This window comes from Trueperella bernardiae (assembly GCF_001469025.1).
GTDB lineage: Bacteria > Actinomycetota > Actinomycetes > Actinomycetales > Actinomycetaceae > Trueperella > Trueperella bernardiae.
In genome coordinates this window covers 230,687-287,531 of sequence record NZ_LNIZ01000002.1, presented here as the reverse complement: position 1 = coordinate 287,531, position 56,845 = coordinate 230,687, and the positions used below count along the sequence as shown (strand labels likewise).

The 56,845-nt window shown below is 65.8% G+C and carries 54 protein-coding genes and 2 tRNA genes (2 of these 56 cut by a window edge); 21 read left to right on the top strand and 35 right to left on the bottom strand.

Annotated elements, in window-relative coordinates:
* On the bottom strand, positions 1-1,306 hold the 5' portion of the coding sequence (locus AQZ59_RS03260; RefSeq protein ID WP_062613093.1) for an ABC transporter ATP-binding protein. 443 nt of this gene lie to the left of the window's left edge; only the first 1,306 of its 1,749 coding nucleotides appear in the window; the start codon lies at positions 1,304-1,306; its stop codon lies beyond the left edge, outside the window.
* Positions 1,303-3,090, bottom strand: a complete 1,788-nt coding sequence (locus AQZ59_RS03255) for an ABC transporter ATP-binding protein (protein ID WP_062613091.1) — start codon at positions 3,088-3,090, stop codon at positions 1,303-1,305. The genes AQZ59_RS03260 and AQZ59_RS03255 overlap by 4 nt, the downstream gene beginning before the upstream one ends.
* Before the next feature lie 666 nt (positions 3,091-3,756).
* On the opposite strand from AQZ59_RS03255, the gene AQZ59_RS03250 reads away from it, so the two are divergent.
* A complete protein-coding gene (locus AQZ59_RS03250; protein WP_062613089.1) occupies positions 3,757-4,806 on the top strand; it encodes a virulence RhuM family protein in 1,050 nt (349 codons plus the stop codon).
* Positions 4,807-5,256: 450 nt separating this feature from the next.
* Here the strand turns inward: AQZ59_RS03250 and AQZ59_RS03245 are convergent, their stop codons facing one another.
* From AQZ59_RS03245 to cysS, 6 genes are all read right to left on the bottom strand, one after another.
* The gene (locus AQZ59_RS03245) at positions 5,257-6,801 is read right to left on the bottom strand and encodes an RNA-binding domain-containing protein (protein WP_070808042.1); all 1,545 of its coding nucleotides are present in this window, start codon (positions 6,799-6,801) and stop codon (positions 5,257-5,259) included.
* A 207-nt stretch (positions 6,802-7,008) separates the two neighbouring features.
* Positions 7,009-7,584 (bottom strand): LytR C-terminal domain-containing protein, encoded by a 576-nt coding sequence (locus tag AQZ59_RS03240; RefSeq protein ID WP_062613087.1) that lies wholly within the window; start codon positions 7,582-7,584, stop codon positions 7,009-7,011.
* Positions 7,585-7,881: 297 nt separating this feature from the next.
* Positions 7,882-9,243, bottom strand: coding sequence for a uracil-xanthine permease family protein (locus AQZ59_RS03235; RefSeq protein ID WP_062613177.1), 1,362 nt, complete (start codon positions 9,241-9,243; stop codon positions 7,882-7,884).
* 287 nt (positions 9,244-9,530) lie between these two features.
* On the bottom strand, positions 9,531-10,799 hold the full coding sequence (locus AQZ59_RS03230) for a hypothetical protein (RefSeq protein WP_062613085.1): 1,269 nt from the start codon (positions 10,797-10,799) through the stop codon (positions 9,531-9,533).
* A gap of 64 nt (positions 10,800-10,863) precedes the next feature.
* On the bottom strand, positions 10,864-11,850 hold the full coding sequence (rlmB, locus tag AQZ59_RS03225) for a 23S rRNA (guanosine(2251)-2'-O)-methyltransferase RlmB (RefSeq protein ID WP_236698648.1): 987 nt from the start codon (positions 11,848-11,850) through the stop codon (positions 10,864-10,866).
* Positions 11,834-13,258 (bottom strand): cysteine--tRNA ligase, encoded by a 1,425-nt coding sequence (gene cysS / locus AQZ59_RS03220; protein ID WP_062613084.1) that lies wholly within the window; start codon positions 13,256-13,258, stop codon positions 11,834-11,836. The genes rlmB and cysS overlap by 17 nt, the downstream gene beginning before the upstream one ends.
* 231 nt (positions 13,259-13,489) lie before the next feature.
* Between cysS and AQZ59_RS03215 the strand changes: the two genes are divergently transcribed.
* Entirely contained in the window at positions 13,490-14,845 is a 1,356-nt protein-coding gene (locus tag AQZ59_RS03215) for an MFS transporter (protein WP_062613082.1), read from the top strand.
* Between the two features lie 138 nt (positions 14,846-14,983).
* On the opposite strand, the gene ispF is transcribed toward AQZ59_RS03215, so the two are convergent.
* The 5 genes from ispF to AQZ59_RS03190 form a co-directional block, all read right to left on the bottom strand.
* Positions 14,984-15,451, bottom strand: coding sequence for a 2-C-methyl-D-erythritol 2,4-cyclodiphosphate synthase (gene ispF / locus AQZ59_RS03210; RefSeq protein WP_062613080.1), 468 nt, complete (start codon positions 15,449-15,451; stop codon positions 14,984-14,986).
* Between the two features lies 1 nt (position 15,452).
* A complete protein-coding gene (locus AQZ59_RS03205; RefSeq protein ID WP_070445775.1) occupies positions 15,453-16,214 on the bottom strand; it encodes an IspD/TarI family cytidylyltransferase in 762 nt (253 codons plus the stop codon).
* Entirely contained in the window at positions 16,214-16,750 is a 537-nt protein-coding gene (locus AQZ59_RS03200) for a CarD family transcriptional regulator (RefSeq protein ID WP_062613078.1), read from the bottom strand. The genes AQZ59_RS03205 and AQZ59_RS03200 overlap by 1 nt, the downstream gene beginning before the upstream one ends.
* A 90-nt stretch (positions 16,751-16,840) precedes the next feature.
* Positions 16,841-17,539, bottom strand: coding sequence for a response regulator transcription factor (locus AQZ59_RS03195; RefSeq protein ID WP_062613076.1), 699 nt, complete (start codon positions 17,537-17,539; stop codon positions 16,841-16,843).
* Positions 17,536-18,705, bottom strand: a complete 1,170-nt coding sequence (locus AQZ59_RS03190; RefSeq protein ID WP_062613075.1) for a sensor histidine kinase — start codon at positions 18,703-18,705, stop codon at positions 17,536-17,538. Before AQZ59_RS03190 ends, AQZ59_RS03195 begins: the two co-directional genes overlap by 4 nt.
* Positions 18,706-18,893: 188 nt before the next feature.
* Here AQZ59_RS03190 and phoU point away from each other — a divergent pair, with 188 nt between their 5' ends.
* Entirely contained in the window at positions 18,894-19,568 is a 675-nt protein-coding gene (phoU, locus tag AQZ59_RS03185; RefSeq protein ID WP_062613074.1) for a phosphate signaling complex protein PhoU, read from the top strand.
* 347 nt (positions 19,569-19,915) lie between these two features.
* The gene (locus AQZ59_RS03180; RefSeq protein WP_152994710.1) at positions 19,916-20,944 is read left to right on the top strand and encodes a hypothetical protein; all 1,029 of its coding nucleotides are present in this window, start codon (positions 19,916-19,918) and stop codon (positions 20,942-20,944) included.
* A gap of 137 nt (positions 20,945-21,081) precedes the next feature.
* Here the strand turns inward: AQZ59_RS03180 and AQZ59_RS03175 are convergent, their stop codons facing one another.
* Entirely contained in the window at positions 21,082-21,822 is a 741-nt protein-coding gene (locus AQZ59_RS03175; protein WP_062613072.1) for a phosphoglyceromutase, read from the bottom strand.
* 68 nt (positions 21,823-21,890) lie between these two features.
* On the bottom strand, positions 21,891-22,943 hold the full coding sequence (locus AQZ59_RS03170; RefSeq protein WP_062613071.1) for an FMN-binding negative transcriptional regulator: 1,053 nt from the start codon (positions 22,941-22,943) through the stop codon (positions 21,891-21,893).
* A gap of 90 nt (positions 22,944-23,033) precedes the next feature.
* Between AQZ59_RS03170 and AQZ59_RS09790 the strand changes: the two genes are divergently transcribed.
* Positions 23,034-23,156: a hypothetical protein gene (locus AQZ59_RS09790; protein WP_256359245.1), complete on the top strand. Its 123-nt coding sequence runs from the start codon at positions 23,034-23,036 to the stop codon at positions 23,154-23,156.
* Positions 23,157-23,206: 50 nt separating this feature from the next.
* On the opposite strand, the gene AQZ59_RS03165 is transcribed toward AQZ59_RS09790, so the two are convergent.
* The 7 genes from AQZ59_RS03165 to AQZ59_RS09545 all read right to left on the bottom strand — a co-directional run bounded on the left by AQZ59_RS03165 (position 23,207) and on the right by AQZ59_RS09545 (position 30,299).
* A tRNA-Thr gene (locus AQZ59_RS03165) sits at positions 23,207-23,279 on the bottom strand.
* Between the two features lie 63 nt (positions 23,280-23,342).
* Positions 23,343-24,896 carry an alpha/beta hydrolase gene (locus AQZ59_RS03160; protein WP_148132186.1) on the bottom strand — a complete coding sequence of 518 codons (1,554 nt, stop codon included), beginning with the start codon at positions 24,894-24,896 and terminating at the stop codon, positions 23,343-23,345.
* A gap of 134 nt (positions 24,897-25,030) precedes the next feature.
* Entirely contained in the window at positions 25,031-26,215 is a 1,185-nt protein-coding gene (locus AQZ59_RS03155; RefSeq protein WP_062613066.1) for a DNA polymerase III subunit delta', read from the bottom strand.
* A complete protein-coding gene (tmk, locus tag AQZ59_RS03150) occupies positions 26,212-26,967 on the bottom strand; it encodes a dTMP kinase (protein ID WP_070808041.1) in 756 nt (251 codons plus the stop codon). The genes AQZ59_RS03155 and tmk overlap by 4 nt, the downstream gene beginning before the upstream one ends.
* Positions 26,968-27,036: 69 nt before the next feature.
* Entirely contained in the window at positions 27,037-29,766 is a 2,730-nt protein-coding gene (topA, locus tag AQZ59_RS03145) for a type I DNA topoisomerase (RefSeq protein WP_062613063.1), read from the bottom strand.
* A gap of 49 nt (positions 29,767-29,815) precedes the next feature.
* Positions 29,816-30,076, bottom strand: a complete 261-nt coding sequence (locus tag AQZ59_RS03140) for a hypothetical protein (RefSeq protein WP_062613060.1) — start codon at positions 30,074-30,076, stop codon at positions 29,816-29,818.
* A 46-nt stretch (positions 30,077-30,122) separates the two neighbouring features.
* Positions 30,123-30,299: a hypothetical protein gene (locus AQZ59_RS09545; protein ID WP_160326862.1), complete on the bottom strand. Its 177-nt coding sequence runs from the start codon at positions 30,297-30,299 to the stop codon at positions 30,123-30,125.
* Positions 30,300-30,346: 47 nt separating this feature from the next.
* Between AQZ59_RS09545 and AQZ59_RS03135 the strand changes: the two genes are divergently transcribed.
* Positions 30,347-30,694, top strand: a complete 348-nt coding sequence (locus AQZ59_RS03135) for a hypothetical protein (protein ID WP_062613058.1) — start codon at positions 30,347-30,349, stop codon at positions 30,692-30,694.
* A gap of 15 nt (positions 30,695-30,709) precedes the next feature.
* Here AQZ59_RS03135 and AQZ59_RS03130 read toward each other — a convergent pair whose 3' ends face one another.
* From AQZ59_RS03130 to AQZ59_RS03120, 3 genes are read right to left on the bottom strand one after another with little or no spacing between them, the layout of a single operon-like run.
* The gene (locus AQZ59_RS03130; protein WP_062613056.1) at positions 30,710-31,351 is read right to left on the bottom strand and encodes an ABC transporter ATP-binding protein; all 642 of its coding nucleotides are present in this window, start codon (positions 31,349-31,351) and stop codon (positions 30,710-30,712) included.
* 8 nt (positions 31,352-31,359) lie between these two features.
* Complete coding sequence (locus AQZ59_RS03125) at positions 31,360-32,646, bottom strand: FtsX-like permease family protein (protein ID WP_201783142.1); 1,287 nt, start codon at positions 32,644-32,646, stop codon at positions 31,360-31,362.
* A 59-nt stretch (positions 32,647-32,705) separates the two neighbouring features.
* On the bottom strand, positions 32,706-33,992 hold the full coding sequence (locus AQZ59_RS03120) for an ABC transporter permease (protein WP_236698647.1): 1,287 nt from the start codon (positions 33,990-33,992) through the stop codon (positions 32,706-32,708).
* Positions 33,993-34,504: 512 nt separating this feature from the next.
* Between AQZ59_RS03120 and AQZ59_RS03115 the strand changes: the two genes are divergently transcribed.
* The 3 genes from AQZ59_RS03115 (at position 34,505) to AQZ59_RS03105 (ending at position 37,834) form a co-directional block, all read left to right on the top strand.
* Entirely contained in the window at positions 34,505-35,092 is a 588-nt protein-coding gene (locus AQZ59_RS03115) for a DUF2975 domain-containing protein (RefSeq protein WP_062613050.1), read from the top strand.
* A complete protein-coding gene (locus AQZ59_RS03110) occupies positions 35,082-35,300 on the top strand; it encodes a helix-turn-helix domain-containing protein (protein WP_062613048.1) in 219 nt (72 codons plus the stop codon). Before AQZ59_RS03115 ends, AQZ59_RS03110 begins: the two co-directional genes overlap by 11 nt.
* A gap of 161 nt (positions 35,301-35,461) precedes the next feature.
* Positions 35,462-37,834, top strand: a complete 2,373-nt coding sequence (locus tag AQZ59_RS03105) for a DEAD/DEAH box helicase (RefSeq protein WP_062613047.1) — start codon at positions 35,462-35,464, stop codon at positions 37,832-37,834.
* Here AQZ59_RS03105 and AQZ59_RS03100 read toward each other — a convergent pair.
* The 7 genes from AQZ59_RS03100 to AQZ59_RS03075 all read right to left on the bottom strand — a co-directional run bounded on the left by AQZ59_RS03100 (position 37,800) and on the right by AQZ59_RS03075 (position 42,486).
* Positions 37,800-38,153, bottom strand: a complete 354-nt coding sequence (locus tag AQZ59_RS03100; protein ID WP_062613045.1) for an Rv3654c family TadE-like protein — start codon at positions 38,151-38,153, stop codon at positions 37,800-37,802. The two genes, AQZ59_RS03105 and AQZ59_RS03100, sit on opposite strands and share 35 nt — an antisense overlap.
* A complete protein-coding gene (locus tag AQZ59_RS03095) occupies positions 38,146-38,496 on the bottom strand; it encodes a TadE family protein (protein ID WP_062613043.1) in 351 nt (116 codons plus the stop codon). The genes AQZ59_RS03100 and AQZ59_RS03095 overlap by 8 nt, the downstream gene beginning before the upstream one ends.
* A 153-nt stretch (positions 38,497-38,649) precedes the next feature.
* Complete coding sequence (locus AQZ59_RS08970; protein WP_068539055.1) at positions 38,650-38,826, bottom strand: DUF4244 domain-containing protein; 177 nt, start codon at positions 38,824-38,826, stop codon at positions 38,650-38,652.
* A 290-nt stretch (positions 38,827-39,116) separates the two neighbouring features.
* The gene (locus AQZ59_RS03090) at positions 39,117-39,710 is read right to left on the bottom strand and encodes a type II secretion system F family protein (RefSeq protein WP_062613041.1); all 594 of its coding nucleotides are present in this window, start codon (positions 39,708-39,710) and stop codon (positions 39,117-39,119) included.
* The gene (locus AQZ59_RS03085; protein ID WP_062613039.1) at positions 39,711-40,373 is read right to left on the bottom strand and encodes a type II secretion system F family protein; all 663 of its coding nucleotides are present in this window, start codon (positions 40,371-40,373) and stop codon (positions 39,711-39,713) included. It abuts the gene before it with no gap.
* Positions 40,370-41,524 (bottom strand): TadA family conjugal transfer-associated ATPase, encoded by a 1,155-nt coding sequence (locus tag AQZ59_RS03080; protein ID WP_062613037.1) that lies wholly within the window; start codon positions 41,522-41,524, stop codon positions 40,370-40,372. The genes AQZ59_RS03085 and AQZ59_RS03080 overlap by 4 nt, the downstream gene beginning before the upstream one ends.
* Positions 41,521-42,486 (bottom strand): cellulose synthase operon protein YhjQ/BcsQ, encoded by a 966-nt coding sequence (locus tag AQZ59_RS03075; RefSeq protein WP_062613035.1) that lies wholly within the window; start codon positions 42,484-42,486, stop codon positions 41,521-41,523. Before AQZ59_RS03075 ends, AQZ59_RS03080 begins: the two co-directional genes overlap by 4 nt.
* A gap of 150 nt (positions 42,487-42,636) precedes the next feature.
* On the opposite strand from AQZ59_RS03075, the gene AQZ59_RS03070 reads away from it, so the two are divergent.
* Both AQZ59_RS03070 and AQZ59_RS03065 read left to right on the top strand, forming a co-directional pair.
* Positions 42,637-43,899: a hypothetical protein gene (locus AQZ59_RS03070; protein WP_062613033.1), complete on the top strand. Its 1,263-nt coding sequence runs from the start codon at positions 42,637-42,639 to the stop codon at positions 43,897-43,899.
* Positions 43,899-44,810: an alpha/beta fold hydrolase gene (locus AQZ59_RS03065; protein ID WP_062613031.1), complete on the top strand. Its 912-nt coding sequence runs from the start codon at positions 43,899-43,901 to the stop codon at positions 44,808-44,810. Before AQZ59_RS03070 ends, AQZ59_RS03065 begins: the two co-directional genes overlap by 1 nt.
* Before the next feature lie 219 nt (positions 44,811-45,029).
* On the opposite strand, the gene nth is transcribed toward AQZ59_RS03065, so the two are convergent.
* Positions 45,030-45,665, bottom strand: coding sequence for an endonuclease III (gene nth, locus AQZ59_RS03060; protein WP_201783141.1), 636 nt, complete (start codon positions 45,663-45,665; stop codon positions 45,030-45,032).
* A gap of 191 nt (positions 45,666-45,856) precedes the next feature.
* Here nth and AQZ59_RS03055 point away from each other — a divergent pair, with 191 nt between their 5' ends.
* The 3 genes from AQZ59_RS03055 to AQZ59_RS03050 all read left to right on the top strand — a co-directional run bounded on the left by AQZ59_RS03055 (position 45,857) and on the right by AQZ59_RS03050 (position 47,302).
* Positions 45,857-46,534 (top strand): Crp/Fnr family transcriptional regulator, encoded by a 678-nt coding sequence (locus tag AQZ59_RS03055; RefSeq protein ID WP_062613030.1) that lies wholly within the window; start codon positions 45,857-45,859, stop codon positions 46,532-46,534.
* Between the two features lie 160 nt (positions 46,535-46,694).
* A complete protein-coding gene (locus AQZ59_RS09630) occupies positions 46,695-46,850 on the top strand; it encodes a hypothetical protein (RefSeq protein ID WP_162839027.1) in 156 nt (51 codons plus the stop codon).
* Positions 46,847-47,302, top strand: a complete 456-nt coding sequence (locus AQZ59_RS03050; protein WP_062613028.1) for a RidA family protein — start codon at positions 46,847-46,849, stop codon at positions 47,300-47,302. The genes AQZ59_RS09630 and AQZ59_RS03050 overlap by 4 nt, the downstream gene beginning before the upstream one ends.
* Positions 47,303-47,428: 126 nt before the next feature.
* Here the strand turns inward: AQZ59_RS03050 and AQZ59_RS03045 are convergent, their stop codons facing one another.
* Positions 47,429-47,767, bottom strand: coding sequence for a WhiB family transcriptional regulator (locus AQZ59_RS03045; RefSeq protein ID WP_062613026.1), 339 nt, complete (start codon positions 47,765-47,767; stop codon positions 47,429-47,431).
* 225 nt (positions 47,768-47,992) lie between these two features.
* Between AQZ59_RS03045 and AQZ59_RS03040 the strand changes: the two genes are divergently transcribed.
* The 5 genes from AQZ59_RS03040 (at position 47,993) to moaA (ending at position 54,577) form a co-directional block, all read left to right on the top strand.
* On the top strand, positions 47,993-50,449 hold the full coding sequence (locus AQZ59_RS03040; protein WP_062613023.1) for a penicillin-binding protein: 2,457 nt from the start codon (positions 47,993-47,995) through the stop codon (positions 50,447-50,449).
* A gap of 64 nt (positions 50,450-50,513) precedes the next feature.
* Complete coding sequence (locus AQZ59_RS03035; RefSeq protein ID WP_082661110.1) at positions 50,514-51,677, top strand: metallophosphoesterase; 1,164 nt, start codon at positions 50,514-50,516, stop codon at positions 51,675-51,677.
* Positions 51,678-51,730: 53 nt separating this feature from the next.
* Positions 51,731-51,807: transfer RNA gene (locus AQZ59_RS03030), tRNA-Pro, on the top strand.
* 291 nt (positions 51,808-52,098) lie between these two features.
* Complete coding sequence (locus AQZ59_RS03025; RefSeq protein WP_062613019.1) at positions 52,099-53,337, top strand: alpha-amylase family glycosyl hydrolase; 1,239 nt, start codon at positions 52,099-52,101, stop codon at positions 53,335-53,337.
* Between the two features lie 202 nt (positions 53,338-53,539).
* Positions 53,540-54,577, top strand: a complete 1,038-nt coding sequence (gene moaA / locus AQZ59_RS03020; protein ID WP_062613170.1) for a GTP 3',8-cyclase MoaA — start codon at positions 53,540-53,542, stop codon at positions 54,575-54,577.
* 107 nt (positions 54,578-54,684) lie between these two features.
* Here the strand turns inward: moaA and AQZ59_RS03015 are convergent, their stop codons facing one another.
* Positions 54,685-55,107 carry a molybdenum cofactor biosynthesis protein MoaE gene (locus tag AQZ59_RS03015; protein ID WP_062613017.1) on the bottom strand — a complete coding sequence of 141 codons (423 nt, stop codon included), beginning with the start codon at positions 55,105-55,107 and terminating at the stop codon, positions 54,685-54,687.
* Between the two features lie 87 nt (positions 55,108-55,194).
* On the opposite strand from AQZ59_RS03015, the gene moaC reads away from it, so the two are divergent.
* Together moaC and AQZ59_RS03005 are read left to right on the top strand one after the other, a co-directional pair.
* Positions 55,195-55,692 (top strand): cyclic pyranopterin monophosphate synthase MoaC, encoded by a 498-nt coding sequence (moaC, locus tag AQZ59_RS03010; RefSeq protein WP_062613015.1) that lies wholly within the window; start codon positions 55,195-55,197, stop codon positions 55,690-55,692.
* A protein-coding gene (locus tag AQZ59_RS03005; RefSeq protein ID WP_062613013.1) for a molybdopterin molybdotransferase MoeA crosses the window boundary here: on the top strand, positions 55,692-56,845 show its 5' portion. The gene runs 94 nt beyond the window's last position; only the first 1,154 of its 1,248 coding nucleotides appear in the window; the start codon lies at positions 55,692-55,694; the stop codon falls past the right edge of the window. The genes moaC and AQZ59_RS03005 overlap by 1 nt, the downstream gene beginning before the upstream one ends.

Sequence of the window (56,845 nt, the reverse complement as noted above, 5' to 3'; positions counted from 1 at the left end):
GGTTGCCAAGGCGAATGTTGGCTTCGAGCGTGTCATTGAATAAATAGACGTCTTGGAAAACGAGAGACACCTGGCGCATCAAATCTTCGGTGGTCTGCTCGCGCACATCAACCCCGCCAACGTATACGCTGCCGGACTGCACATCCCAGAAACGTGCAACCAACCTCGCGATTGTGGTTTTTCCGCAGCCGGAAGGGCCAACCAGGGCACACATGCCGCCTTGCGGGACATGGAAGGAAATATCACGGAGAACCGGGGTGTCCGGATCGTAGCCGAAGGCGACGTCCTCGAAACGAACATCACCAGGAGCGCTCACCGGTGTGGAGACATCGGGTTCGGACAGTTCGGGAGCGTCCATGATCTTGTCGACGTGATTCATTTGCTGGCGGCGTTCTTCCAGCCCGGTCATGCAGCCACCGATGTCTTGGAGCATGGTGGTGAACCGCAGGCACATGCCGATGGTGACCACAGCGTTCAACGCATTCATCTGCCCGCCGAGGGCGAGTTGGGCGGTCAGCCAAATCATTACCACGACAAGGGCTTGGACGAACATTCCGTTTATCAGGTTCGCTAATGTTTCGATCCACAATGCTTTGCGGCTTTTGCGGTCAGCCTGTTTGAATGCCCGATCAAGGGCCGGGTAGTCGTCGGCGACATGGCAGGAGCGCAGCGCGCCTTGGCAGGTGGAGAATTCGACCATGCGAGCCGCCAGCTCCGATTCTGCTGGTTCGGAAACCTGTTTGCCCTTATCGAGAAGCACACGGGAGATATGAAGGAAGGCGAGCATGATCGGGAAGGCGATCGTCAAGGTCAGTCCCAGTCGCCAATCCCAGAACCACGTGCCCACAGTGATCACCAGCACGGCTGAGAGTTTTTGGACGAGGGAGAAAATGAAATGTGCCGCCGACTCGCCCAAGTTCATCATTTCCTGGGTGACCATGCGCGACAGCCGTCCAGAACTACCCGAATCAAACACTCCCAACGGTAGGCGGGCTACCTTGTTGCCGACCGCTTGGTGTACGTCGTGAATGAACCCGAGCGCGCCGATATAGCCGGTGCGCATGCCATAAAACTCCGTGCCCACGCCCAGCATCGCGATTACCGCCAAGGCGATGAGCCAGCCCCAAAACGACAGCCCCCACACCGGCATTCCGGTCGCTAGGGCACTTGCTGCGGGAAGCAAAGTCAGCAGGGCAAAGCCGTGACACAGTCCTGAGACCGCACCCCACGCTTGACCGACCGAGAGGTCTCGCCACGAGGCGGGTTCCATCAAACGCTTAAAGCGTGGCAGCAATAGTTGATTCATCGTGTCATCTCCTCGCATGCACCTTGGGCAAGAAGTGCCTGATAGTGCGCATTACCCAACAGCTCGTCGTGTTTACCGACCACAGCAATGCGCCCGCGTTCCATGACGACGATTTGGTCTGCCCCTCTGATCGAGGCCAGTCGGTGGGCGATCACAATCACGGTTCTGCCTTTGGCAAGAGTCGAGAGAGCTTGTTGGATTTTCGATTCCGATTCCGGGTCCGCCATCGCCGTCGCTTCGTCCAACACCAACACTGGGGCATCAACCATGAGCGCCCGGGCGATCGCGATACGGGCTGCCTGCCCGCCCGAAACGTGGGTATCCTCACCCAACACAGTGTCGTAACCATCTGGCAGGCTCATGATGAACTCATCGATCTGCGCCGCCCGCGCCGCCTGCCGCACCTGATCCAAGGTTGCGTCTGGCGCGCCAAGAGCGATGTTGTTTCGAATGGTGTCGCGAATAAGCTGTGCATCTTGCAGGACAAATGCGACCGTCGAATACAACACATCCTGGGAAATGCTCTTTAGATCAACCCCGCCAATAGTGATCGTGCCAGCATCTGGATCATCGAAGCGGGCAATCAAACTCGCCAACGTCGACTTTCCCGCGCCCGAAGGCCCAACCAGCGCGGTCACCGTGCCTGCCGGAATGCTCAGGCTCACTTCGTCTAACGCTTGGGTCTCGTCATAGGCATACGACACACCCCGAATCTCGATATCATGACCCTTTGGCGTCTGCGGCATATCTGGCTGAGGCAATGCCGGTAGCTCCATGACGTTCACCAGCCGTACTGCCGCAGACCCTGCGAGCTGGTACGACCAGGCGATGGTTGCGACTGCCATCAACGCTCCCGGCAACACCAAGGCGATCAACGTGGTCGTTATCACCTCGTAGATGCTCACCCAACCGGCGTTCATCATCAACGCGCCACCGCCAAGGTTCACGATCAACAACACCGGGATCGACACCCACGAAAATGAGGCGACCGACATCGACACCAGCGGCATGCACCATGCCCGGTAGAACTTAGAAAACTCGTTAGCTGCATCTAAATAGGCTTTATGTGCTTGGCCGACCTTGCCGAACGCTTTCACCACTGAGATACCGGCAACGAACTCGGCCATCGTTGCCGAAACCTGAGCGAGCTTGGTATCCATTTGTGCGGTCTTCTCATTCATCCCACGCATCGACATGCCATACATGCCCACATAGATCGGAATCGTCGCGATCGACAGCAGAGCGAGCCGCCAATCCACCACGAACGCATAGGCTAACAAGGCGAGCGGGGATACGATCGCGTTCAGTTTCTCAATCGGCCCGTGCGCGATCACTGTGTGCACCGTGGCCGTATCATCCTGAATGGTCTTGCGGATCTTCCCCTCACCCTCGCGGGTAAACCACGACAGCGGAGCAGTCGACATGCGGGCGGCAATCTGGCGGCGCATTTGATTACGCAACGACAGGTCAATAAAATGCGTCACGCCCAATGCAACAAAATATAAGGTCAACCGAGTCATGTATGCGCTGACGAGGAGCATGACGATCCAGTTCACCCGCGCCGGGTCCACCTGGTCTTGCATAAGTTCTCTGCCAAGCTCCACCAGAGCCACATACGGGGCAATAGCCAACACGCCAGAGAGAAAAGCCAAAACCTGCGCGACGAACAGCTTGCCTTTCACTGGCTGCGATAGTTGACGGATCGCGTTCTGGCCAGCGACAGATTTTTCCTTCGCGGACCCATACTCGCCGTCAACAACCTGATCCATTGCACTATCGTCCATGCAAACACCATCCTTATTAGGCAAGGCTAACCTTATCTAAATTCTGGAAGATGTACCTAACCGTGCACGTCAACCGCTGCAATATCACCCTTGCAGGGTCATGCTCACCTGTTCACCGGTGCGGAATACGAATCGGATCGTATCCTCGTCTACGATGGCGTGATAGATTAGGGCGTTCCAATCTACATCTGTAAGAACGAAGGTTCTTGGGCTGGAAGTTTGCTGCGCCCGCGAAATGAGTCCATACCGATCAAGCACTTCAGGACTGTCCAACACGAACTTGAAGCAAGTCCGTCTACTGCTCAAGAGTACGAAACACTCACAGAGTTAATCCTCGAAACGCTCAATCAAGCCGGTATTGAAACGCTCCGTGTCCTCTGGGCTTGCCCGCTTTCATTAATTCTAACTGACTCGTTGTTTGGTAGCCACAGAACCGCAGTTACGCCACTCTTTTCTCCAGCCCTAATCAAATAGCTGAAATATCCAGCGCTCGGATAATTCCAATTGCACGTTGAAAAACTGATATAAACCACCTGATCTGTCGTCTCTCAAAACACCGTGGCTCGTAAACTACAATTGTTGGTAAATGCGCTGCGATTCGGTTGCTGACCAGCTACTGCAAATCGCCTAGTGGTCGGTCTCATCACTCGTGCGGAAGGGAGCGTCATGGCCACAGAAGACAATAGTCGAACTGACGAGCCCAATAGACAGATGCTGATCTACCAGAGCCCAGAGAACACTGTACGTATCGAGGTCCGACTTGAGGGTGAGACGGTTTGGCTTACGCAGCAGCAGATGGCGGAGCTTTTTCAAAGTTCAAGGTCTAACATTGTCGAGCACATTGGAAACATCTACGCAGAGGGTGAACTTGATGAAGAGGCAACCTGTCGGGATTTCCGACAGGTTCGCCGTGAGGGTAGCCGCAACGTGGCGAGGACGCTGCCTCACTACAACCTAGACATGATTATTTCCCTGGGATATCGGGTTAAATCCAAGACTGCTACGCAATTTAGACGTTGGGCAACCGAGAGACTGAAAGAGTACCTCATCAAGGGCTTCACCCTAGATGACGAGCGACTTAAGAACCTTGGTGGTGGATCGTATTGGTACGAGCTTCTCGAGCGGATCCGCGATATCCGTTCGTCGGAGAAAGTGATGTACCGACAAGTGCTGGATCTATACGCAACTAGTGTTGACTATGACCCGAAGAGCGCAGAATCGGTCGCTTTTTTCAAGATGGTTCAGAACAAGTTGCATTACGCTACCCACGGACACACAGCGGCGGAAATCATTTATAGCCGAGCCGATGCTTCCAAACCTTTCATGGGCTTAACGACTTTCAAGGGCAATCAGCCTATTCTTGCAGAGACCAAAGTGGCCAAGAACTATTTGACGGAAGACGAATTAAAGGTGCTAAATCGTCTAGTTTCTGGTTACTTCGATTTTGCTGAAGTGCAGGCTATGAATCACCATCCGATGTACATGAGCGACTACGTCGAGCATCTTGACAATATCCTGGCAGCAACTGGGCAACAGCAGCTTCAAGGGGCAGGAACAGTCAGCCACCAGAAAGCGATTTACAAGGCAACTGCTGAATACCGTAAATATCAGGTACAGACACCTTCACAGGTCGAGAAGGACTATCTGGAAACCATTAAAGGGCTTGAATCAAGAGCCAAAAAGGCCGATCATGACATTCCTGATTCCGACGGATAAGCCGAATTCAAGAAGACGTGAAGACAGCTAACTAGTTGACATCGTCCGCACCCCCTAGTGTCGAACTAGCTGGCGGAAGGCAAGAATCGCCCCCGCTAGCCAAAACGTGCTTCGGAATCCGAAAGAAGAGAATTACCCGTGATGGGGTAATGAGGCCCACAAAACTTGCCGAACTAATCTTGAAAACAAAAACCTCCTACTCGGCGGAAGGTTCTCGTTTGCACGTAACAGTTATCAAATCCGACGTCTTTTTCTCTCAGTTTCGTTCGCGGCACTTGTGCCCGCACCGCAGATCCCCATTCACGACATCGTTGCGCGGGCGCGAAACTTCGAACTCTGGAGCACCACTTTTCGCACTCTGGCACTTGCGCTGTCATACTCTGGATTTACACTGTAGAAACGGAGTTACACTGTGCCGCCCAATGCGGCGGCGCACTCGAATTCATCCTCTCACTCAGAGACAATGTGATACTTCGTATCACGGTTACCCCAACCGCCATACTGGCCCACGCTGCCGGCCTCCTTGAGCTTGTTGAGCGCGTATCGCAAACGCCCGGTATTCAACCCGGTGCGAGCGCGTAGCTCCTGGAACGAGAGCGGCCCACTGGCGGCGAGAGCTTCGAGCACGGCTTCCCCGTTTTTCGTCACGAAAGCGGTCAGCACGGGAACGGAAACGGGCCTTTCCGGACGATCCTGCTCCGCTTCCACATCCAAGATCGTCGGCGCGGGCATCGTCGTCGGCAGCTCGGCATATGCGACGGGGGTGCCGTAGAGAATGGCGGTGAAACGCACGCCGTTATCGGCGAAAGTGGCGGCCGGGAGGCCGGCCAAACCGAGCTGACGGTACACCTCGGACACGCCTCCACCCTCACCTTCGATCACGCTCGCACCGGAATCGGTTCGGAGGCGCTTTGCCATGTCGTACAGGCGGGGGTTCACGGCGTTCTTGGCGAGCGATGCGCTCGCGAGCTGCTCCTTCGAGATGCCTCGCAACCCGCCAGGATTGGTGACGATCAGGTGATCGCCCACGATGCGCACCTCCACCCACTGGCCTTCCGAGTTCGGGGAAAGATCGCGGTGGACCAGCGCGTTCGCGATGATCTCGCGAACTGCGACGAGCGGGAAGAGCGGCTCTTCGACCATGTTGCCGTCGTCGAGGTAACGGTTGTGGCGCGGCGCATTTTCCTCCACCCATCGCAGGGCAGAATTGAGGAGGTCGGGAAGTGGGCCGTCGAAGTCCTGCCGGCTGCGCGTGCGGACGCTGCCCGAGCGGTCGCGCGGCAGTTGCACCGCGGCTGTCACCCGAAGCTGCGGGGCCTTTGCCTGCGGGTAGCGTCCGAGCGAGTACAGGCCGGCGAGCGTAACTTCGCCGCCCGGAGCGAGCACGTTTGTCAGTTCCAGGAGTTCGGCGTCGTCCGTTACCTGGGCGAGGCGCCTGCTCGTCTTGCGAGCATTTGCGCAGAAATCAGCCGCCGCGTTCGGATCGAGATCGTCGATCGACGTGCTGGACACAGCGGCAGAATCGAAGCGGTAGAGCTCGGACTGCCCCAGCTTTTGGATCTCGATAAGTGCACGGTCGGCGTCGTTCATCACGTAGTCGCCGTCCGACTGGCGCAGGTAGGCGCGGCCGCGATGCAAGGCGGGGCGCTGCGACAGCGGCAACGGAGTCACCTCGACAACGAGGACCTCCCTCCCCTCCCAGGTCAGAACCGTCGGCAAAAGCTGCGGGGCCGGGGTGACGGACGAGCGGGTTTGATCCACGACTCGCGCCGCCAGCTCGTGTGCGTTATCCACGCCGACGACGGCGAAGTTGTCGCGCTCGTCAACACCGAGGATGACCGCGCCGCCACCCGGCATGTTCGCGAATGCGCACATGGTTTCAGGCAGGTTGCCCGGGAGCTTCGAGGCGCGCTTGACCTCGACATCAGTCGCATCGCGCTTGATCTGACGAAACTCTTCAAGAGTGCGAAGGAGCCGCTCTGTCGTCCATTTCATACTCTACAGTATGAATAGTTTCACTCTAGAGCGCAACTGTTGCGCAGGCGAATATCACTCTGGCGGCGCGGAGTCGCACTCTGGAAGCAGCGTTACACTCTGCCGCCGACACCCTACTCACAACACCTTTCCGACATCCGCGCTAGCAATTTGCCGTCGCCAAAGTCAGAAAAGCATCGCAGGTGCAGCGGACGCCGCGGAACCGCGCTACTCCTGGAAGGTCTCCACCGGAACACAGTCCTCCACCGGCTCCATCGCGGCGACCAGCTGTTCCTCGGTGGGGGCGGCCACCAGGTCGGTGTAACCCTCGCCGAGCACCACGTCCACGATCTGGCTGGTGATGTTCGGGTCGATGTGCACGAGGGCGTCGGGGAAGTAGGCGCGCAGCGTGTAGGCGCTGGTCACGCCGTCCGGGCTGGCGTAGAGCCGCACGGGTTCGGTGAATTCCTCGCCACCCCAGTTCGCGGTCTCGGACACGACCACCCCGGCCGCAGACAGCGACGTCGCCACCGTTCCCGCCAGACCCGTGCGGGTGGTGGCGTTGTAGACGCTGACGGTGATGGTGGTGGGATCGACGTGCTGCGCGCCGTCAATCGGGCACACCACGGAGTTCGTGTCCGGTGCCTTGGAAAACTCCCTGTCGAAGGGTATGGGCAGCAGTCCCGACCACGTGAGCGTCCCCAGCACGAGCAACACCGCCATGACGGCGATGATCGAACCGAAGATGACGGTCTGGCGTTGCTGCGTGCGCTTGCGGTACTCGGCGCGGGCGTTGAAACTCACCCGTCCAATCTAGCGGATTTACGCCGGGTTGCGCAGGAATCTTGCGGTACTGGGGGATGACGTTCACGACGCCGACGACGCCCCCTGCCCGCCGCACGCGGAGGTGGGCAGGGTGCTGGCAACTTGGCGGGCGCCGGCGGGCCGGCCGGCGCCCGCCCCGCATTCCCCGGTGTCCGATTAAAAAACTTGGACGATTTCGGGGTCATAGGCCCATATAGCGAAGATGACCCCGAAATCGTCCAGTAAATTGAAATCGGCCAGCGCCAACATTAACAGGAGCCAGCGCCGCGCCCGCTCCTAGTGCTCCCGCGTCAGGGCACCCGGCTCGAGCTCCGCACCGGCAGGCGCGGAGGCCGGGGTGGCGGGCTCGATCGTCGTGCCACGCCAACGCGACAGGGCCCGCATCGCGTGGTAGATGATGATCGCGGCGAACGAGCCGAGCGCGATACCCTCGAAGGTCATCTCACCCCAGTGCCAGGTGTAGTTCGCGATCGCGATCACCATGGCCACGGCGGCCGTGTTGAGGTTAACGGGGTCGGAGAAGTCCACGCGATTCTGCACCCAGATGCGCACGCCCAGCATGCCGATCATGCCGTACAACACGGTGGCCGCGCCGCCGAGCACCCCCGGCGGGATGGTGGCGATCAGCTGGCCGAACTTCGGCAGCATTGACAGCCCGAGCGCAATAAACGCCGCGATCACGTAGGCCACGGTTGAGTACACGCGGGTCGCGGCCATCACGCCGATGTTCTCCGCGTACGTCGTGGTACCGGAACCGCCGCCCGAGCCGGCGAGCATGGTTGAGACACCGTCGGCGAAAAGCGCGCGGCCGGTCACGTCGTCGAGGTCCTGGCCGGTCATCGCGGACACGGACTTCACGTGCCCCACGTTCTCCGCGATGAGCACAAGCACCACGGGCACGAACAGGCCAAGCAGCGTCACGTCGAAGTCGGGGGCGCGGAACTGCGGCACGCCCACCCAGCCGGCGGACGAGATCGCATCGAAGCTAACCTCGCCGCGCACCACCGCCGTGATGTAACCAACCACCACGCCGATCAGGATCGACAGGCGCCCGATAATCCCCTTAAACAGCACCGTGACCAGCAGGATCGTCACAATCGTCACCACCGCGGTGACCGGCGCCTGCTGCACATTCCCCCACGCCGCCGGCGCCAGGTTAAACCCGATAAGCGACACGATCGCGCCCGTCACGATCGGCGGCATGAGCTTGTCAATCCACCTCGCGCCCGCAAAGTGCACAACGACGCCGACCAGCGCCAGCGCCGCACCCGCCGCGATCACCCCGCCCTGGGCGAGCGACGCCTTCGCCGCGTCGACCGAACCGCCCCCGCCGGCAACGTAGCCGGTCACCGCACCGATCGGCGCAATCAGCGCGAACGACGACCCGAGGTAGGACGGCAACCTCCCCGCCGTCATCAGCAGGAACAAGATCGTGCCCACGCCCGTGAAGAACAGGGTGGTTGCCGGGTCGAACCCCGTGAGCAGGGGCACTAAAAAGGTGGCCCCAAACATGGCCACCACGTGTTGCGCGCCGATGCCGAACGTAATCGGCCACGACAGTCTTTCGTTCGGAAGAACAACCTCCCCCGGCGCGATAGAATGCCCATCGCCATGGAGCTTCCAAGTAAAACCAGCCATACGAGCCTCCAGTGAGTAGACGTCAAGGTGCACGCGAACCCCGTTCACGACCCTGCACGATCGTACTCACCACCACCCCGCACGCGAAATCGTCTCACCATCCGACAAGACGCCCGCCCAAACCTCGGACTCGCGGCCCGGCTTCGCCTGCGCTGGCGGTCGCGCCCGCTTCACGGCGACGCCGCCTGGCTCCCCCCCCATCCGCGATGGCACTCTGACAGGTGCGCTAGTGGTGTGCCGTCGCCGATGTCAGAAAAGCGTCGCAAACGCGGGTAAGGGCCACAAGCTCAGCCCTGGCCCTCCTGCCAGTTGTGCATCCGCTTCCAGGTGTCGATCTCGGTTTGCCGCTGGCGCACGAGCTCAGCCGCATACGCGCTGGTCAGAATGCGCGTGAGGCCCGACACCACGGTGCCGCCGCCCAGCAGCGCACGTATCCGCCACGACATTCCCCGCTCCGACCTGCCAAACGCCGAGGCCAGCATTGCCCCGCCGATAGCAGCCTGCGCGGCCGACATCAGCGCCACCGCCCACGGCCGCTCCAAGTACACCTTGCGGTAGGCGCCCGCCACAGTCGGCTCCACGAAGCCCTCGCCGGCGAGCTCAAACGCCAGCCGGTCCTCAAACGCCGCCCCCGCGCTACTGGGCTCGAAGAGTCGCGAGTTCGGGATGTCGGCCAGCTCGCCGTCGCCCTCCAGCACGTCGGCCACCTCGCTGGGCAGCCCGAGCGCATCCACCAGCGCCCGCGGGCCGTCCTCACTGCACAGCGCCTCGCGGATGTCGCCAAACCGGGCCGCAATCACGTCGGCCACCATCTTGCGCGCCACCGCGCCCGCCCCCGTCTCATCGACCACGAACTCGTATTCCTCGGACCCCTGCTCGATCCAGGGGAACACGGGCAGCTCCCCGCTCCAATCCCAGGTTAGATACGAGTTGTCCCGCCGCACGTACAGCGTGGGGCTCTCCTCCGCGTTCCCCGCCGACACCGTGATCTGGAACGACGGCCGCGGGAAAAGCCGCCGCACCGAATCCATGCTCGACTTGGCCACCAGCACCAGGGTCTCCCCCAGCTTGGACACAGCCACCGCCTCGTCCTCCACCTTGACGATGCTGGGCACCTCGGACAGCGGCAGGTCCACGATCACCAGCATGGCGCCCTCGCGGTCAAATGCCGCGTCGTGGATATCGGCGTCGCTAACCGGCTCCTCCTCGGAGTCGTCAAACAGCACCTCATGCGAGATGTCCACCGCGCCCAGGTCAATCGGGCCGTGGGCAACCGTGCCGTCGAGCTCCACCTCCACCTTGCGCAGCCGCTCCGACAGCTCCTCCACCAGGTCATTCACCGAGCGCCCGCGGAACACCGTGCCCGTGTCATCCAGCGTGGCAACCCGACGACGCCGGCCGCCCACCGCCACCTCAAACGTGTAGCCGCCCGAACCGTCCGGACGCCCGCGCCCAAGGATGCGTTCATCGGCGAAGAACGCCTCGATGTCGCCATCAGTCACCAGCGTCTGATCGAGCCGATGGATGTGCCCGTGAACTGTTCGCCAAGATGCCATGTCGCCTCCTTTGCCGTCCGGCCTGCCGTCACCTTCCAGCCTATCGCAGGCCTCCGACACATTTTTAGCCCTGCACGTCTTTTCTGTCGGAATCAATTTGGTAGAGCGCAATCCCGGTGGCCACCGCCGCGTTCAGCGACTCCGTGGCCGAATCAATCGGGATCGACACGACGACGTCGCACGTCTCACGCACGAGCCGCGACAGCCCCGCGCCCTCAGACCCCGTCACGAGCACAACCGGAACGTCCGCCATGTCCGCGCCCGCGACGTCGACCTCGCCGTCGCCCGCCAACCCCAGCACGAAGTAGCCCTGCTCCTTGAGCCAGGACAGCGCCCGCACCAGGTTCGTCTCCCGCGCCACCGGCAACCGCGCCGCCGCACCCGCCGACACCTTCCACACCGTGGCATTCACCGACGCCGAGCGCCGCTCGGGAATAAGCACGCCGTCGGCCCGGAACGCCGCCGCCGAACGCATGACCGCACCCAGGTTGTGCGGGTCCGTCACCGAGTCCAGCGCCACGATGAGTCCCGTCCGCCCCGAGCGTTGCCCGAGCTCCACCAGCCGCTCCACGTCCACGTACTCATACGGCGGCACCTCGATCGCCACGCCCTGGTGGACCGCGCCACCCGTCATCATGTCGAGCTCCGTGCGCGTGACCTCCACGATCGCCGTGCCGGCGTCCATCGCGGCGCGCGCGACCTCAGCCACCCGCTCGTCGTGAGACATCGCCCCCACGAGGAACACGCGCTCGTACGGGATGCCGGACTGCACGGCCTCGTAAACCGGGTTGCGGCCCGCTACCAGCTCATACCCCTCCGGCTGGCGCAGATGCCCGCGCAGCTTCGGGCCCTCGGCGCGCTTGGCCGCGGCCTCGCGCTCCTGCTTCTTCTTATACGCCGGGTGGTAGGTGCGGTCCTCCGCCTTCGGGGTGGGGCCCTTGCCCTCGAGCCGCTTGCGGGAGTGCCCGCCCGTGCCCTTGCTCGAGCCCTTCTTCGCGTTCTTGCGCACCGCCCCCGGGCGCCCGCGGTGAGCGTTAGCCAAGGTCACCACCGACCTTCCAGCGCACGCCCTCCGCCGAATCCTCCACCGTGATGCCGGCGACCGTCAGCGAATCGCGCAGCGCGTCCGCCCGCGCCCAATCCTTGTTTGCCCGCGCCTCCGCGCGCTCCTCGAGCACCCGGTTGACCAGCGCGTCCAGCGCGTCATGCATCGACGACGACGCATCCGCATGCCGCCACGGCTCCGCCATCGGATCCAGGCCCAGCACGTCGAGCATCGCCCGCACCAGCACCTGCTCCGCGCGCGCCTCCACGTGATCATTGTTCGCCAGGGCGCTGTTGCCGGCCGTCACGTGCTCGTGAATCTGGGCCAGGGCGGCCGAGACGTTGAGGTCGTCGTCCATCGCCTCCGCAAAATCCTCCGGGAAATCATCGTGGCCGAGCGCCGCGATCTCCTCCGCCGGCACCTCGCCCACCGTGTCCACCGACCGCTGCACGAACCCAGTCAGGCGCTCCCAAATCGCGCCCGCCTCGGTGAGTGTGGACTCCGAATACGCCACAGTGGAACGGTAGTGGACCGTGCCCAGCGCCAGGCGCACCACCACCGCCGGGTGCTCCTTCACGATGTTCTCCACCGTGAGCGAGTTCCCCAACGACTTACTCATCTTCTCGCCCTCGATCGTCACCCAGGCGTTGTGCATCCAGTACTGCGCAAAATCCCGACCCGCGCCATGCGACTGCGCCTGCTCGTTCTCATGATGCGGGAAACGCAGGTCAATGCCGCCGGCGTGAATGTCGAACTCCGCGCCCAGGTAGCGTCCCGCCATCGCCGAGCACTCCAGGTGCCAGCCCGGCCGGCCGCGCCCCCAGGGTGTCTCCCACGACGCCGTCTCCGGCTCGTTTACCTTCGCCGCCTTCCACAGCGCGAAATCGTGCGGGCCGCGCTTGTCGGTAGCCGCCTCCTCGTCGTCGTGAAGATCGTCCACCGACTGATTCGTCAACGAGCCGTAATCCGGCAAGGACGTCACATCAAAGTACACGTTGCCCGGGTTGCCCACGTATGCATGCCCGCGCTCGATCAGCGTGGCGATCAGGTCAATCATCTCGGGCACGTGGCCCGTGGCGCGCGGCTCATACGTGGGATCCAGCACGCCCAGGTCCCGATACGCCTTGGAAAACTCCTTCTCAAAACGGTAGGCCCACTCCCACCACGGCCGGCCCGCCTCCGCGGACTTCGCCAAAATCTTGTCATCGATATCGGTCACGTTGCGCACCATCGTCACGTCATACCCGCAACGCCGCAGCCACCGCACCAACACATCAAAGGCCAGAGCGGAGCGCATGTGGCCAATATGCGGCGACCCCTGCACGGTCGCCCCGCACAAATAGATGCCCACCTTGCCCGGCTCGATCGGGGTGAACTCGCGCAATGACTTCGTTTTCGAATCAAAAATCTTCACCCCTCCAGACTACCGTCTCCCACCGACACTCGCCCATTTCATCCCCAGCCCTTCGGGCCGCCGACCACACGACGGTGCCCGGGCAGCGTCACGCGATGGGTGCAGCTGGCCGGGTGGGCGGCCGTCGTCGGGAAAGCCGGGCGGCACGCGCTGGGCATCGGGCGTGAGAGGCGCGGACGGCGTCGTCGACCTATTTACCAGACAGTAACGAAAACGACGTATGTTAAGACTATGAACCACAACGCGGCGGGCGGCGCAGCCCCAACAACCAAAACACTGACCAAGGACGTCTGGGCCTGGGGGCTGTGGGACTGGGGGTCGGCCGCGTTCAACGCCGTGGTCACCACCTTCGTCTTCACCGTCTACCTCGCCAACGCCGACCTCTTCGGGCCCGACGCCAACCGCCTCCTCGGCTTCGCCCTCGCCATCGCCGGCATCCTCGTAGCGATCGTCGCCCCCGCACTCGGCCAAGCCGTGGACCGCAGCGGCAAACGCGCCACCGTCCTCCGCGTCACCACCACCGCCACCGCACTCATTATCGCCTGCCTCTACTTCGTTATCCCCGGCCAATCCGGGCTATGGCTCGGCCTATTCCTCGTGGCCGCCGGCAACATCCTGTTCGAAACCGGATCCGTCATCTACAACGCCATCATCTCCGACCTCGCAGAACCCCACAATGTCGGGCGCATCTCCGGCTTCGGGTGGGGCCTGGGGTACCTTGGCGGGATCGTCCTGCTACTGATCCTGTTCGTCGGCTTCATCAGCCCCGAGGTTGGCTGGTTCGGCGTCACCAGCAAAGACGGGCTCAACATCCGGGTGGCGATGCTCCTCTCCGCCGCCTGGCTCCTCCTCTTCTCCCTCCCCCTATTCTTCACCCTGTCCAACAAGCCCGCCCGCACAGGCGAACCTCGGCTCGGCGTCATCGACTCCTACCGGCAACTCTTCCACTCCATCGCCGAACTGTGGCGCTCCGACCGGCAGGTAGTGTGGTTCCTCCTGTCCTCCGCCATCTACCGCGACGGCCTCGCCGGCGTCTTCTCCTTCGGCGCCGTGCTCGCCAGCGCCGCGTTCGGCTTCAGCGCCGACGAAGTGATCGTGTTCGGCGTGGCCACCAACGTGGTAGCCGGCATCGCCACCATCGCCTTCGGCTGGCTTGACGACAAACTCGGCGCCCGCGCCGTCATCATCATCTCCCTGACCTCCATGGTCGCCATGGGACTGTGCGTGTTCTTCTTCCACGCCGGGGTGGGGCCGCTCTCACCGAAACAGGTCTACTGGATCTTCGGGCTCGTGCTGTGCATCTTCGTGGGGCCCATCCAGTCCGCCTCCCGCACCTACCTGGCCCGCATTGCCCCGGCCGGCGAGGAAGCAGAGATCTTCGGCCTGTACGCCACCACCGGCCGCGCCGTCTCCGCGCTGGCGCCCTTCATGTACTCCACCGCGATCACCGTGGGCGCCGGGTTGCTCGGCATCGGCGTGGACGAGGCCGCCTACTTCGGCATCCTCGGCATCACGATCGTGCTAGTCATGGGCCTGGTGGCGTTCCTGCCAGTCAAGGCACAGCCGAAGGTTAAGGCGGAGGCTTAGTTCCCGCCCCTGTAGCCAACTAGTGAATCTGAGAGCTCTCATCGCCAAAACCGGCCTTCCCGGCCTCAAACTCATCTGTTCGCTACGGCTTCACCACTGCCTACCCCGGCTCCCAGCTGCCCGCCACCAGTGGGCCGTCTAGACCCTGCTCACCAGCGCCGTGGCGATCGCCGCCAGCCCCTCGCCGCGCCCGGTGAAGCCCATCCGGTCGGACGTCGTGGCCGACACCGCCACCGGCACCCCCACCACCGCGCTCATCGCGGCCTCCGCCTCGGCCTTCCGCGGCGCGAACCTCGGCCGCTGCCCGATGATCTGCACCGAGATGTTCTCCACCTGCCAGCCCGCCTCGCGCACCAGCCGCACCGACTCCGCCAGCAGAGCCTCGCCCGACGCCCCCGCCCACTCCGGGCGGTCCGTCCCAAACACGGTCCCCAGCTCGCCAACTCCGCTCGCCATCAAGATCGCATCACAGGCTGCGTGCGCCGCGACGTCCGCGTCCGAGTGCCCCTCCAGCCCCCGCTCACCGTCCCAGCGCAGGCACGCCAAAAACAGCGGTCGCTCCTCCTCGGTAAACCGGTGGGCATCAAAGGCCGTGGCCACGCGCATGTTAGCGCCCCCTCTTCTCCAGCAACATCTCCGCCACCGCCAAATCCCAGGCCGTCGTCACCTTCATTGCCTCCGGCGAGCCCTCCACGAGCACCACCTCGTGCCCCATGGCCTCCACCAGCGCCGCGTCGTCCGGCGCCGCGCTCAGCTCGTCCGCCCCGCGCTCCCGCCCGGCCCGGTGCGCCTCCCGCACCAGCTCCGTGCGAAAACCCTGCGGCGTCTGCATCGCCCGCAACCGCGAGCGCTCAAGGGTCGCCACCACCGGCTCGACGACGACGCCGCTCCCAGCCGCGTCCCCACCTCCGGCCGCCTCCGGCCCGACCACGCCAGCCCGCCGGTCCCCGACCTCCTTGATCGTGTCAGTCACCGGCAGCGCCGGCACCACGGCGTCATACCCCGCCTCCAACGCGACGCGCACACGGTCAATGACAGCCACGGGCGTCAGCGCCCGTGCGGCGTCGTGAATAAGCACAAAATCGCTGGTCACGGCCGCGAGCCCGTTCGCCACGGACCCCTGCCGCGTCACCCCGCCGACCACCAGCCGCGCGCTCACCCCGCCCGCGGCGAGCGCCTTGTCAAACTCCTCGCGCACCGCATTGCCGGCCGGGATGGTGACAACGACGTCGTCCACGCCCGCCGCGTTCATCCCGCGGATCGCGTGCACCAACAACGGCACGCCGCCAAGCGGCACCAACGCCTTGGGCATGTTGGCGCCAAGCCGCGTGCCCGAGCCGGCGCCCGCGATGACGGCGGCGATCGACATTAGTCCGCTGACTCAGCCGACTCCGGCGTGGCAGCCGTGGCCGCCGACTCCGCGTCGATCCCCATCACTTCATCAAGCAAAACTTCGGCCTCTTCATCCGAGATGTCGCGGGCAAGCGCCACCTCAGACCCCAGGATCGCGCGGGCCTGCGCCAGCATGCGTTTCTCCCCCGCCGACAGGCCACGGTCCACATTCCGACGCGACAAATCGCGCACGACCTCAGCCACCTTGTTCACGTCACCCGACGTCAGCTTCTCACCATTGGCCTTGTACCGGCGCGACCAGTTCGCAGGCTCCTCCACGTCCGTCTCACGCAACACATCAAACACGCGTTCCAGCTGCGCCTCATTCGACACATCGCGCACGCCCACCTGCTCCAGCGCCTCCTGCGGAACCTGAATGATCAGATCGCCCTGAAGGATCCGCAGCGTCAGATACGTGCGGGTCTCACCACGCATCGTCTTCTCTGAGATTTCCTCAATGTAAGCCGCACCGTGGTGCGGGTAAACGACGGTTTCGCCAACTTTGAAGCTCACTGGGGGATCACTCTTCTCTCAATCGATGTCCCCCTATTCTACCATTGCACTTTGCCCGCTCGAGCCCCCAAAGTTTCGCCGAAAAGAAAACTACTGCGCCTCCGGGTTCGACACCAGCTTGTAGCCCAAACCCCGCACCGTCACCAGCGCCTGCGGCCTGGCCGGCTCCACCTCAATCTTCGAGCGGATGCGCTTAACGTGAACGTCCAACGTCTTCGAATCGCCAATGTAGGCCATGCCCCAGACCCGGTCGAGGATCTGCCCGCGGGTCAGCACCCGATCCGGGTTCTCCATGAACAGCTCCAGCAACTCGAACTCGCGCAGCGGCATCGGGATCGGCTCCCCCGCCACACGGACCACATGCGCATCCAGGTCCATCTCGATCCGGCCCACCGTCAGCAACTCCGACGACTCCTCGCGCGCCGGCGCATCCGCCATGCGACGCAGGATCGCGTGCATGCGCGCCACCAACTCCCGGTACGAATAGGGCTTGGTCACGTAATCGTCCGCGCCGATCTCCAGGCCCACCACCTTGTCGATCTCCGCGTCCTTCGCCGTGACCATAATGATCGGCACCTGGGACTGGGCCCGGATCCGCCGGCACACCTCATTCCCCGACAGGCCCGGCAACATGAGGTCAAGCAGCACCAGGTCGATCTCCTCGGAGAACTTCTCTACCGCGGCCAGCCCGTCCGCCGCCGTCTCCACCTCAAAGCCGTCGCGTAACAGGTTAAATTCGAGCATGTCCCGATAGGTGGGCTCATCCTCCACCACAAGAATCCGCGTCATCTCGCGCCCTTCATGTCCACCACCACCTGGCCCTGCGCGCCTTCCGGCACGTAGGCCTCGGGCAGAATCATGGTGAACGTCGAACCCTGCCCCTTCTGACTCCACACCTTGACACGCCCGCCATGCTCGGCCACCACGTGCTTCACTATGGACAACCCTAGTCCGGTTCCACCCGTTTCGCGCGAGCGCGCCCGATCCCCCCGGTAAAAGCGCTCAAAAATCCGTTCACGGCTGCCCTCCGGGATGCCCTCGCCCTGGTCAATCACAGAAATGTGGACCTCCCCGGACTCCGCGCTCACCGCCACCGACACCTGCCCAAAATGGCGCGAGTACCGCACGGCGTTATCGAGAAGGTTCCGCACCGCCGTCGTGAGCAACGCCCGATCGCCATACACCTGCAGGTCCGGCGTGCCACCCGACACGAGCCGCACGTCCCGCGACTCCGCCTCCACCCGCACCCGGTCCAGGGCCTCGGCGACGACGCTGTCAACCTCCACGAACTCCGAATCCGCCAGCGCATTCGCATCCTGGAGGCGCGACAGCTGGATGATCTCCTGCACCAACTGGGACAGGCGCTCAGCCTCCTTCGTCAGCTGCGCCGAAAACCGCCGCACGTGCTCCGGTTCATCCGCCACCTTAGTCAACGTCTCCGACAGCAGCCCAATCGCCCCCACCGGGGTCTTCAACTCATGCGACACATTCGCCACGAAATCCCGCCGCGTCTCCTCCAAACGACGCTTTTCCGTGTTGTCCTCAAACAAAATCAGCACCTTGTCACCCGAAATCGGAGTGGCCAGCACCGACAGGCGCAACTCCGGCGCATCCTCATCCAAGCGCGGCAGCCGCAAATCCAACGCCGACACCTCCCCTGCCGCACGCGCCTCCGCCGCCAAATTCCGCAACTCCTTGCGCAACTGTCCATTCCCGACCAGCCCGTATGCGTAAGTGATCGACGAAGCCCGCACCACGGCGTCGTCAACATCAATGATGATATGCGACTGCGGCAACGCCGCCAGCACCGCCATTACATCCGAATCATCCACGACAGGCGACGGAACCTCCGCATTCCCGAGGAGCCGCTGCGAAATCTCATAGGCCGCAACCGCCACCACAACCACAAGGATGCCAAGGAAAAACCCCAGCCCGAAACCGAAACCGTCTGCCATGACTCCAAGCGTAAACCATCCCACCGACACTCTTGCCCCAACACCCAAGCTTCCTCTCACCCGTCAATTCCCGTTAACCTTCGCGGTAAACTGTGTTCACCTGAACATGGTGGAATCTCCAAAGGGAGCGAAGCCGCGCCCCTCCACCCGCTCGGGTCACTCAACCGCGGCACACAAAAGGAGTACCGTTGCGCGAACAATTCCGTCAGCAGATGCAAGAACTGTCTGACACCCTCGTCTTGCAAGCAAAGGCCGCCGCGAAAGCCATGAATGGTGCCGCCGCTTCCCTCACGGACGCCAACCTCGCCCTCGCCGAGCGAGTCATCGACGCCGACCACTCCATCGACATGCTCGAGCGCAACATCGACGACATGGGCATCTCCCTGCTCGCCCGTCAGGCCCCGGTCGCCGGCGACCTGCGCACCGTCGTCTCCGCCCTGCGCCTGTCCGCCACCCTCGAGCGCATGGGCGACCTCGCCCGCCACGTCGCCTACGTCGCACGCGGCCGCTTCCCGCAGGCCGTGGTCAAGGGCGAAGTGCAACAGCTCTTCGAGAAGATGGCCACCAAGGCCGCCGAGGTGGGCAACCTCGTGGCGAAACTCGTCGAGACCCAGGACCTCTCCATCGCCGCCCAGATCATCGCCGACGACGACGTCCTCGATGACTTCCACTCCCGCACCTTCGACTACGTCCTCGACGATTCGCTCGACCTCACCCGCCAGGAGATCGTGGACATCATCCTGCTCGGCCGCTACCTTGAGCGGTTCGGCGACCACGGCGTGTCCGTGGCGCACCGCATGCGCTTCCTCGTGACCGGCATGGCGCTGGACGACGAGGAGATGGCCCAGATCGAGGAGTTCTAGGCCCGGCTGGCCAGCTGCCCGGGCTCGAGGGCCGGTTCAGCGCCGGTTCGCCCGCGTGCAGGCCCGGCTCAGCGCCCCGCCGCTGGGTCACCTCGCAAATGCTGTACTAAACCGCAAGATGCGGCACTAAATAACGGTAAAGTAGTGCCGCATCTTGCGGTTTAGTGCCGCATCTGTGGATCGGACCGCGCTCGACAGCCTCGGACACCCACCCCATCCACACGAACCCGTCGCAAAACCTGTCCACAGGCGCGCGATGTGCCGACCCTATCCACATATGGGGGTTGGGCAGCATTCGTCGTCGTCGGAAAACAATATGCTCATGGGCAAACAGGGAAAGGACACCCATGAGCACGCGCCCCCGCCTCGTCTCGCAGCCCACGCCGAACACAGACATTGGGTTGCCCTCGTGGCTCAAGAATGCAGAGGTGCGCTTCTTGCGGATCCGCCAGCAGGGCGTACGGCTCGGCGACCTTCACACCGATGATCACCGCGAGCTTGGCCGGCATGCCACCGCTCACCGTTGGCATCGGCCTTTCCCCGGCTATGTTTGCCCCAGCCCAGATCCGGAAGCCCAGGCGTACGAGCGCGAGCGGACGGCAGCCCTCCACCTCATCGACTACGTCGACCGCCGGCGCACAGACCGAGCGCGCTCCAAACACGTGGCACTGGCCGGGCAGTCCGCCGCGATGTTGCTCGGGTTACCGCTGGTCCACGGGCATCCCAGCTACGTTGTTCGGCAAGTGGGGCCCGCGAGCTCTTCAGGACGCACGGCCAACACCCGCACCTTTCGCTCTCCCGCCGAGCCGGAGACGGTGGAGGTGGCGGGAATTGTGGTGTCGGCGCCGGCGCAGGTGGTGGTTGACCTGGCACGTTTCGCCACGGTGGAGGATGCACTGGCCTGCGCAAACTTCGTCCTCCACCGCGAGCTCGCAACCCGCGAGCAAATCGAAACGATCGCAGGGCAGCTACAACGGGTCAAAGGGGTGGGGAACATTCGGCGGGTGCTACGGCTGATGGATGGAAGGATTGAGTCGGTGGGCGAATCGCTGACGCTGTTGCGCCTGGACGATTTCTCCCTCCTTCCGGTCAAGCCGCAAGTGTGGGTGCAGTTGCGGGATCGGACGTACCGGCTCGACTTCCTCGACCTCGCCCGCAAGATCGCCTACGAATTCGACGGCAGGGCGAAGATGTTCACACCTTCCATGCTCAAGGACGGCGACGTCCGCGCCGCCATCAGCCACGAAACCGACCGCGACCGCCATCTACGCGCGATCGGCATCGATCCGCTTCACTTGGTGTGGAGCGATGTGAAAACCCGGGAGGGGTTCGAGAACTGGCTCGCGGATGCCCGCGCGCGTGGCGTGAGGATCTAGCGTCGTCGCTACACCCGACCGGACACACTGCGCCTAGATGCAGGGGGGGAGAACAGAGGGCGCGGGCAAAAGGGCGGGTGGCCTGGGCCGGCTTCTGCCGTGCTCAGGCCACCCGTGCACACCAGGTTGTGGACCTGCTACTTGCCCTGGTTGGCCACGGCCTCGATGGCGGCCTTGGCGGCCTCCGGGTCGAGGTAGGTGCCGCCCTTCTTGACGGGCTTGAGAGTCTCCTCGTCGAGCTCGTAGTAGAGCGGGATGCCGGTGGGGATGTTGAGGCCGGAGATATCCTCGTCGGAGATCTCATCGAGCATCTTGACGATGGCGCGTAGCGAGTTGCCGTGGGCGGCAATCATCACGGTCTTGCCCGTCTTCAGATCGGGGACGATGGCTTCCTCCCAGTAGGGGAGCAGGCGGGCGATGACGTCCTTGAGGCACTCGGACAGCGGGATCGGTTCGCCGGCGTAGCGCGGGTCCGAATCCTGGGAGTACTCGGAACCGACCTCGATCTCCGGCGGGGCGACATCGAACGAGCGCCGCCACTCCATGAACTTCTCATCCCCGTACTCGTCGCGAATTTCCTTCTTGTTCTTGCCCTGCAGGGCGCCGTAGTGGCGCTCGTTGAGGCGCCAGTTGCGGTGGACAGGAATCCAGTGGCGGTCGGCCGCGTCGAGTGCGAGGTTCGCGGTCATGATCGCGCGGCGCAGCAGCGACGTGTGGAGGATGTCGGGCAGCACACCCGCATCGGTGAGGAGCGTGCCGGCGTGGCTCGCCTCCTTCACGCCCTTCTCCGACAGCGGCACGTCAACCCAGCCGGTGAAGAGGTTCTTTGCGTTCCATTCGCTCTCGCCGTGGCGAACGAGCACCAACTTGTACACCATATTGTTCCTTCTCTTGGAGAGGTTACGCGTTTTCGCGCATCCCTTTCATTCTATCGTTTTGCGGGCCCCTATTTGTGGGACTCCTCGCGTGGGAGCTGTTCCCATCGCACGCCCAGGTCGGTACTGGCGATGAGATTCGCGAACGCGTCCTCGGCTGCGGCCGAGATCCCGTCCGCCACGTCTTCCCCGGCGGAGACCAGATCCAGCCCGACGGCTCCCGCGTGCTCGCATTCGACGACGCCGCCCTTCACGGCCCATCCTCCACGGCCCGGCATCCCGCCATCCTGGGGAAGCCCGGCGAGCCACTCCTCGGCAGCAGCCCTCGCGTTCGTCTCCGCCCCGTCGGTCAACACCAGTCGCAGCACGGCCGGCGTGCCGTCATTATGCGGGGGTTCTTCCCACAGCCAGCCGTAGTCAACCACGTACCGCCGCGGATCCTCCTTCTTATCCCACGCGATCGGCAGCTTGCGCGCGCCTTCCACCCGGCCTTCCCGCTCCTTCGCCCAGGGGATGGCGATTTCCTCCATGAGGTCCGCCACCGGGCACGCCGACTCGTCGCGCTCCCGTAGGTGCCGCGCCGTTTCCGCGATCCCCTCCGCCGACAGGTTCTGGCTCAACTTCGCCTTCCCGATCACCTCGGCGACCTCCAGCTCCACGCCCACCATCGCCGCGAACGCCGCGTGCACGAGTTCATAGGACGTGTGCTGCCCCACCCGCCATTCACGCTCGAAGTGCTCCACCAGCGCGGTGAGATGAGCTTGCTTCCACGCCGTGTCGTCGTGAATCGAGAGCGAGCCCCTGAGGTGGACCGTGACGTAGTTGAGCGTGGGCACGGTGGGCAGCTTAGCGCCGGGGCGCTCGGCCGGGAGGTCCAGGCCCGACACGTGTGCGCTCGGCCCCTGGACGATCAGCATCGCCTCCCCCGCGTCCCGCCACTGCGGGTTGACCCGGTTCAGGTGGAACTGGGCCACCACCTTGCCCCCGCACTCCACAATATTGAACGGCAGATACGTGGCGTTGAGGCCCCCGGCCCCAACGGACACGAGCTGCCCCACGCCGATGCTCCCGGCAAACCCGAGGGCGGCGGCGCGATCCATGGCATGTTGCTGTGCGACGTACATGCCACCACTCTACAATCTCCCTCCGACAAATTTTCCCGACGCCGTCCGGCCCGGGCACAACGCCAGGCAGGGCGCCCCGGCTGCACCCTCATGAACCTGGAACTGATCCGCCACGGCTACCCGGCCATCACGATCGCCCTCGTCGCCGACCTCATCGGCCAGGAGGGAGTCCTCATCGCTGAGCTCCTCACCCGATCTTGCCCCGGTACGTAGAGCCGGACAAACAAAAGCCCGGCAACCACGAATGGTTGCCGGGCTAGCCGAGCCGCCTGAGAGAATCGAACTCTCGACCTTCTCATTACGAGTGAGACGCTCTGCCGACTGAGCTAAGGCGGCCTGCAGTTCAATTTATCGAACTGCTCCCCCGTTTACCAAATAGCCGGACGTGATCTATGCCGCCTATTCGGCCGGGCAGGTCAGCCCGTCCTCGGGGGCCTCGCCCGTGAGCAGATACTGATCGAGCGGCTGGGAGATGCACTCGCCCGCACGGCTGTAAGCCGTGTGCCCCTCGCCTTCCCAGGTCACGAACCGTGAATTTTCCAGGTTGTCGGCGAACGCCTTGCCCCACTCGTACGGGGTGGCCGGGTCGCCCGTCGTTCCAACTACCACGATCGGGTCCGACCCCGCCGCCACGAACGGCCCCAGCGACCCGTCCTCGCCGCCCGGCATGATCTGGCAGGCGTACTCGGAATAGCCCATCGCGGCGCCGAACACCGGGGAGATCTCCTTCAGCTCATCCGACATCCTGTCCCAGTCGGCCTCCGTGCCCTCCACGTGCGTGTCAGCGCAACTGATCGCGAAGTTCGCCTCGAACATGTTGTTGACGAACTTATCGCCCTCGCGGCCCATGTACTGGTCGAACAGGAGGGCGAAGATCGAGCCGTCGTCGTCGTGAATGAGGCTGTCAAAACCCGCGTCGAGCGCGAACCACAGCGAGTCGTCGTAGAGCGGGGTGATGATGCCGTAGAAAAAGCCCGTCTCGCCTAGCACCCGGCCCGAGCCGGCGGACACGGGCTTTTCCTTGATCTGGTCGGTCAGCTCGGCCAGCTTCGCCCAGCCCTCATCCACCGTGGCACCTAGCGCACACTTGCCGCCCTCCACACAGTGCTGCAGGTAGGCGTCAAACGCCTCGGTGAAGCCCACCACCTGGGCCTTCGCCTGGTCGAAGCTGGAGATCGAATCGTCCACCGCGCCGTCGAGGATCATGCGCCCCACGTTGCCCGGGAACAGCTCCGCATACATGCCGCCCAGGCTGGTGCCATACGAGAAACCCACGTAGTACAGCTTCGGATCGCCCACCACCTGGCGCAACACGTCCAAGTCTTTCGCGGCAGAGCGCGTGCCCACGAACTCCAACAAGTCCCCCGACTTATCCTTACACCCGGCCACGAGCTTCTCCGTGTCCACCTTGGCCTGCGCCTTGCCCTCGGGGGTGTCCGGGTAGGAGGTGTCGAGGTAGGCGGCCAGGTCGGCGTCGTCGAGGCAGTCAACCGGCGTCGACTCCCCCACCCCACGCGGGTCCGCACCCACGATGTCGAAGTTGGCCAGGATTTGGTCCGAGAAATAGAGATTCGCCTGGTCGACCATGTCCAGAGCCGACCCGCCCGGCCCACCCGGGTTGACGAACAGCGTGCCGATCGGATCACCCGTGGCCAGCATCTTCTTCATCGAGATCGTGATGGTCTTCCCGCCCGGGTTGTCGTAGTCGAGCGGCACGGTCGCCTCGGCGCACTCAAACCCGCTACCGCAGGCGCTCCACTCCACTTCCTGGTCGTAGAACTCCTCCAGGCCGGCCGGCGCCGCCGGCATCTCCGCCTGGATCGCCACCGCACCCGCAACGTTCGTGGGCTCCGGCGCAGGCGACGTTGACGGGCCAGCATTCTGACCACCGGACGAGCACGCCACGAGCAGGCTCGCCGCGGCACACAAGGACATCATCTGAAGCTTCTTCACACAGCCAATCTATCGCATGGCTCGCACCGCAGTCTTCGCCAACGGGCGCATTCGGGGGTTGCGGCCCCGCAAGCCCCGTTGTGGAAAACTTCTCGACGACGACGCCCGGCCCGCCCCACGCCGCTCGCCCGCGCCTACTGCCGCATCGCCGACAGCGCCGCCTCCATGAGCAGCTGCGGGGCCACGTTGGAGCGCAGGCGCTCGCGGGCCTCGCTCAGCGTGTCTATGCGGTACAGCGCCTCGGACGGGCCGATCCCCGCCGAGACCTTCTGGATCGCCTGCGCATAGTCGCCGTTAATGAGCGACACCTGGGCGCCCAGCTGCACGGCCACCACGTCACGGTAGAAGGAGATCATGTAGGTCAGCTCGCGGTCAATCATGTCGTGGAGCGTGCGCGTGGCGCGGCGCTTAGAATCGACGCTGGTCGCCTTCACCTGGCTCCGCACCGCCGCCGGCACCCGCGCTCCGGCCTCCAGGCCCAGTGCGGCGAGACGCTCAGCCTCCTCACGCTCCTCGGACTCCTTGTCCCGCTTCGTGTTGCTGACACCCATGAGTTCCGGGTCCACCAGCATCCACGCGGCCACGGCCGCATCCCCCACCCCGTGGATCGACGCCAGCGCGTCTAGGGTCTTCTTTCGCAGCCCCGCGGCCTCCGGGTCCGTGGCCAGCGCCTTCGCAACCCCAATGTGCGACTGCGCGGCCTGCGCCGCCACGAGCGCCGCCTCCGGCTCAACGCCCTCGCGCTCCACGAGCAGGCGCGCCACCTCGTCCACCGCCGGCGTCACCAGGTTGACGTTCCGACACCGGGAGCGGATCGTGGGCAGAACGTCGGCCACCGCCGCCGTACACAACAGCCAGACCGTGCGCGGGCCGGGCTCCTCAATCGCCTTGAGCAGGACGTTCGTGGTGCGCTCGACCATCCGGTCCGCGTCCTCAATGATGAACACCTTCCATGATCCACTCCCCGGCGCCTGATAAGAGCTAGCCACGTAGGCGCGCACCTCGTCGGCCTTGATTGTCACCAGGTCAGTCGACAACGAGCTCACATCCGGGTGCTGGCCCGCCATCACGGCCTTGCACTGGGAGCACTCCCCGCACCCCGGGGTAGGGCCCGTGCACTGGAGGGCGGCCGCGAACGCGCGAGCCGCGAGTGAGCGGCCCGACCCCGGCGGGCCCGTCATCAGCCAGGCGTGGCTCATCGCCGAGTTCCCCCGCGCCGAGCCAAATCCCGCACCCGCGATCTTCCGCGCCGCCTTAACGGCGCGCGTCAGGTCCGCCACCGCCTCCTGCTGTCCGACCAGCTCATCAAAGACGCTCACGCGCGCTCGCCTCCCGGCCCGCCAACGACGCCGTCCGCGCCCTCGTCGCCGCGCATGCCCCCAGCGCCGTCCGCCGTGGCTCCCGGCCTCTGCCGGCGTTCCTCGAACATCCCCACCACGACCTCGCGAATCTCCTCCGCCAAATCTTCCACCGGCCGACGGGCGTCTAACGTGTAAAACCTCTGCGGCTCGCGGGCGGCGAGCAGGCGGTACTGGGCGCGGACGGCGTCGTGAAACTCCTGGCCCGCGCGCTCGAGCCGGTCCAGTCCGGGGGACTCGCCGGCACCCGAGCCCTCACCCGCCGTTCCTCCAGCGCGCGCCGCGGCGCGCCGCGCGGCGTCCTCAGCGGGCAGGTCGAGCAGGAACGTCACATCGGGCAGCAACCCGCCCACAGCCCACAGCGACAGCTCACGCACCTCCTCAGTGCCCAGCTCCCGCGCCGCGCCCTGGTAGGCCACCGACGAATCCAAGTAGCGGTCGGTCACCACCACCGCCCCGCGCTCCAGCGCCGGGCGCACCTTCGACTGCACGTGATGCGAGCGGTCCGCCGCATACAGCAGCGCCTCCGCTCGCGGGCCCATGTCCTCCCCGTGCAACAGCAACTCACGGATCGCGTTGCCCATCTTCGTGCCGCCGGGCTCGCGCGTGACGACGACGTCGCGCCCCGTCTCCTCCAGCCAGGCTGCGAGCACGCGTACCTGCGTGGACTTACCGCTGCCGTCCCCGCCCTCGAAGGAAATGAACAGGCCCATCGCTTCCTACTTCCCGTCGACTACTTCCCGCCGCCATCATGAGCCGCGCCCAGCGCGGCCGCCAGCCGCCTACTTCTTCTTCGCTGCCGTCTTCTTCGCCGGTGCCTTCTTAGCCCCTGACTTGCTCACCGTCCGCCGCGTCTTATTGCGCGCCTTCGGCCCGCCCTGCTCGGCAATCTTCAGCCGGCGCTGAACCAGCAGCTCCTGGGCGCGCTCCGGGGTGATCTGGTTGATATCCTCCGAACGCGGCAGGGAGGCGTTGGTCTCCCCGTCGGTCACATACGGGCCGAAGCGCCCGTCCCTGAGCAGGATCTTTCCGCCCGACACCGGGTCAGTCCCCAGCTCTGCCAGCGGCGGGCGCGCCTGGCGCTGCCCGCGCACCTTCGGCTTGGAGAAGATCTCCTCCGCCTCCTCCAGCGTGATGGAGAAGATCTGGTCCTCGCTCTCCAACGACCGCGAGTCCGACCCGCGCTTCATGTACGGGCCGTACCGCCCGTTCGTGGCCACGATCATCTCCCCGTTCGACTCGCCCACCTCACGCGGCAAGGACAGCAGACGCAGCGCGTCGTCAATCGTCACCGTGTCCGGGCTCATCGAGGCGAACAGCGAGGCTGTCTTCGGCTTGGGCTTGACCTTCGATACCTTGCCCGTGGGCGTGTAGGCCACCGCGTCCTCCGGCAACACCTCCGACACGTAGGGCCCAAAGCGCCCGTCCTTGACCACGATCGAGTAGCCGGTGTCCGGATCCTTGCCCAGCTCCCGGTCCTCCTGCATCGCGGAGTCCAGCAGCTCCTTGGCCTTCTCGATCGTCAGCTCATCCGGCGTGACCTCCGGCGGGATGTTGGCCCGCCGCGTCACCGCGCCGTCCACGGTCTCCTCCAGGTAGGGCCCGTAGCGCCCCACGCGCACCGCCACCTGCTCCGACAAGTCGATCGTGTTGACCGCCCGGGCGTCAATATCGCCTAGCCCGTCCACCTGCCCGTGCAGACCGCCGCCAGCGCCACCACCAGCCGCGCCCTCGCCCGCGCCGCCCGTACCAAAGTAGAAGCCGCCTAGGTAGTCCACGCGGCTCTTGTGGCCTGCGGCGATGTCGTCCAGGTCGGATTCCATCTCCGCCGTGAAGTCGTAATCAATGAGCTCAGGCAGGTTGTCCTCCAGCAGGCGCACCACCGAGAACGCCGTCCACGTGGGCACCAACGCGCTGCCCTTCTTGTCCACGTACCCGCGGTCGATCACTGTGGAGATCGTGGAAGCGTACGTGGACGGGCGCCCGATTCCGCGTTCCTCCAGCGTTCGCACCAGCGAGGCCTCCGTGTAGCGCGGGGGTGGGGTGGTCTCATGGCCCTCGGCCGTGGCCTGCAGATTCGCCACCTCTTCGCCCTCGGCCAGGTCCGGCAGCCGCGCCTCCGACTCCTTGTCCTCATAGCGCTTCTTGTCCCGGCCCTCCTCGTACGCCGCGAGGAATCCGCGGAAGGTGATGATCGTTCCCGACGCCGCCAGCGTGGCTTCCTGCACGCCCCCGGCCTGCACGTCCACCACCAACCGCACCGACGCGGTGGAGCCCGTGGCATCCGCCATCTGGGAGGCGACCGTGCGCTTCCAGATCAGCTCGTACAGCTGAAACTCCCGCCCGCGCAGCTCGTTCGCCACCTGCTGGGGCGTGCGGAACGAATCGCCCGCCGGTCGGATCGCCTCATGCGCCTCCTGGGCGCCTTTCGCCTTCGACGTATAAAGCCGCGGCTTTTCCGGCAGGTAGTCCGCGCCGTACAGTTCCTGCACCTGGCGCCGCGCCGCCGAGATCGCCTCGGTGGACAGGTTGGTCGAATCCGTTCGCATGTAGGTGATAAAGCCGTTTTCGTACAGCGCCTGGGCCACCCGCATCGTGTCACGCGCCGAAAGGTGCAACTTGCGCGAGGCCTCCTGTTGCAGAGTGGAAGTGGTAAATGGCGCCGCCGGCCGCCTGCGGTACGGCTTCGTCTCCACCGAGGCCACGTACGCCGACGCCGCCTCGATCGCCTTCGCCACCTGCTCCGCCTGCTCGGCCGACAGCGTGGCCACGCCCGCCTTTTCCGACTTGGCGGTCAGCCAACCGTCGTCGCCAAAATCCTTGCCCGACGCGATCCGCACGCCGTCCACCGCATACAGCTTCGACTCGAACGGCTGGCCTCCTTTGTCATGGCTGACCGTCACGTCCCAGTACGAGGCCGGCACGAACTTCATACGCTCCCGCTCGCGCTCCACCACCAGGCGGGTGGTCACCGACTGCACGCGCCCCGCTGACAACCCCGGCGCCACCTTGCGCCACAGCAACGGCGAGACCTCATACCCCACCAGCCGGTCAAGGATGCGGCGCGTTTCCTGGGCATCCACCAGCTGTGTGTCGATATCACGGGTGTTATCCAGCGCGCGGGTGATCGCTTCCTTCGTGATCTCGTGGAAGACCATGCGCTTGACCGGCACCTTCGGCTTCAGCACCTCGAGCAGGTGCCACGCGATCGCCTCACCCTCGCGGTCCTCATCGGTTGCGAGGTAGAGCGTGTCGGCATCCTTGAGCGCTTTCTTCAGCTCGGCGACCTTCTTTTTCTTGTCCGCATTCACCACGTAATAGGGCTCAAAATCGTGCTCCACGTCCACGGCAAACTTGCCGAAACTGCCTTTCTTCATCTCGGCTGGCAGCTCCGATGGGCGCGGGAGGTCACGAATATGCCCAATGGACGCCTCGACCACGAAATCGGAACCCACATAGTTCCCGATCGTGCGCGCCTTGGCAGGAGACTCGACGATGACAAGCTTCGTCATTGATTCCTCTTTCTATTCGCCCCGCGGCGAGATTGAACGTAAACGCCGGCTAAAGCGCCACCGGCTCGACGAAAGTCAGCATACCCAACTGTTTGAGCTGAACAACTTTCGATATCAACTTTTCCACCAGCGTATCCGGCGCCTCCGACAATATTTCCGCCAGCGCGGACACGATCTGCGCCGTGGTCAGCTCCCCGTGCGCCACTGGCGCCAACCTCGCCAAGTCCTCCTGCCGCAGCCCGGCCCAGATCCGCTCCATGTACTTGTGCAGGTTCGGCAGGGCCATTCCGTGTAGCTCTTGCGCGATCACGACGCCGTCGCCCAGCCCACGGCCAGATATCCCATGCCGATGTGGGTCACCTTGCGCGCGCCGAAGTCCGCCAGCCACGCGCGGTACGAGAGGGCAGAGTCAGGGTGGCGTGGGTGAGCGCGCCGTCAAGCAGCCACATCTCGATGTAGGACGTGACGGGCAACAGCTCGCGCATGACGAGGTCAACGCCCAGCCCAGCGTCCCGATAGTCAAGCTTGCCCACGCCCTCCCGCGCGGCGGCCGGCGTGATAACGAACGGCGGGTTACCGGGTGTTTGTTGATGGCACCTTGGTTCGACACCTGATGTCCGGCGATGCGGAATTGGACGGGGGCGAACCTATTGTTGACAAGTCTCGTTTTGCGTTCGTGGAGGATGGTCAGGACGAATCATTGGCCGAGGTGGGTGGGGACCTGGTCATTCAAGAACTTCAGCGTCCCGTTGGGGCCGTAGGCCGGGACGACGATGCGTTCACCGTGCGCGCACGGCACTTTGCCTACACCCACCCCGCCCCTGACGGTGTCAGAACTGGGCCGACCAGCGCCCAGGCAGCAAACGCCTGGACCGACGATCTGCCGAAGAAGACTTCGTTCTTCGGCAGATCATTCGGAAAGAAGTAACCCCACCTCGCCCGTCTAGGCCTTTTTGTGCTCGACGAGTTTACGCTGTTCGAGGCGGAGGGTGATGTCGGCTGCTCGTGCCAGCTGCTTCGAGTGCGTGACCACGATGACGCATTTGCCCTGCTGGTGGGCTGCGTCCCGCAGAATCTCGATGACGCCTTCGGCGGTTTCCTCATCGAGGTTGCCGGTGGGCTCATCAGCCAGGATGACAGGAGCTGAGGAAACCAGGGCCCGTCCGATCGCCACTCGCTGCTGCTGACCACCGGACAGGGCCAGCACGTTGCGCTTTGCAGCGGCCGCGTCGATGCCCAACCGCGTGAGGTCGTCAATGCTGGCTTTGCGGTTGACCAGGCGCAGGTTCTCCAAGGGTGTCAGATAGTCGATGAGGTTGTAGTTCTGGAACACCAGCGCAATCTGGTCCTTGCGGTGACGGGTGTACCCGGTTTCGGCAATGTCGTCGCCGCCAAACCGGACAGTCCCCTGAGTGGGTGTATCCAGCCCAGCCAGCAGGTTCAACATGGTTGTTTTGCCCGCACCGGACGAGCCCACGATTGCGTAGAACGTTCCTTCTTCGAAGTCGTAGCTGACGTTGCTGAGCACCCGCTTGGCGCGGCTGGCATAGCTGAAGTTGACGTGATCAAGCTGCATGATGGCCATGATGTTTCCTAACTGAGTTTTGCAAGAATTCGTTTGGGGCGCTGCATGACGAGCGGCAGGACTCCCACGGACACTCCGAAGAGCACGATGACGGCGCCCAGCACCAACGCTAGGACAACATCACCGGCTCCGGTGCTTAGCTGAATCGACGACAGCGCCTCCCCGCCTACCTGCGCGAAGACGGCCTGTCCCAGCCGGGTGGAAAGAGCTGTGCCGACCACCGCGGCGATGACTGCGGCCGCACCGGCGAAAATGCCGGCTTCGATCGCAAACTGCGACAGCACATTGGCTTTGCTTTTGCCCAAGGACAGAAGGACGCCGATTTCGTAAGTACGGCCGCGCGCCCAGAAGGTGCTCACCAGTGCCAGCACACACGCACCGGCCACCCCCAGACCCAACAGCAGGATTCCCAGCAGTCGGTCCACCCCGGAAATCGCCTGGAGTACGGGTGCGAACTGTGCGGAATTGTCCTCCAGTGTCAGCTCGGGCGCTATGCGCCCAGCAGCCGCGAGCGTCTCCGGCAGCTGCTGTGCGTTCTGCGTGAAATAGCGGCCCGTGGTCAGGGGCGCGCCCAGCTTCTGCGCAGATGAAAGATCCACGAAAATGTGGTTCTCAGATGCCCCGGATGGCAGGCCCGTGGGGTTGTCGGTTTTGCCTTCGAGGATGCCGGCAACCGTGACCGTGACCTTCGCACCATCGCGGGTAAGCGTGAGCTTGTCGCCCACACCGAGTTTGTTCTGATCAGCGAACGCGCGGTGGATAATGGCCCGCGGCTCTCCAGCGCTGGACTTCGAATCTTCCTGCGAGCCCACGTGCTCCCCTTCGACAAGCCGGTACAGCTTGCCCTGAAAAGCCGGGCTGAGCGAAGAATCACTGGTTCCGGTCACGCTGACATCACCGGCGAATTTCGGGTCCAGCTGAATTCCACTGGTACCCAGTACCGGCTGCGCGCCTTCGGGCCGAGCCAAGGTTTCAGCTTCGAGACTGTGCCGCGCCACCTGGGGCAGGGCTGCCAGGCGCTCGGCCAGGTCACGATCAAGACCCGTGAAATCTCCCGAGGTGGAGCCCACCACAGGTGCCTCACCTGGGGTGGTCTCCACCTGGTCACCTTCCCGAGGTGCCGGGTCACCTTCCGAACCGGACTCCACCTCGCCAACGGTCTCCCCTGCCGACACGGTTGCCGTAAATCCGGCACCGACGTTGGTGTTGATGGCGTTTTTGACCTCGGCCATGGTGGAGCGCACACCGGATTGGGCGACGAGCGCGGTGCACACCACGGCCATGATGAGGATCATGGTCAGGGTGCGGCCGGGTTTGCGAGTAACGCAACGGATTGCGCGTGACCAGGGGCTGGTCATTTGGTGTCCGCCAGGATCGCACGGGGGCTCTTACGTAGCATGGGCACAGCTGTGATGGCAACGACCACGGCGATGACGACCGCGCAGATGATAACGGCTTGAACAACCGAAGCAGAGGTCAGTCCCACTGTCAGGTTTTCCAGTGTTTGGGCTGACGCGGAAGATTCCATGTCAGCACCGAACTGTCCGGCCTGCGCCATGTCCTGTGCTGCCGACTTGTTCACACTGGCCAGGGTGGTGTCGCCCATCCATTGGGCGAATCGGCCGGCGGCGAAGTAAGCGGCAATGAACGCCGGTACGGCGATCATGATCATTTCGGTGAAGTATTGTGCGGCGATGCTGGTTTTGGTCACGCCGATGGACAGCAGCGTGCCGGTTTCCCTGTTGCGTTCGCGCAGCCATAGGAACAGGACGAGAGCCACGATTGCAGCAGCAAAAATGGTGGCGGCAACGGTGGTGCTGCGCATGATGCTCTTGATGCCGTCAACAGCGCCGGTGATGCCCGAAAGGTACTGGGCTGCTGGGGAGATCTGATAGTTCTGCCAGTCGACGTCCTGCTGCTTGGCAGCTTGCGCGACCTTGTCGAGGTCGGCGTCTTTACTGATGAAGAAGTTCGCGTCCTGATAGATCTCAGTTTCTGGCGTGAACTCGTACAGCGCGCGCGTGGTATCAAGGTCAGTGAAGACGGTGTTGGCGAAAAGCTCATTGCGCGTTGCCGGCGGGCGGGGGTTGTCGCCGGATACGAGGCCCACGATTTCGGTTGTGACTTCTTCTGTGGACTGGCGTTCGTTGTCGACGTCGTACTTGTTGCCCTTCAGCGTAAGTTTGCTGCCCACGCTGAGGTTGTTGGCTTTGGCGAGATCCTCGTGGATGATGGCCTTGTTCTTGTCGTCGGGTGTCAGGTGGCGGCCCTGGGTGAGTTTCAGCGTGCCGCTGCGGAAGTTGTTGGCGATTTCGCTGTTGTTGACACCCCACACGTTGACGGCATTGCCGAACTGTTCTTCACGCTTTTTGTCATAGTCGGCGTGGTCGAGTTTCTGCACTTCCGCCCCCACGAGGTCAGCGGTCACGTTCTGGCGGGCCACGTACGATTCCACACCGTCCAGCCCCGCGAGTTTGTCGATGTCAGCAGCTTTGACGGTGCCGGCGCCTCGTGGTGTTCCGGGGTTATGTTGGGGGTTGTTCTCCAGGACGAAACCGCGGCCAGTCTTTGCTTCGATTTCATTGGACACGTGGTCTGCTGAGCGGGTGACCGCACTGGCGGACATAACCACGGTGGCCATGATGGCCAGAACAGCAAAGATGATGAGTGTTTTTACTGGCTTGCGTACACAGTAGCGCCAAGCTCTCCCTACGAACTTCAAAACGTCCCTTCCAAAATGACAGTGGCAAGCGCCCACGACCGGGTTGTGGTGCGTTGCCGAAAATATTCTGGACGGATACATTACCAGAGCCTCTAGGCTTGCCCGCTGGTTGCTGACGGTTCAGTTGTGCAGTTCACACTGTGATGCCCATCTCAGCGCGCAGTTCGTATTCGAGCGGGCTTTAACTAAAGAGGACATCGTCTTCCGCGGCCGGTGGCGGATTAGGAGCTGCGGGCGCGGCTCGCAGGGCGCGAGCCGGGCCTCGGGCGTCGTGAAGCGGATCCCCCCACGGGCGGAGGCGCGACCACGGTGCGTGCTGAGTTTGTTGAGGAGAAGGGCGGACCCCCCACGGGCGGAGGCGCGACCCTTGTCCGATGCCACACGCGAGTTTATTGTTAATCAATAACATCGATTAACGATAAGGAGTTGTCATGACCCGTTGGGAGAAGATCCTCCTCTGGGGCGCCGTGGCCATCATCTGGCTCGGCACGTGCCTGCTCGGTGCCGGCCTGCTCGACACCCTCGTCGCCCTGACCGTGGGCTCGCACCTGGGCGGCGCGCCCGCCAGCGCGTGCGACCTGCCCTACTTCTGCATGAACGGCGAATCAAGCGTGCCCACGAGCTGGGTTTCCTCCGCCACGATTGGGTGGACCGCGGCCTACGACGCCGTCGTCCTCCTCACGCTCGCCACCGCGCTTGTGCTCGGCACGGGGGTCATCCGCCGGATCAGCAAGGCCCAGGCCTTCGCGCGCGCCACGCTAGGCCGGATGGGCCTGGTGGCGGGGCTGCTCGTAGCCGGGGGCGTGATCGCCTACGTCCTGGGCGAGGCCTCCTCGACCCGCATATCCGAGGACTCCAGCGCCTTCCAACTCGCCACGAGCGGGGACGGCGCGACCATCGCCGCGGGGCCCGACACGCTCGGCCTCGCGCTCGTGTTCGCCGGCATCCTCGCCCTCGCGTTCTGGGCAGCATTCCGCCAGGGCGCAAGGATGCAGGAGGAGCTCGACTATGTCGTCTGAAAAGGATCACCGGATCGTCTGCACGCTCGATGCCGTGCTCGCCGCCCGCGGCATGACCCTCACCGAGCTCTCCGAACGCACCGGCCTGACCATGGCCAACCTCTCCATCCTTAAAACCGGCAAGGCGCGCGCCGTCCGCTTCACCACCCTCACCGCGATCTGCGAGGCGCTCGGCTGCCAGCCCGGCGACCTCTTCGCCATCGACTAAGGTGCCCTCTTCGGAGGAGCCCGCGGCGCGGCTGAGACCGGGCGGCGGGGCAGGCGTGCGCAAGGTGCGCACCGCGCGAGCCGCGCCCTTTCGGGAAACCGCGCTTCGGCCGTCGTGCGGGCGGGTCTGAATTTGTCGGAGCGGGGTGGCACACTGGCACCATGCTCCTCGATGTTGCCCGATCCTACGGCGCCGACCAGCTCACCGGCCACGTCGTCGTCCCGCCCCGCGCGCCCCGCTACGGCACGTGGGGTGAATGGGTTGCGCCGCAGGTGCGCGCCGCGCTTGCCCAGATCGGGGTGGAGCGGCCGTGGATCCACCAGGCCCAGGCTGCCGACTCCGCTCACAGCGGCCGCCACGTCGTGGTGGCAACGGGCACGGGGTCAGGCAAGTCGCTGGCCGCGTGGGTGCCCGTGCTGTCGGCGATCGCGGAAGGGCGCGCCACAACGTCGCTGGCTTCGGCGCGTTCCCGCCCCACCGCGCTCTACCTCGCGCCCACGAAGGCGCTCGGTGCCGACCAGGAGCAGGCGCTTTCGCGGCTCGCCGCCCTCGTGGACCGGCGGATCGGCGTGGCGAGCGTGGACGGCGACGCCGACGGCCCCACCCGCGCCTGGGCCCGTACCAGCGCCGACGTGGTCATCACCAACCCCGACTTCGCCCACTTCGGCCTGCTCGGCCGGCAGGAGATGTGGCAGCGGCTCTGGCGCGGCCTGGCCTACGTCGTGATTGACGAATTCCATTCCTATCGCGGCTCCTTCGCCTCCAACGTGGCGCTGGTGGTACGCCGGCTGCTGCGCGTGGCACGGCATTACGGCGCCGATCCCACGGTCGTGTTCCTCTCCGCCACCGCCTATGAGCCGGCCGTGTCCGCCCAGCGCTTCCTCGGGGAGGCCTTCGGGCAGGTCGTCGCTGTGGTCGACGACGGCTCACCCGCTGGCCAGCGCGACATCCTCACCCTCGCCTGCCGCGAGGTCGAGGACGCCCAGCCCGCCGCGATTGACGACGAGGGCAACATCGACGTCCGCCGCCGCTCCGCCAACACCGAGGCCGGCGAGCTCACCGCCACCCTCGTGGCCGCCGGCGCCCGGGTGCTCACCTTCGTGCGCTCCCGGCCGGGAACGGAGCGGGTGGCCGAGGTGTCGCGGGAGGTCCTCCACGAGCGGGCCTCCCACCTCGAGGGCACCGTGGCGGCCTACCGCGGCGGCTATCTACCCGAGGAACGCCGCGAACTGGAACGCCAGCTCCGCACGGGCGACCTGCGCGGGCTCGCCACCACCTCCGCGCTCGAGCTCGGGATTGACATCGCGGGCCTGGACGCCGTCGTCGTGACGGGGTGGCCCGGAACGCAGGCCTCCTTCCAGCAGCAGATCGGCCGGGCGGGCCGTGCCGGTGAGAACGGGCTGGCGGTCCTCATCGGGCGGGACAACCCGCTCGACCAGTACATCCTCAGCCACCCCGCGATCCTCGAGGCGAGCCCGGAGATGAGCGTCTTCGATCCCACCAACCCGTGGATCCTGCCCGGGCACCTGTGTGCGGCGGCCACCGAGGTCCCGCTCACGGAGGCGGACATGATGATCTTCTCCCTGCCCTCCACCGGGGTCTTCGAAGACCTCGAGCGCGCCGACCTACTTCGGCGCCGCCCGCGCGGCTGGTTCTGGAACCCGGCCTTGCACGTAAGCCCGCACGACATGGTTGACATCCGCGGCGGTGGCACCACCGTGTCGATCATCGACGCCGAATCGGGCGCCCTGCTTGGCACCGTGGACCAGGCGCGCGCCGACATCACCGTCCACCCCGGCGCAATCTATCTCCACCAGGGCGTGGCGTACATGGTGGAGAGCCTGGCCGACGACGTCGCGCTCGTCCACCGCCACCGCGAGGAGGAGATCCGCACCTTCGCCCGTGAGGAGACCTCCGTGGAGATCCTCTCCACCGACGCCGAGGTGCGCCTCCCCCACGGCACGTGGTGCCGCGGGCGGGTGGTGGTGCAGTCGCGGGTGGTGGGCTACGACGTGCGGCGGGTGGCCGACGGCCTGTACCTTGGCACCCACCCGCTGACCATGCCCATGCGGTCGTTGGAGACCACCGGAGTGTGGCTGACGATCGACGTCGAGGCGCTCACGTCGGCCAGGATCCGCACGGCCGACGTGCCCGGCACCTTGCACGCCGCCGAGCACACGATGATCGCATTGCTCCCACTGTTCGCCACGTGCAGCCGTTGGGACATCGGCGGCCTGTCCACCGCCGCCCACCCACAGACCGGCAAGCCCACCATCATCGTCCACGACGCAATGGCCGGCGGGGCCGGCTGCTCCGACCGCGGGTTCGACGCCGAGGCGGATTGGCTGCGCGCCACGCTCGACACCCTCGAATCCTGCGACTGCGCCCACGGCTGTCCGCGGTGCGTGCAGTCACCCAAGTGCGGGAACAACAACGAACCGCTCGATAAGCACGGGGCCACCGCCCTGCTGCGCTACCTGCTCGCCTCCTGGCCCAGCCCTACGGGCCGCGAGCCGGGCCCGCCACAGCGCTAGCCTCGTGGGCGCGGGTGATCCAGGCGAAGCGGGACTCGCGGCGGACCGTGACCCGCACGTTCCTCCCTTCTACCTCGCAGGTGATTGAGTAGCCGAGCACCAGCTCGCGGGCCCGCGCGCACGCGCCCTCCTGCGAGCTCGTATCCCGGTAGGTGATCGCGGCCGCGATGGCCGACAGGTCGGCGACGTTCTGTGCCTCCATGCGCTCGCCCGCCGCCGCGACCAACTGGAATAGGAGGGTGGCCAACGCCGCGAGCGCCACGATGATGCCCGCCGCGAGAGTCGTTGCGGAGCCCCGCTCCGCCCGGGCCCTAGCCATGGCTCCTCGGTTCGATGACGGCCCGGTGAGTGCCGCTGAAGTCGAGGTCAAACCAGGAGTAGAGGCCGCCGCCACGGCGGGTGACCGTCACCGTCACGACCTCCCCTTCCACGCCGAGCCGCACGTCCGCTCCCGTTGCCTTGGCCTGCTCAGCCAGGGTGGTGTTCCCGTGAAGGGAATACTCCCGGGCAATCTCCTTAGCCTCGTTGCCCACCTCCACCTGCTTCCAGCCCATCACCAGCATGGAGATGAGGGCCAGCGCCACGAGGATCATGGCCGGCGTGACGATGGCGAATTCCGCGGTGACCATCCCGCCCTCGGCCCGCACCCAGCCGACTGGCATGTCGCCCGCCGCACGCGTTGCCTCAGCCTGCCCAGCTGGCCCACCTCCCGGAGCACGCCCTGACCCAGCCCGCCGCTCGCTTCCGTTCACCTCGTTCCCTCCTTTCCCTATGACCGGGTTCGGCGGGTGGGGTTCGCCCCACCCGCCGAACGGCTAGGCGTACTTGAAAATGAGCCTGAAGATCGCCGCGATGCCCTCGCGGAACCAGTCCTGCTGGACCAGCCAGATCAAGATCCCCGCGATGGACGTGGTCGCTACCGTACCGACCGCGTACTCCGCCGACACCATGCCCGACTCAGCCTGCGGAGTCAGAAACTTCTTTGCCTTCATTGTTTTTCCTCTCTCGTGTTGGATGCCCCCGTGTGGGGCCGTCACGGTGTGTGACATCTCCAGTCTCATCAATCGCAAAATCTGGAAACGCCGATAATCCCCAAAAGTGAATAGCCCTCCCGGGAGCTTCGCTGTGGATAGTTCGCCCCCGCCCCGTCGCCGGGCGCCGTCAAAGCCAGCTACCCGGCACACCCGACACCACTCGTGAAAATAAGACTCACCAACGCCCCATACACACCGCCAGCCGGCATACTCACGACTTCTGACGGGTCAGCCGGGTATACGGCCGGCTAAAGCCCGAACAGGCGCCCCGCCGCGCCCGCCACCACCGGCACGATGCCCAGCAGGATGAACGCGGGCAGGAAGCACAACCCAAGCGGCATCACTAGCCGCGCGCCCAGCCGGGCCGCGGCCTCCTTCGCATTACGCTGGCGCTGCAGGCGCAGGCTCTGAGCACTGCGCTGAATGAGTGGCACGGGCGCGGCTCCGTCGGTCCAGGCGGCGCGGAGGGCGTCGCGGAGTCGGTCGCGGTGTAGGTCCTCCCAGGCTTCCTCCCAGGTGGCCCCCATGAGCAGCAGGTTCGCGGTCTGCGTGCGCGCGGCCCCGCCGATCGCCGCGTCGAGCGCCTTGAGCGTCCCCGGGATCGACAACCCCGACCCCAGCGCCGCCGCCGCCAGATCCAGCACGACGGCCATGTCCACCGGCTCGTGCGCCCTCTTGCCGAGCACCCCGGCCTTGCCCACGACGCGGGCCACCCGCTCGCGCACCCGCGCCAGCCCCGAGCCCGCGGCCCCAGCCCCGCTCGAGCCAGCGCCTCCTCCCGACACCCTCCACGGCATCCACACCACCGCGAGCACCGCCGCAACCACCATTAGCCCCAGCACCTATTCCTCCTCTACCCGCGCCCGCGCCACCATCCGCGCAGTCCACATCAGCCCCGCCACCTCAAAGCTCAGCCCTGTTACGAGTGCGAGGCGCCCGAGCGTCGTCGTGAATAGGAAGCCCAGCGGGTCCGCGCCCATGACGTACCCCAACGCAATCCCGATCGCCGGCAGCCCCGCGAGCATGCGGGCGGACGTGCGCGGGCCGGCCAGCGCCACCTCGCGCGCGTTCTTCGCCTCCCCCGACTCGGTGATCCCTGCCGCGCACGCCTCCAACACGTCGGCCATCGGCGCGCCCGTGCGGAAACTCATCACGCACACGGCGTACGTGGCGGGCAGGGTGTGTAGCGCCACGTCGGTCACGCCCACTTTACGCCGCTCCCACCAGCCCATGCGCTCGAGCCCGCGCAGCGCGAGGGGGACGCCGTCGTCGCCGAGAACGGGGTCGTCCACTTCGAGCCCTGCGTGTTGCAGCGTCTGCGCCCACGCCCGCTCCGGGCTCGACCCCGACCGCAGCCGCGTCGCCACCTCCGTCACGATCGCGCCCATGTCCATCACCGGCCGGGGCTGTTTTTCCGGGCGACGCCGCCCGCGCAACTTTCGCTCCACGCTCCGGCGCGGCACGGTGACGAAGGTGACCAGCAGGAGCACGCCGAACCAGATCACCGCCCGACCCCCGCCCCCGGCTCCAACCCAAGCCTTTGGGCCAGGGCCGCCCACCCGTCGTCGTGCGTGACGCATCCGCCGGGCCGGTCCACCCGCATCGCGACCGGCGCGAACAGCTCCCCACCTCGGCGCGCGAACACGGAGATTTCGGACACGAAGCGGCGCCCGCCAAGCCGGCGGACGTGGATGGCGGCGTCGAGCGCGGAGGCGGCCTGCGCGGCGACCGTGACCTCGTTCATACCGGCCAGCGTGCCGAGCGCCACGAGCCGAGCGGGGATGTCCGCGGTCGAGTTGGCGTGGATCGTGGCCCACCCGCCCTCGTGGCCGGTGTTGAGCGCGCCGAGCACGTCGCGCACCTCGGCGCCACGGCATTCGCCGAGCACGATCCGGTCGGGGCGCATGCGCATCGCGGCGCGCACGAGGTCGCTCATCGTCACCTCGCCCGCGCCCTGCACGTTAGCTTTGCGCACCTGCAGGTGCACGACGTGCGGGTGGTCGGGCCGCAATTCCGCCGACTCCTCAATCACCAAAATCCGCTGCTCGGCTCCGATCAGCGACAGCATGGCGTTGAGGAACGTCGTCTTGCCCGCGCCCGTGGCCCCCGAGATCAGCACGTTCGCCCGCCGCTCCACCAGCGCGCGCACCACCCGCCCCACCTCGGCCTCCACCGAGCCGCCCGCCTCCAGCTCGTCCAGGGTGAGCACGCGGGCGCGGTGCGTGCGCAGGGAAATGAGCGTGCCCTCGGCCGACAGCGGCGGAATCACCGCGTGCAATCGCACGCCGGAGGGGAACGTGCCGTCCACGATCGGGCTCGCGTCGTCCAGGCGTTGCCCGCAGGACGCCGCCAGCCTCACCGCCAACGCCCGCGTCGCCTCCTCGCCCTCCAGCTCGGCCGCCACCTTTTCCATGCCCTGCCCGCGGTCGGCCCACACTTCCACCCCGTTCACGACAACGTCCGTCACCTCCGCGTCCTCCAGCAGCGGGGCGATGATGGGCCCGGCCCCGATGAGTTCGCGGCGCACCTGCGCGTCCAGGGCCGCGACGTCGGCCGTGAAGATCGCGCCGGGAACCGCTGCAAGCGCCCCGCGCAGGTTCTCCCCCGCCGCGAGCCGCCGCCGAATCCCCGCCAGCTGGGCCGGATCGAGGTTCATGCCGTCACCTCCAGCACGTGCTCCCACAGGGCGCGCAGGTCCCGTTCGGCGCCGGAGCGTTTGCGGTCGCCGGGGGTGACGCCGTGGTCGAGATCGCCGCGGGTGCCGCGCAAGGTCCGCACGGAAAACATCGCCGGCACGCCGATTGCACCGGCCAGGTGGGCGGCCTCCATCTTTGATCCCACCGTGTTGCCCACCGCCACCATCTGCCGCCCGATATGGTCTCGGCGGGCGCGAGCGTGGGCCAGGGCGACGGCGTCGGGCCTCGTCACCAGCAGCACCACGTCGCACCAATCGAGTAGCCCGTGCCACTCACTGCCCGCCATCCCGGCCGCGACCGGCAGGTCGAGCACCGTCCACGCATGCGTTTGCGCGAGCGCGCTGATGACGCGGGTCGCGGCTGCGGCATCGGGAACCCCGCCCCGGTCGTCGGCGGAGACCACGCGTACATCCTGCCAGCGCGGCAGCACCCGGTTAAGGCGCCCGGCCAGGATCGCGCCGTCTCCGGCCAGGTCCGCCCAGCGCTTGCCGGGTTCGGCGTCGATCGCGAGCAGGTGGTCAATCCCCACCGACGCCGGATTCACGTCAACAAGCGCGCAGTCGTCCTCCACCGCAATCAGCCGCGCCAGCCAGGCCGCAATCGTCGACGCCCCGGCCCCACCATGCGCGCCCACGACCCCGATCACCCGCCCCCGCATCGTCAACCCCACGGCGGCCATGAGCTCGAGCACATCCGCGGACTCGTGCGGATCCAGGCGCACCCGGCCGCGCGGGAAGTAGGGCGCGAACATCTCGTGGAAGTGGGCCTCGACCTGGCCGGGGGCGTCGGCGTCGTCGAACATGAGCACCGCGGGGGCGCGCAGGCGCGCAAAATCAATCCCCACGAGGTCCGCGAGCCGCGCCAGCTCGTCGCCCACGGTCCGATCCGTGCCGGTGTACACCACTGAATGCATGTTCTCCATGCCGGCAGTCTTGCGAATCCGGCGCGGGTGCGGCGCCCCGGCGGCGCAACTGTGGATAGTTTTGCGTTTTCCACACAGGCACGCCGACAAGTTCTGGCTTATCGCCGCTCTTTGTCGTTACGCTGGAGCAAGAAGTAGAAGGAGAACAACGTGTCAACGCCTACCGACCCCTACAACTCCAACTCGCGCCGGCCCTTCGACGACGAGGATTCGATCCTCGAGCCGCTCGACGACCGCGCCGCCGCCCCCGCCCCCGCACCCGCCGCCGAGCCCGGCAAGGCCGAACCCACACTGGGCAGCTTCGCCAACGACGGCCTGCCGCACCGCTTCACCGGGTCGGTGGAGCCCGAGTTCCCCGCGCACAACGAGGCCGGCACCGAGGGGACATGGGAGGCGGACCCGCTGGCACCTGGTCGCGACGAGGGGAACGGCTGGTCGTCTGATGCGCCGGCCAAGGGCGCTGAGCCGACTGAGGGTGGGGCGCCCGCCAAGGATGCCACGCCCGCCGAGGGCTGGGCCGAGGGCCCGGCCGCCGATTCCACTGAGGGCCGAGCTGATGGCCCGGCCCGCGCCGACTCGCCCGCCAGCACCGACTCCGATTCCAGCCCCCGCGGCTTCGGCCCGCTGAGCTCCGAAACCTCCGACGATCCCGCATCCTCCACCCCCGACGCCCCGCGCGGCCCCACGCGCACCTCCGTCATGAGCGCGGCCACCTTCGGCGATTCCTACGAACCATACGCGAGCTCCCCGGCCAGCCCGGACACCGCCGTCGAGCAGCCCACCCCGGACTCCCCCGCCGCGCCGGCGTTCATGACCGCCGCCAGCTCCGCCGACGCCGAAGAGCGCCGCGAGCGCTGGTCCGCCGACCCGGGCGACACCGTCCTCGCCGACAGAATCCCCGACGCCCCCAAGGGCCGCGGCCTCACCCACACCGGCGCCCTCCTACTCACCCTGCTGCTTGTGCCCGCGGCCTGGTACCTCATCGCCGACGCCGGGGCTCGCCTCGCGATCGTCCCCGACAACCCGTGGATGACCGGCTCCCCGCAGCTCATGCCGTTGCTGGAGCTGGCGGGCGGCGTCGTCGTCGCGGGAATTATTTGGTGGATGGCCCGGGCGTCGTCGTTGGGCGCGAACGTGATCGGCACGCTCGTCCTGCTCGCGGGGGCCGGCGCGCTCGGCGCCCCGAAGTTCGCACAGGACGTGGTGGAGCGGCTGTCGAACGCGATCGGCGGCTACAACGCATTTACCGGCAACGTCGTCTACCACCTCGGCAACGACCTCGCCACCGGCCGCATCGCCGTCTTCGGCGCGCTGCTGCTGCTCACGGGCATCGTCTCGCACGGCGCACGACGCCGCGGCCAGGCCTTCGGCACCACCGTCACCCGCCGCAACCTACTCCTTCGCGATTCCTAATGCCCGCCGACACCACCTGCATCACCCTCCCCGGCCCCTGGCGCCACGAATACATCCGCGCCAACGGCGCCCAGTTCCACGCCGCGATCGCCGGCTCCCACAACCCCGACAAGCCGCTCGTGCTGCTCGTCCACGGGTTTCCCCAGTATTGGTGGGCGTGGCGCAACCAGATCGAGCCACTGCACGCCGCCGGCTACCACGTGGTAGCCATTGACCAGCGCGGGATCGGCGGCTCCGATAAGACCCCCGACTCCGAAGACGGGCTCACCCTCGCCTCCGACCTCGTGGCGATCGTGCGGGCGCTCGGGGCGCGCAGGGCGGTCGTCGTCGGGCATGGGCGCGGCGGGGCGCTGGCGTGGAGCGCGGTGTCAATGGAGCAGGATCTCTTCGCCGGGCTCGTCACCATTTCCTCCCCGCACCCGCGCACCCTCCACCGGCTGGGCATGCATGTCACGTTGCGGACGTGGCGGCACGTGCTCACCTTCGTGCTCACCCCCATTTCAGGGCGCAACCTGGCCAAGGAGTCCGTGGTGCGATCACTGCTCACCGAGTGGTCCGCCTCCGGCAACAACGGCGCCTCCAGCCAGTCCGACATCTACACCCAGGCCCTGCAACTGCCCGGCGCGGCGAAGATCGCCATCAACCAGCTGCGGTGGACGTGGAACTCGCAGCGCAGCGCCACCGGGCGCACCTACCTGCGCGCCTCCGCGAACTCCGTGCACATCCCCGTGCTCGCGATCCGGGGCGAGGCCGACCCCCTCCTCCCCGACCGCGCCTGGGATAAGGACCTCGAGTTCTCCACCGGGCCGTACCACAAGGTGCGAGTGGCCGGGGCCGGGCATTTCGTGGCCGAGGAACAGCCCGAGACCACCACGCGCCTGCTACTGGACTTCCTTCAGGGGCTCGAGTAGCTGCTTTCCGGGTGGGATCGGCGCACCGGCGGGCCGCAATGTCCGATTTGTCTAGAATTGCTCGGCTTAGCCAGGGGCGGTTGTTCCGTTTTGCCCGATTGGCTCGGCGGCGCCCCGTCAATTGTCAGGACCCTGAGGCCAAAACGGCCTCTTTTGCCGACGAAAACTCTCAGAGTCCTGACGTTTGCCCGGTTACTCTACCGACCCGGCGGCTGGGCCCTATTCTGCCGACGGGCAGATGTCCGCCAGCGCACACGCCCCACACTCCGGGCGGCGGGCGTGGCACACCCGCCGCCCGTGGAAGATGATGCGGTGGCAATCCATGGTCCAGTCCTCGCGCGGCATGATCTCCATCAGCTCGCGCTCGGCTTTGACGGCGTCGGTCTGCTGCGTCCACCCCCATCGCCGGGTCAGCCGGCCCACGTGCGTGTCCACCGTAATCCCGGGCACGCCGAAGGCGTTGCCGAGCACCACGTTCGCCGTCTTCCGCCCCACCCCCGGCAACCTCACCAGTTCTTCTAGCGTTCCGGGCACGACGCCGTCGTGGGCCTCGAGCAACGCCCCGCCCAGGCGCGAAAGCGACTTGGCCTTGGCCCGAAAGAAGCCGAGCGGGCGCAGGATCTCCTCCAGCTCGGAGATACTGGCGCCGGCCAGGGCCTCCGGGCCGGGGAAGCGGGCGAATAGTTCGGGGGTCACCTGGTTGACCCGCACGTCGGTGGTCTGGGCCGAGAGAATCGTGGCGACCAGCAGCTCGAAGGGGGTGGTGAAGTCAAGTTCGCAGGCGGCGTCGGGATAGAGGGCGGCAAGGCGCCCCAGGATTTCCGTGACCTGCTCGGGCGAGCCGGGTTCCATCATGTCAACCTCCATCGGCGGCGTAAGACCAGATTAGCGCGACAAACCCCCGTATACACCGTGCGAATAGCGCGCTAGCATGGCAAGATGTAGTGTGTATGACCTCGGACACAAGCCCGACCCGCCGCGCGGCCCCGACCGCCCACCGGCATGGTCACGAAGACCTCAGTAAACTTAAGTAGAAAGGTAAGCGGATGGAATCGAACATCCTTGCCAACGTTGAACTCTTCAAGGAGCTTGGGGACGACGAGCGCGACTCCCTCATGGCTCTCATGTCAGAGACCAGCCTCAAGCGTGGCGAGTCCCTGTTCCACGAGGGTGACGCGGGCGATCGGCTCTACGTCATTGTCGAAGGCAAGGTGAAGCTGTCCCACACCTCCGACGACGGGCGTGAGAACCTCATCGCGATCCTCGGCCCGGGCGAGATCATTGGCGAGCTCTCACTGTTTGATCTGGGCGCGCGGTCCTCCACGGTCACGGTGATTGCGCCGTCAAAGTTCCTTTACCTGTCCCACAAGGACATGATGAACTACATTGACGAGCACCCGAAGATGGCCAAGGCCATGTTGCGCGAGCTCGCCACCCGCCTGCGCAACACGAACGACCAGATGGCCGACCTCGTGTTCTCCGACGTGCCCGGACGCGTGGCCAAGGCCCTGCTTGACCTGGCCGAGCGCTTTGGCGAACGCACGCCCGAGGGCATCTACGTGGCCCACGATCTGACCCAAGAGGAGCTGGCGCACCTCGTGGGGGCGTCGCGCGAGACGGTGAATAAGTCGCTGGCGGACTTCACGGCCCGCGGCTGGATCCGCCTCGAGGGCCGGGCCGTGCTGCTCATCCAGGTGGGGCGCCTGCAGCGCCGCGCCCACTAGTCGCCGCCCGGCGGCTCGGGCATTTCGCTTAGCTGGACGATGTCGGGGCTATCTGCTCCTTTACGCAGATGGCCCCGACATCGTCCAATTGCCTTTAACGGGTAGAGCACCCCCAATCGAATGCCTTGCCGGTGCCCGCCCGTCTCATTACGCTGGAGCCATGACTACTTGGGAATACGTCACTGTACCGCTCTTGATGCACAACACGAAGCAGATTCTTGATACGTGGGGGAAGGACGGCTACGAGCTTGTCACGGTTATCCCCGGCCCGAACGGCACGAACCCCGTGGCCTACATGAAGAGGCCGGTCGAGTGAGCATCGCGCAGGCGCTGGCTGAGCTCGGCCTGGAGCTTCCCGACGTCGCCGCCCCAGTTGCGGCCTACATCCCGGCTCGGCGTGTCGGCAACGAGGTGCGCACCTCCGGCCAGCTCCCTTTCGTCAAGGGTGAGCTGGTGACGGGCAAGGTAGGCCAGGCGGTGTCGGCCGAGCAGGCCTACGACCTGGCGAAACAGTGCGCGCTCAACGCGCTCGCGGCGGCGGCGTCCGCTGCCGGCGGGGTGGATCACCTGGTGAGTGTGTCGCACGTGACCGGCTTCGTTGCCTCCGACCCGGGCTTCTTTGGTCAGCCCGGCGTCATCAACGGCGCCTCCGAGCTGCTGGGCAAGATCTTCGGCGACGGCGGCGCGCACACCCGCTCCGCCGTGGGAGTTGCGGTGTTGCCGCTGGATGCGCCGGTGGAAGTGGAAGTCACCTTCATCGCCAAGTAGGCCGGGCACCAAGCTCAATCGAATACTTCCGGGACGATGTGAGCCACATCTGCACATATGCGCCGATGTGGCTCGATCCGGCCCGCGAATTATTGTTGCCGGCCGAGCTACGGGCAGGGCGGGGTGTCAGCGCGCTGCCGGACGCCGCGAGAGGCGCGGAATGCGACCCGCGCGAAGCTCGATCGCGACGGCGTCGTTGGATTCGGTGAGGTAATCCCACCAGTCGGTGATGTGGGGGAAGCGGCGGACGAGGGCGCGGCGCTCGCGTTCGGTCATGCCGCCCCAGACGCCGAAGGACATCTGCGAATCGAGGGCGTCGGCCAGGCACTCGATGCGGACCGGGCAGGAGAAGCACATTTGACGGGCGTCGGCTTGCGCAGAGCCCCTCACGAAGAGCGAATCCGGATCAGTGTTTGCGCAGATCGCGCGCACTGCCCACGTCTGATCCTCATATACCTGCGTCATTTACCTATCCCTTCACCGAAAGCGCCCTTGCTCCCGAACTGGCGTGACTGCGGTCACTCACCAACATGTTACCCAACTGCTCCGATAAAATCACATCCGGCCGGTCCGCGGACGCGGCGTTCACCCTGTTCAGAGCGCAGAACACCGGAGATAAACGGGCCACATCCGCCCTTGGCATGCCCCAATTCACGCAACTTTGTCGGTGGCAACCACTATTGTTGAAACATGCGTAGTTCTGGCCGAAAGATGACCATCCGACAGATCATCGTCGCCCTGCTCAGCTTCTTTTTGCTCACCGGTGTCGGCGGTGGGATTCTTGCCGCCGCGGCGCTACCTATAGTGGCCACCACGGGCACGGTTGCTAACGCGGGCACTCGGGTGTTTGATGACCTGCCCACGGATATTGACTTCACCAAGCCGTCCGAGCAGTCCGTTATCTTGGCGGCGGACGGCTCGCACCTGGCCACGTTCTACGCGGAGAACCGGATCGTAGTGGCATCCGACCAGATTTCGCCGCTGATTAAGCAGGCGGTGGTCGCGATTGAGGACGAGCGCTTCTACACGCACAACGGCATTGACGCCCAGGGTCTCATCGGCGCGGCGTTCAATAACTTCACGGGCGGGCGGCTCGCGGGCGGATCCACGATCACACAGCAGTACGTGAAGAACGCGATCATCGAAGAGGGGCGAATCCTCGGCGATTCCACGCTCATTGCGTCGGCCACCGAGCGTTCGATTTCCCGCAAGCTGAACGAGGCGCGCTACGCGATCGCGGTGGAGAATAAGCTGACGAAGGATGAGATCCTCACGGGCTACCTCAATCTGGCCCAGTTCGGCCCGTCGCAGTGGGGCGTGGAGGCGGCCTCGCGCTACTTCTACGGCATCTCGGCGAAGGACGTGTCGCTGCCGCAGGCCGCGATGATCGCCGGCATCACGCAGGCGCCCGGCAAGTGGAATCCGGTCACGAACCCGGAGGAGGCGAAGAAGCGTCGGGACGTGGTGCTGGGCCAGATGTACAAGCTCGACATGATTTCGCGTGAGGACTTTGAGGCCGCGGTAGCCGTACCGGTGGAGGAAATGCTGAACGTCACCTCGGTGCCCAACGGGTGCGCGGAGGCCGGAATTTCGGCCTACTTCTGCGAGTATGTGGTGAAGGACGTGCTGAACGATCCGGCGCTAGGCGAGACACGCGAGGAGCGCATCGCGGCCCTCTACCGTGGTGGCATCGTCATTCACACCACGATCAATCCGGCTGAACAGCAGGCCGCGTATGACGCGGTGGTGGGCTCGGTGCCGGTGGGTGACGAATCGTCCATCAACATGGCGCTGTCGTCGGTGGAGCCTGGAACCGGCCACATCCGCGCGATGGCGCAGAACACGAACTTTGGCAACCCCACCCCCGAATCGCCGGATGACATGACGCTCAACCTCAACGCGGGCATGAACATGGGCGGCGGATCGGGATTCCAGGCCGGATCGACGTTCAAGATTTTCACCCTCGTCGAGTGGCTGAAGGAGGGGCACGGCACGCTGGAGCGGGTCAATGGCACGCCGCAGAAGTTCGCGCCTAACTCCTGGAAGATCCGGTGCGCGCCCGGCGCGCGGCCCGGCGAGGCGTGGGGGCCCGGCACGCTTGACGGCGTCGGCACGGGAATGATGAGCGTGCTGACGGCCACCAAGCAATCGGTCAACCCGGCCTACGGGCAGATGGCCAACCAGCTCGACCTGTGCAACATCATGGACATGGCCAGCAACCTGGGCGTGGAGCGCGGACGCGTGGCCATGGATGGGGACGCGGAGACGGCGCAGATTGCCAACCTCAGTCTGCCCTACGAGCTGGGCGAGCCCCTGCCGCTCATGCCGAACCCGGCTGCGATTATCGGCTCGAACCCGGTCACCCCGCTGTCGATGGCGGTGGCCATGGCTACCCTGGCCGCTGACGGCAACCGGTGCGAACCGCAGTCCTACACGCTCATTGAGGATTCGAACGGCAGCGTGCTGTCGGACCGGCAGCCGCAGTGCCGCCAGGTCATTGACAAGGAGCTCGCGCGGCGGACCACCTCCACGCTGGCCCAGGTGGTCAAGAGCGATGCCACGGGTGAGCGCGCCCAGCTGGCGGGCGGGCGCCCGGCCGCCGGCAAGACCGGTACTGCGAACGAGGACTACCATGCCTGGTTCGTCGGCTACACCCCTCAGCTCGCCTCCGCCGTGTGGCAGGGTCACCACGAAGGCTACATCTCAATGTTCCACTCGGTGATCAACGGGGTCTACCACCGCGAGGTCTACGGCGGCCTGTACCCGGCGATGACGTTCAAGAGCTACATGGACGCCGCGCTCGCCAGCGAACCTATCCAACAGTTCGCCAAGCCCACCGCCGATCCGACCACGATCCGCGTGCCGCGCACGAAGCTCGAGGAGTCGGAAGAAAAGGAAGAGACAAAGGAAGCGGCAAAGGAGACCACGGAGCCGGCTGGTGACACGGTGGCAAACCCCGCCCCGTCGTTGCTGGGGATGACTCAGGAAGCCGCGCAATCCGCGACGCTTGCCGCCGGATACGGGTACGTGACTCGAACCGAATCCTCGAGCCAGCCCGCGGGGACCGTACTTCGGCAGAGTCCTGCCCCTGGGCAGGAGGCGACGCCGGGTAGCCGGATCGAGATCTGGATTTCAGGCGGAAACTAATTTCAACGCGGTGGACGTGATGGCGGGCGGCCCGGTGGGCCGCCCGCCCGACTAGGAGGCATACATGCGAACTTCTCATGCCGTGCTGGCAGGTGGCGGCGGGCTAATAGCGGCTGGCCTGGGTGCCGGCGTCTATGGGCTGGTGCATTCGCACAGCTACGTGTTGCGGCGTCGTTCGCTGTTGCTCCCCGGGCAGGCGCGTCCGCTGCGCATCTTGCACATCTCTGACGCCCACACCCTCGCTCGGCACACCAAGCGCCTGCGCTTCATCCGCGACCTCGCGGAGACCTCACCGGACCTGGTGGTGCTGACGGGCGACATGATCGCCGAACCCGACGCCGTCGCCCCGGTTCTCGCCGCGCTCGACGAGTTGCTGGAGGTGCCCGGCGTGTTCGTGTTCGGTTCGAACGACTACGTGGCGCCCACGTTCAAGAATCCGCTCGCCTACCTGGGCGGGCCGTCCAACCGCGGGGCGAAGAAGGGCCAGCCCGATCGCCGACCCCTGCCGTGGCGGGACATGCGCGCCGAGTTCAAGGCGCGCGGGTGGGCGGACCTGACGAACGCGCGCGCCCAGATGTCAGTGGCCGGGTGGGATCTCGAATTCGTGGGCGTGGACGACCCGCACATGCACCTCGACCGCTTCCCAGATCCCGTCGATGGGCCCGCCGCTGGAGATTTTGCGGGCACTGCCAGGTCCGCCGGCGCAGCCAGCACAGCCATCTCAGCCGGCAAAACCCGCCCGGCCTCGCCGACGGGCAACTCTGGAAAGCCAGCCACCAACCCGGGGGACAGCGTCGGGAAGCTAGGCGATGCCGTCGTGGGCGAACAACCCCGGATGCGGATCGGCGTGGCGCACGCGCCCTATCAGCGGGTGCTCAATCAGATGGTCGCGGACGGGTGTTCGCTCATTTTCGCAGGTCACACGCATGGCGGGCAGGTGTGTCTGCCGCCGCATCGGGCGCTGGTGTCGAACTGTGACCTCGACCCGTCGCTCGCCTCCGGCCTGTTCGACTGGCCCCGCTTCCCCGACTCCGAGGAGCCGATCAAGGGCGACGGCGCTGCGATCGCGAAGGAGAAGGCTGGCGGGGCGTGGGTGCAGGTGTCGGCCGGGATTGGGTCGGCCACCTACATGCCGCTACGCACGTTCTGCCCGCCGGAGGCGATCTTGTTGGACGTCGTGCCGGTGGCCGCCCAGCCTGCGGGTGTGAATTCGCGCGCACTGCCGTGAGCGATTTCGAATTCGGGGGTGTAGCGGCTACTATTTATTGAGTCGCAAGACATCGGGGTGTGGCGCAGCTTGGTAGCGCGCTTCGTTCGGGACGAAGAGGCCGTGGGTTCAAATCCCGCCACCCCGACCAGAATTCGGGTGAACCGTGAGGGTTCACCCGTTTTTCATGCCCGCCCAGGAGTCCCCGGCCTCCACCAGCAGTGCCGGCGACCCCGACCACCGGCGCCGGCGCGGTCCCCGATACCCGCCCGGTACCCGCCACCCCCGACACAACTCGTGGACCTCAGACCCACCAGGCCCCATAGCAATCGCCAGCCGGTATATTCACGACTTCTGTCGGCCACCACGCCCGGGCCTCTATCCAAACCGCCCCCGCACCCCCCCACGCGGTAGCCTTGAGGGACCAAACAAAGGAGCAAACGTGCTGGAACACGCGATCTGGTGGCAGGTCTATCCGCTTGGCGCCCTGGGCGCCCCGATCCGCGAGGATTGGCGGGACACGGGCGAGGAGCACCGGCTGCGCAAGCTCGGCCCCTGGCTGGATTACGTCGCGCAGTTGGGTTGCAATGGCATCCTGTTCGGCCCGCTGTTTGAGTCGACCACGCACGGCTACGACACCACGAACCACCTGCGCATTGACCCGCGCCTGGGCTCGAACGAGGATTTCGACTGGTTGGTGGCCGAATGCCGCGCCCGCGGCTTGCACATCATCCTCGACGGCGTGTTCAACCACGTGGGCGTGCGCCACCCGCTCACGCTCGCGGCCCTGGACGGCCAGCCCTCCCCGGTTATCGTCGCCGACGACGGCTACCCCCAGCATTGGGAAGGCCACCTGGACTTGGCCGAGCTCGACCACGCCAACCCCGCCACCGAGGACCTGGTCGTGGAAGCCATGGAGTTCTGGCTCGAGCGCGGGATTGCGGGCTGGCGTCTCGACGTCGCCTACTCGGTTCCCACCGACTTCTGGGCCCGCGTCACGGACCGCGTCCGCGCCCGCTTCCCGCACGCTGTCTTCGTGGGCGAGATCATCCACGGCGACTACCTGCGCCTCATCGACGCCGGCCACCTCGACTCCGCCACGCAGTACGAGCTGTGGAAGGGCATCTGGTCGTCGCTCAAGGACCGCAATCTGTGGGAGCTCGCCCACGCGCTCGAGCGCCACGACGCCTTCTCGGCTGACCACCGCCTGCAGATTTTTGTGGGCAATCACGACGTCGACCGCATCGCCTCCACCCTCGACGACGACGGCGCCGCCATTGCTGCCGCGATCCTCTTTTCGCTGCCGGGCATCCCATCGATCTACCAGGGCGATGAGCAGGCGTTCCGTGGGATGAAAGGCGAGGGCGCCTCCTCCGACGATCAGATCCGCCCACCCCTGCCGGCCTCCCCGGAGGAGCTGAGCGAGTTCGGTTGGTGGATGTACCGGCACTACCAGGAGCTGGTGGCCGCGCGGCGCCGGCACCCGTGGCTGGTCGACGCGCGCGTCGAGGTCCTGGACAAAGCCAACGAGCGCCTCTCCTACCGCGTCACCTCGCGCCCAGGCAACGCCGGCTGCCCCGGCAACCTCGGCGAGGGCTCGCTCACGGTGACGATCGACCTTACGGCACCCTCGATCACGTTGGCGTTCGATGACGGCGACACCGTCACCTACGCCGGCTAGGCGAACACGCCCTCCTCGAGCCCGGCGCTTTCCTTGTCTATCTACGCCCTAAGTCTGGTTTTTTCTTCCCGACCCCGATCCGCCCCACACACCTTCTCACCTGCGGTTTTGCCCGTGCACGTTTTCGCACAGCTTGGTGTTGAACAATTCGGTCCCACCCCGTAACGTGGCTGTTCAGTAAGACACCGAGGCGAGGATGTTCATGAGTGAGGCCACTGCCGAAACACTACAGTTACGTGACCAGTGGGGTCGCGTGGCGCGTGATTTGCGCATTTCGCTCACGGACCGCTGTAACCTTCGCTGTTCGTATTGCATGCCGCCCGAGGGCTTGGACTGGTTACCCACGGAGCAGACGCTGACCGACGCCGAGGTCATGCGCCTCATGCGGATCGGTGTGGAGATGCTTGGCATTGAGGAGATCCGCTTTACGGGCGGCGAGCCGCTTCTGCGCAGGTCCCTCGAGGACTTGGTGGCGTTTGGCGCGAGTTTGCGCACGACGTCGGGCGCGCGGCCTGGCCTGTCCCTCACCACGAACGCGCTCGGCTTGGACAAGCGGGCCGCGGCGCTTGCGGAGGCGGGGCTGGACCGGGTGAATGTGTCGATGGATTCGGTGGACCCGGATGTCTACCGGCACATTTCCCACCGTGACCGCCTGGCCTCCGTGTTCGCCGGGATCCAGGCCGCTTTCGACGCGGGGCTCACGCCCGTGAAAATCAACGCGGTGGCGATACGGGATGTCAACGACGCCGGTCTGCGCGACTTGCTGCGCTACTCTCTGCGCGTCGGGGCCCAGTTGCGCATTATTGAGCACATGCCGCTTGGGCCGCGTGAGACGTGGTCGCGGGCGAATATGGTGCCGCAGGACGAGATCCTCGACTACCTGGGCGAGGAGTTCGAGCTAACGCCGGCCGAGACCGCCGACCCGTCGGCGCCCGCGAAGCTGTGGAATGTGGCCCCGGGAGCGGATCACCCGGGTGGGAGCGTGGGCGTGATTGCGTCGGTGACGAAGCCGTTCTGCGCGGATTGCGACCGCACGCGCCTCACTGCCGACGGCCAGATCCGCAACTGCCTCTTCTCCCGCACCGAGACCGACCTGCGCGGCCCGATGCGCTCCGGCGCCGACGACTCCAAACTCGCCCGGCTGTGGGCCGACGCCATGTGGGAGAAGAAGCCCGGCCACGGGATCGACGACCCGGGTTTCATCCAGCCCGAGCGCTACATGTCAGAAATCGGCGGCTAAGCAGCCCGTCCGAACGGGGCGCTCGACAGAACTCGTAAATATACCGGCTACCGGTTCTATATGGGCCTGGCAGGTCTCAGGTTCACGAGTTGCGCCGGGGTTCCCGACTACGCCGAGCCCACCCACTCGTCGGTGCCGTCGGTGAAGAGCTGGCGCTTCCACACGGGCAGCTTGTCCTTGATCGTGTCCACCACGTCTGAGATCGCTGCGAACGAGGCGCTGCGGTGCGGGCTAGCCACCACCGCAACCATCGCGAGCTCCCCGATGGCGAGCTCGCCCACCCGGTGCACCACGGCCACCCGGCACTCCGGGTGCCGCTCGGCCACCTCGGCGGCGACGTCGGCCACCACCTCAGCCGCGCTCGGGTGGCAACTGTACTCGATGCCGGTCACCCCGCGGCCGGCGTCGTGATTGCGCACGATCCCTTCGAAGACCACGAGTGCGCCGGCGGCATCGTTGCGGATTGAGTCGGCGATGGCGGCGGTGTCAAGTGGGGTGTCTTGCACGCCGGTGAGGCCGATGCGGTCCATGTGCGTCCTCCCTATTGTTGCGACCCGCAAACACTAGCATGGTGTGGTGGTGGCGCGCCCACCGAGGCCCGCCCAGAAAGGACATTCATGAAGCTCACCCACCTCAATTCCGCCGGAGAGGCCCGCATGGTCGACGTGACGGGCAAGCAGCCGACCGTTCGCGCGGCGAGCGCGCAGGCGAAGGTCACGTGCTCGGCCGAGGTCATGGCCGCGCTCCGGGACGGCACCGTGCCCAAGGGCGACGTGCTGGCCGTGGCCCGCGTGGCCGGGATCGCGGCCGCCAAGCGCGTGCCCGACCTCCTCCCCCTTGCCCACACGATCGGCGTGCACGGCGCGCAGGTGGACCTCACGCTCGAGGTCGACCACGTGCTCATCCGCACCACCGTCCGCACCGCCGATCGCACCGGCGTGGAGATGGAGGCGCTGACCGCGACGTCGGTGGCGGCGCTCGCGGTGGTGGACATGGTCAAGGGCGTGGACCGCTCCGCCGCCATCACCGACCTGTTGATTACCGCCAAGTCCGGCGGGCGTTCGGGCACGTGGGAGCGGCCCGGCTTCGAATCCGACCGTTCCGTGGAGGCCTGATGGGCGCGCTCACGACACCCGAGGCGTACCTCGCGTCCCTCCTCTCCGTCTTCCGCCCGCAGCGGCTGGCGTCCGAGAGCGTGCGCCTGGCCGATGCGCTGGGGCGCACCCTCGCCGACGACGCCGACGCCCTGCTCTCCGTCCCGCCCTTCGACAACTCCGCGATGGACGGTTTCGCCGTGCGGGTGGGGGATTTTGCGGGCGAGGGGCCCTGGGAGTTCGCGGTGGTGTCGGAGATCGCGGCGGGGACTGTGGGCGATGAGCTGGGCCCGGCCGAACTGGGTGGGGCCGGGGCGGCAGGCGCACGTCCGCCCGCCGCCCGCATCATGACCGGCGCACCCGTGCCGCCGTGGGCCGACACCGTGGTCAAGGTCGAGGACACCGATGCCCCCGCGGGTGCCTCCGAACTCCCGGCAACCGTGCGGATCACGGCCGCCCCGCGGCCGGGCCTCAACATCCGCTGCGCCGGCGAGGACCTCACCGCCGGCTCTCCTGCCATCCCGGCGGGCACGATTCTCGGCGCCCGCTCGCTGTCCGCACTCGCCGCGATCGGCTACGGGCAGGTGGGGGTGGTGCGCAGGCCGCGCGTCGGCGTCGTCGCCACCGGATCGGAACTGGCGCGCCCGGGCGAGCCTCTCGGGCCGGGCATGATCCCCGACTCCAACTCCACGCTGCTGGCGATGCTCATACGCGAGGCGGGCGGGGAGCCCACGGAGGTCCTCACGGTGGCGGACACGGCCGAAGCCTTCGGCGCGGCACTGCCCACCGACGTGGACCTTATCGTCACCTCCGGCGGCGTGTCCATGGGCGCGTTCGACCCCGTCAAGGAATACGGCCTCGCCCACGGCTGGACCTTCGAGAAAGTGGCGATGCAGCCCGGTAAGCCGCAGGGCCACGGGCGCAGCCCGGGTGGCGTGCCCGTCATCTGCCTGCCCGGCAACCCCGTCTCCGTGGCGGTGTCCTTCGCCCTGTTCGTGCGGCCCTACCTCGCCCGCCTCCTTGGTCACGCCGAGCACCCCGCCCGGATGCTACCGGCCGGCGCTGGCTGGACCACCCCCGCCGGTCGGCGCCAGTACCTGCCCGCGCGCGTGGTTCCGGGCGACCCGGACGTTGTGGTGCCCGTGCACGAACGGGGCTCGGGCTCGCACCTGGT

Coding starts and splice junctions, on each gene's coding strand:
- AQZ59_RS03255 (WP_062613091.1), bottom strand. CDS start 3,090: ATGGACGATAGTGCAATGGATCAGGTTGTTGACGGCGAGTATGGGTCC.
- AQZ59_RS03250 (WP_062613089.1), top strand. CDS start 3,757: ATGGCCACAGAAGACAATAGTCGAACTGACGAGCCCAATAGACAGATG.
- AQZ59_RS03245 (WP_070808042.1), bottom strand. CDS start 6,801: ATGAAATGGACGACAGAGCGGCTCCTTCGCACTCTTGAAGAGTTTCGT.
- AQZ59_RS03235 (WP_062613177.1), bottom strand. CDS start 9,243: ATGGCTGGTTTTACTTGGAAGCTCCATGGCGATGGGCATTCTATCGCG.
- AQZ59_RS03230 (WP_062613085.1), bottom strand. CDS start 10,799: ATGGCATCTTGGCGAACAGTTCACGGGCACATCCATCGGCTCGATCAG.
- AQZ59_RS03215 (WP_062613082.1), top strand. CDS start 13,490: ATGAACCACAACGCGGCGGGCGGCGCAGCCCCAACAACCAAAACACTG.
- ispF (WP_062613080.1), bottom strand. CDS start 15,451: ATGCGCGTGGCCACGGCCTTTGATGCCCACCGGTTTACCGAGGAGGAG.
- AQZ59_RS03205 (WP_070445775.1), bottom strand. CDS start 16,214: ATGTCGATCGCCGCCGTCATCGCGGGCGCCGGCTCGGGCACGCGGCTT.
- AQZ59_RS03195 (WP_062613076.1), bottom strand. CDS start 17,539: ATGACGCGGATTCTTGTGGTGGAGGATGAGCCCACCTATCGGGACATG.
- AQZ59_RS03190 (WP_062613075.1), bottom strand. CDS start 18,705: ATGGCAGACGGTTTCGGTTTCGGGCTGGGGTTTTTCCTTGGCATCCTT.
- AQZ59_RS03180 (WP_152994710.1), top strand. CDS start 19,916: ATGAGCACGCGCCCCCGCCTCGTCTCGCAGCCCACGCCGAACACAGAC.
- AQZ59_RS03175 (WP_062613072.1), bottom strand. CDS start 21,822: ATGGTGTACAAGTTGGTGCTCGTTCGCCACGGCGAGAGCGAATGGAAC.
- AQZ59_RS03170 (WP_062613071.1), bottom strand. CDS start 22,943: ATGTACGTCGCACAGCAACATGCCATGGATCGCGCCGCCGCCCTCGGG.
- AQZ59_RS09790 (WP_256359245.1), top strand. CDS start 23,034: ATGAACCTGGAACTGATCCGCCACGGCTACCCGGCCATCACGATCGCC.
- tmk (WP_070808041.1), bottom strand. CDS start 26,967: ATGGGCCTGTTCATTTCCTTCGAGGGCGGGGACGGCAGCGGTAAGTCC.
- topA (WP_062613063.1), bottom strand. CDS start 29,766: ATGACGAAGCTTGTCATCGTCGAGTCTCCTGCCAAGGCGCGCACGATC.
- AQZ59_RS03130 (WP_062613056.1), bottom strand. CDS start 31,351: ATGGCCATCATGCAGCTTGATCACGTCAACTTCAGCTATGCCAGCCGC.
- AQZ59_RS03125 (WP_201783142.1), bottom strand. CDS start 32,646: ATGATCCTCATCATGGCCGTGGTGTGCACCGCGCTCGTCGCCCAATCC.
- AQZ59_RS03120 (WP_236698647.1), bottom strand. CDS start 33,992: ATGGCCACCGTGGTTATGTCCGCCAGTGCGGTCACCCGCTCAGCAGAC.
- AQZ59_RS03115 (WP_062613050.1), top strand. CDS start 34,505: ATGACCCGTTGGGAGAAGATCCTCCTCTGGGGCGCCGTGGCCATCATC.
- AQZ59_RS03110 (WP_062613048.1), top strand. CDS start 35,082: ATGTCGTCTGAAAAGGATCACCGGATCGTCTGCACGCTCGATGCCGTG.
- AQZ59_RS03105 (WP_062613047.1), top strand. CDS start 35,462: ATGCTCCTCGATGTTGCCCGATCCTACGGCGCCGACCAGCTCACCGGC.
- AQZ59_RS03100 (WP_062613045.1), bottom strand. CDS start 38,153: ATGGCTAGGGCCCGGGCGGAGCGGGGCTCCGCAACGACTCTCGCGGCG.
- AQZ59_RS03095 (WP_062613043.1), bottom strand. CDS start 38,496: ATGCCAGTCGGCTGGGTGCGGGCCGAGGGCGGGATGGTCACCGCGGAA.
- AQZ59_RS08970 (WP_068539055.1), bottom strand. CDS start 38,826: ATGAAGGCAAAGAAGTTTCTGACTCCGCAGGCTGAGTCGGGCATGGTG.
- AQZ59_RS03080 (WP_062613037.1), bottom strand. CDS start 41,524: ATGAACCTCGATCCGGCCCAGCTGGCGGGGATTCGGCGGCGGCTCGCG.
- AQZ59_RS03075 (WP_062613035.1), bottom strand. CDS start 42,486: ATGGAGAACATGCATTCAGTGGTGTACACCGGCACGGATCGGACCGTG.
- AQZ59_RS03065 (WP_062613031.1), top strand. CDS start 43,899: ATGCCCGCCGACACCACCTGCATCACCCTCCCCGGCCCCTGGCGCCAC.
- nth (WP_201783141.1), bottom strand. CDS start 45,665: ATGATGGAACCCGGCTCGCCCGAGCAGGTCACGGAAATCCTGGGGCGC.
- AQZ59_RS03055 (WP_062613030.1), top strand. CDS start 45,857: ATGGAATCGAACATCCTTGCCAACGTTGAACTCTTCAAGGAGCTTGGG.
- AQZ59_RS09630 (WP_162839027.1), top strand. CDS start 46,695: ATGACTACTTGGGAATACGTCACTGTACCGCTCTTGATGCACAACACG.
- AQZ59_RS03045 (WP_062613026.1), bottom strand. CDS start 47,767: ATGACGCAGGTATATGAGGATCAGACGTGGGCAGTGCGCGCGATCTGC.
- AQZ59_RS03040 (WP_062613023.1), top strand. CDS start 47,993: ATGCGTAGTTCTGGCCGAAAGATGACCATCCGACAGATCATCGTCGCC.
- AQZ59_RS03035 (WP_082661110.1), top strand. CDS start 50,514: ATGCGAACTTCTCATGCCGTGCTGGCAGGTGGCGGCGGGCTAATAGCG.
- moaA (WP_062613170.1), top strand. CDS start 53,540: ATGAGTGAGGCCACTGCCGAAACACTACAGTTACGTGACCAGTGGGGT.
- AQZ59_RS03015 (WP_062613017.1), bottom strand. CDS start 55,107: ATGGACCGCATCGGCCTCACCGGCGTGCAAGACACCCCACTTGACACC.
- moaC (WP_062613015.1), top strand. CDS start 55,195: ATGAAGCTCACCCACCTCAATTCCGCCGGAGAGGCCCGCATGGTCGAC.